This window comes from Bacteroides sp. NSJ-48, from assembly GCF_014287405.1.
Lineage (GTDB): Bacteria > Bacteroidota > Bacteroidia > Bacteroidales > Bacteroidaceae > Bacteroides > Bacteroides stercoris.
In genome coordinates, this window is record NZ_JACOOD010000036.1 from 1 (window position 1) to 44,154 (window position 44,154).

Genomic DNA, 44,154 nt, shown 5'->3' on the forward strand with positions numbered 1-44,154 from the left:
CCGTCAAACCTTGTTTTCGGGGGAATACCTAAAGATACAAAAAAGCCAACTAATTCGCAATAATTTGTGTATGAATTAGTTGGCTAATTTTGTAATATTTAATGAATGTCCCTACTTATTCTAGTCTTCGTGCACCATCGCTGATTACGACATCGTAAATTTTTGGACTTCTGTTGAACTTCTTCTTAAATTCCTCTTTGGCTTTTTCTATGAATGTGTTATATAATTCCTCTTTTATGAGGTTGATTGTACAACCACCGAATCCGCCACCCATTACGCGAGAGCCAGTTACACCGCAGTCAAAAGCAAGGTCGTTCAGGAAATCGAGTTCTTCACAGCTTACTTCATACAGTTTGCTCATGCCCTGGTGTGTTTCGTACATCTTTTGGCCTACCGTTTCGTAATCGCCTTTCTCCAAAGCATCGCAAACATCGAGTACGCGTTGGATTTCTTCAATCACATATTCTGCACGCATAAAGTCTTCTGCACTGATTTCGGCTTTGGCTTCTTCAAGCATTTCCATGTTGCAGTCGCGCAGGAATTCTACATGCGGATGTTTCTTCTGGATAGCGGCAACAGCAGCCTCGCAACTTTGGCGACGTTTATTGTATGCCGATGAAGCAAGTTCGTGTTTTACCACAGAATCTACCAGTACCAGACGGTAACCTTTCGGTTCGAACGGGAAGTACTGGTATTCCAATGAACGGCAATCCAAACGGATGAGACTACCTTTCTTGCCAAATACGGAAGCGAATTGGTCCATGATACCGCAGTTGACGCCACAATAGTTGTGTTCCGTAGCCTGGCCAACCTTGGCCAATTCGAATTTGTCGATTTTATTGTCACCAAACAGATCGTTCAACGCATAAGCATAAGTACTTTCCAAGGCTGCGGAAGAGGACATTCCTGCACCCAGAGGAACATCGCCAGCAAAAGCCGTATTGAATCCTTTTACTTCTACACCGCGTTTAATCATTTCGCGGCATACGCCGAAAATATATCTTGCCCAGCTGGCGCGGGGAGCGTCTTCTTCATTAAGACCGAATTCTACATAATCTTTCAAATCAATGGAATAAGCTTTGACTGTGTTTGTTCCATTCGGTTTTACTTCTGCAATCATGCCTTTGTCGATTGCTCCGGGGAATACAAAACCACCGTTGTAGTCAGTATGTTCGCCGATAAGGTTGATTCGTCCCGGGGAAGCATAAACAGCTCCTGTTGTTCCGTCAAAATGCTTGATGAAACGGCTTCTTACGTATTCTATATCCATGATATTATTTTTTTAAGGTGAATAAATCTATTACCTATATTGTTAGTTCTGTCTGTCAATCGACTTTAATGTCTTTATTTACGTTTTTGCAACCAATCAGTCCATAGAACAATAGATATGCAAGAGCTGCAATGATCACCCAGTAGCTTGCCATGAAACCTGCCATGTCTGCAACAACTCCTTGAATAACGGGAAGAATACCACCGCCACATACTAAAACCATGAACAAACCAGAAGCGGCTGCCAAATATTTACCCAAACCTTCTACTGCCAGATTGAAGATACCACCCCACATAATAGAGGTACACAGACCAACTAATACGAGATACATAGCATTGATGGGTACCTCTGCAAGTCCGAAAGATAAGCCGCCAGTGGCACTCTGCTGAAGCACCGGTAGATTTACGAAAGAATTGGTAGAGGAGAAAATAGCGAGGAATACCAGCAACAGACCCAAAGCTGAAGTGAATGTAAGCATTGCCTTGCTGGATACTTTAGCACCTAATGATGCACCTGCCAGACGACCTATCAGCATGAGGAACCAGTAAGTACCTACTACAAATCCGGAAATGGTGGATGCAATACCGGCACCGCCTTTTTCCACAGGGTCAGTCAGGAATAGGTTTAGTGTACCCGGTACGCCAACCTCAATACCTACATATACAAAGATTGCAATAGCTCCCAAGATGAAATGGCGGAATTTTAAAGCGCCGGACATCAGTTTGCCGATCGGTTCCGTTGCTGTAGCAGCATTAGGCTCCGGTATAGGAACGAACAACAGTACGAGGAATGCAAGTGCAAATACGGCCATCGCTGTGTACATTACAGGGAATATCTGAGAGATGGTAGCCTTTTCAATAGAGCCTGCAATGAGGATACCTACGAACATCGGAGTGATAGTTGCCATTACGGAGTTGAAAGAACCGCCGATCTGGATTAACTGGTTACCTTTGTTCCCTTCACCGCCCAACTTGTTCAGCATCGGGTTTACGACCGTATTCAGCAAGCACATAGAGAACCCTGCGATGAATGCACCGAACAGATATACGGCAAATGCTATTTCAGGGTTGGAATGTCCGGATAAGAACTGGATACCCACCCCTATAAAGCCGATAGCTACTGCGATAAGCGCTGTTTTTTTATATCCTACTTTCTGCAATAGAATACCACTTGGTATTCCCATTACTGCATAAGCAATGAAGTTGCCGAAATTGCCTAACATTCCTAAGGCATTGGATACGGAAAACTGATTTTTGAGTACAATTCCCATAGGAGCAGCCAGGTTGGTAACAAATGAGATCATACCAAAAAGGAAAATCATCGTTATGATTGCGATGAGTTTACCATTCTGTTTTTGTTGTGTCATGGTTAATAATTGTTTATTAAGTTTATAATCAGGTTAGTTATTTCTTTTATTCTTGTACACCGAACTTATAGATGGTTATCTGCTGATATTCATCTCCGGGGAGCAATACTGCCGATGGGAAATGTGCCTTATTGGGAGTGTCGGGGAAGCATTGTGCTTCAAAGCATACAGCGCTTCTTGCGGGGAATGTTGCCCCGTGAGCACCGGTGAATCCTCCCAGCCAGTTTCCCGTATAAAGTTGCAGGCCGTTTTCTGTAGTATATACTTCCATTGTGCGCCCGCTTACGGGTTCTGTACAAGTGGCGGCAAGGCTCAGTTCACCGCTTTCCGCTTTATTCAACACATAGCAATGGTCATATCCGGCTCCGTTTACCAGTTGCTGGAATTTATCGTCAATACGCTCGCCTATGGTATGGGGAGTACGGAAATCCATGGGTGTATTTTCTACTTTCAGGATTTCTCCCGTAGGAATAGATACCTCATCAATAGGTACATAGAAATCTGCGTTGATGGTAAGGATATTATTCAGAACGGTAGGTGAGGGGGTGGAAATACCAGCGAGATTAAAGAAACCGTGATTGGTTAAATTTACAACTGTAGCTTTATCGGTTGTGGCCCGGTATTCTATAACCAAGGCATTTGTTTCATCTTCCAGACGATATGTCATTTCTACTTCTAAAGTACCGGGGAAGCCCTCTTCACCGTCGGCAGACGTATAATTGAAAATAACGGTCGATTCATTGGGCTGAACCGCATCCCATACGCGGGCATGGAAACCGGTTGGTCCGCCGTGCAGTGAATTGGGACCGTTGTTGACAGTCAATTGGTGTTCCTCGCCATATAAAGTGAATTTCCCATTGGCAATTCGGTTTCCATAACGGCCTATCGTGGTGCTCAAGAAAGGTTCGGGACTGTTTATTACGTGTTCTATGCTGTCATGTCCTAAAATGACATTGGCAAATTTTCCGTTTTTGTCGGGCACCATGATTGAAAGAAGCGCACAACCATAGTTGGTTACCGCCACTTCCATGCCTTGGGCATTTTTGAGGATATATAAATCTGTTTTCTTGTTGTTTATATTCTTTTGAAAGTCTTTTCTGTCCAAACCGGACAAGTTGCTTTCTGTCGGAGTAGTGTCTGTCATATTCATGGTATTATTTAAATTTTCTTGCAAATAAAGAGAAATTCTTTTGTTCCCCCAAGTAATTGAGAGGAAATATGGGGAACATTTTATGAAAGTTTAGCGTTTGACAATTAGAATACAAATTGATATTTTTTGTATGTTTGTCGCGTTAATCTAAAAAGTATTGTAACAGTATTGAATTGTACTAATTAAAAACAACAAATGTATCCTCTAAAATTTGAGCCCATCCTGAAACAGACACTTTGGGGTGGCGACAAGATTATCCCATTCAAACACTTGAATGAAACTCTGCCGAATGTAGGTGAGAGTTGGGAAGTTTCAGCAGTAGAAGGTAGTGAATCTGTAGTTGCCAATGGTGCGGACAAAGGGTATACTTTACCCGAAATGGTTCGTAAATATAAAGAAGAGTTGGTGGGCGAAGCGAACTATGCACGGTTTGGAAATAAATTCCCGCTACTGATAAAGTTTATTGATGCAAAGCTGGATTTGTCCATTCAGGTGCATCCGGGTGACGAACTTGCAAAGAAACGCCATAACAGTTTCGGTAAAAATGAGATGTGGTATGTCATTGCTGCCGATAAAGGTGCAAAATTGATTTCCGGCTTTGCCGAGGAGATAACTCCGAAGGAATATAAAGACCGGGTGCACAACGGAACATTTGCCGAAGTGCTTCAAACTTGCGCCATAGAGCCGGGAGATGTGTTTTATGTCCCTGCCGGCCGTGTACATGGCATTGGCGCCGGAGCATTCGTTGCGGAAATTCAACAGACTTCCGACATAACTTATCGTATTTTCGACTACAATCGTAAGGATAAGGACGGTAAATCCCGCGAATTGCATACCAGTCAGGCAATGGATGCCATTAACTTTTCCGATGTGCAAGACGATTTCCGTACCGAATATGAACGTATACAGAATGAACCCGTTGAGATGGTAGCGAGTCCTTACTTCACTACTTCTGTATATGACATGACGGAAGAGATTACTTGTGATTATTCGGAACTGGATTCATTTGTTATTTTTATCTGTGTGGAAGGTTCTTGCCGTCTGACGGATGACAATCAGAATGAGATTACCTTGCGTGCCGGCGAAACGGTTCTTTTGCCTGCTGCTGTTCAGGAAGTAACAATCGTACCGGAAGGCCAGCGGGTGAAACTGCTTGAAACTTACGTGTAAGAGTTGATATTATTACTGTAATGAAGTTAACATCATATAGCCAATGGTGTTAACTTCTTTTTTTTGATATGTTCTTTTAATTTCCAGATATTAAATTTCTGTCTTTTTCTTCTCTTTGGCAAATGCCGTAATAGGATGTTTCCTTTTGGCTACGATTTCACTACAGCATGTGGTGTATATTCTTTAACTATGTGCAACCATTTAATTTTTTATAGCCGGATAACCGCGAAATAGCATTGATTTCTTTGGAATTTATAATTCTCATTTGCAGTAAGGTGGATATAGGTTTGCCATAATTGTGCGTTTGTTTATTGTTGGCATGTCCCGGGCGGGTAGCGGAAACATCTTTTCGAAACTTCTTTCTTCCGTTATGACTTTTTTCATCATTTTCTTAATTTTATGCTTTATAATGATTAATGATGAAAAAACAATTAATTCTGAAAATCATTTTTATCGGTGATATACACCAATAAATCAAGCTATGTATTTCCTTTGGTAGAGGTGTATGAAGAGGTAATGTGATAGTCGTTAATATACTATACCAAAAAAGGGAAAATGTTTTTTAAATGTTCGTTTATTGTGCGCAAAGATACAACCTATTTTTTTAACGGGCAAAATGTTTAATAAGAATATTTCCAAGCAGAAACTATTTTTTTAGGCAAATTACTTTAAATCAATTTATTATCCACGCTTCAAAAGACCTCATTATTACTTTATTATTTATATAAATACGTCTATTGAACTTCTCATGAAAAAGAGTGTCTTTTAAACGAACGTCTAAAAGATACTTTCTCTTTTTAGATTATTAGTTCTCAGCTTTTTATAAGCTAAAAACTAACATAACTGTTTTTCTACTTCTTTTTCCGTGATGGTAGGAAGTTCTAAAACAATATGAATGCTAACTAAACTATTGGAAATAACTGCATTACATGACTTGATTGGTAAGTATTACGCTACTCCGGTGTCCCTAAAGAACACCCTTTTCACAAGGCTTCATGTTATTCCAAATCTTGCATTATCACAGATTAATGTCCCGTTTATCAGTAAATAAATCATCCGAGTTACAATGTAACCCCGATATGCAATTACCGGCTGAAAATGAAGGAGGTAATTGTTGGTTTGCGATTCGTGTTTCTTATAGCCGTGAATTAGCGTTAAAAGCAATTCTGGATGCTGAGAATATTGAGAATTTCATCCCGATGCGTTATGAGTATATCATGAAATCGGGGAAGCGCGTCCGTAAACTGCTTCCGGCTATTCACAATCTTGTTTTTGTTTACTCTACCCGTAAACGTATAGATACTTTGAAAGACAGACTTGAATCGTCCATGCCTATACGTTTTATTATGAATCGTGAGCATTGTCGTCCGGTTGTAATTCCCGAATCGCAAATGCGTAGCTTTATTTTGGTGGCAGGCAATTGTGACGAAGCGGTTCTTTATGTAGAGCCGGCCGAATTGCATTTGGTTAAGGGACAGAAAGTACGTATTACCGGTGGTGTTTTTGAGGGAGTAATCGGTGAGTTTGTCCGAATCCGCCACGACCGTCGTGTGGTGGTTAATATAGAGGGTGTCATGGCTGTAGCTACTACCTTTATTCCGCCTTCTTTGGTAGAACCCATAAAAGAGTAACCTTTTTTTAAAGCATTATAATTCACAAATCATAATTCACAAATTAATGGATTCATTATTTTCCTTAGCCCATCGTCTTCTCACTTACGGGCTTGACGGGAGTCCTATCTATGTAGACGAATTTACGCGTTTGAATCGTGAAGTTTACGAGCAGGCATTGGAACTTTATGGTACTCGCGGCAAGACCGTAGAGTCTGAAGCAGAGCTTTGTCTTGGTCTTTTAGCTGCTTTTGCTGCCACCATTTACGATAATGGTCATAAACAGAAATATATTCAACAGGTATTAGACCGTAGTTGGGAAGTCCTTCCTAAGTTGTCGGAATCTTTACTCAAAGTTCAACTTCTTGTCTATTGCTATAGCGAAGTGTATGATGAAGAACTGGCAAGGCAGGCTCACGACATTATTGACACTTGGAATAAGGCAGAATTGACTTTGGAACAAGTGGATATAATAGAAGAATTAAAGAGCTTTGAAGAAAACCAATATCCTTATGAAGTGATAGAATAACTTCATTAATCAACCTAAACTATTCAACTATCTAAACTAAGACTTTTTATTTTATGGAACCGATTGAAAAAGATGATCATTTCATTCCTGATGGAATGAATGCTTTCGAGCGCAACGTGAAGCGTATCGGTGATTGTTTGCTTGCCCTTGGTGCGCTTATTGTTTTTTCTCCTTTATTTTTGATTTGTTATATTGCCGTAAAACGTGAAGACGGTGGCCCTGCCATTTTTAAACAGGAGCGTATTGGTAGGTTTGGCCGCCCTTTCTATATCTATAAGTTCCGTAGCATGAAGCTGGACGCAGAGAAATATGGTCCTGCTCTCTATGCCGGTGCAAAAGACCCCCGTATGACGAAAGTCGGCAGGTTTCTTCGTGACCACCATTTGGACGAGCTGCCCCAGCTTTGGAATGTATTCTGCGGTGATATGGCCTTTATAGGCCCCCGCCCCGAGCGTAAGTTCTTTATCGACCAAATCATGGAGGTAGACCCCCGTTATCGTTATTTATTCCAGATTCGCCCGGGAGTCACTTCGTATGCTACGCTCTACAATGGCTATACTGATACTTTGGAGAAGATGCTCCGTCGTTTACGTTATGATTTGTTTTATTTGGAGCATCGCTCTTGGGGTTTTGATACCAAGATACTTTTTATGACGTTTATGAATATTGCGTTCGGAAAAAAGTTCTGATAAGTGAAATTGGATGTTTTATGGATGGAATCTCTCGTAGTACTACGGTCAAGAAGAATATCATTGTCTCGTTTCTTTTAAAAGGTATTAGTATATTAATATCGTTACAGGTTGTCCCTTTGACGATTAATTATATAAATCCTACCCAATATGGTATTTGGCTGACGCTAAGTTCTATTATCGCTTGGCTAGCTTATTTCGATTTTGGGTTTGCCAATGGTTTTCGCAATCGGTTTTCCGAGGCGCGAAGCCGTGGAGAAACTTTATTGGCAAGAGAATATGTCAGTACTACTTATGCTGTACTTCTTATTCTTTTTTTCGGTATATTTCTAATTACGGTAGTCACTAGCTTCTTTCTTGATTGGAGTAGTATTTTGAATGTGGACACCGTTTATAACTCTGAATTACGTACCGTCTTCGTAATATTGTCCCTTTTTTTTTGTCTGAATATTGTGGGTAGTGTATTTACTACTATGTTGGCTGCCGACCAAAAACCAGCTTTGGCTTCTTTGATACAGACAGGTGGACAGGTATTGGCTTTCATTGTTATTTATGTTTTCACTAAAACAGTTCCGGGTAGTCTCACAGTTTTAGCTTTCGCCTTTATGGGTATACCTTGTATATTGTTGATTATAGTATCTGTTTTCATGTTCAGATGTGGGGAGTATAAAATTGTATCTCCTACCATTTGTTTGGTACGCTTACCATTAATAAAAAATATTTTGGGACTTGGAGGACAATTTTTCATTATTATGCTTTCCCTATTGTTTATCTTTCAGTTTACCAATATTATTATTTCCCGTATTGAAGGTCCACAAGCAGTGACGCAATATAATATAGCATATCGGTATTTTAATGTTCTCAATATGCTTGTAGTCATTATATTAACTCCTTTCTGGTCTGCATTTACAGATGCATATATAAAGAAAGATTTCAGTTGGATGAAAAAAATGGTTAAGAAGTTGGAGCATATGTGGCTGTTGTGTATCCCTATTCTGGTTGTAATGATTTTGTGTTCAGATTTTTTTTATAAATATTGGATTGGAGATTCTGTATCTATTCCATTATCTTTATCAATATCAATGGCTTTATATGTTCTGTTTCAAACGATGGGAAATGTCTATATGTATCTTATCAATGGAACAAGCAGGGTGCGTTTACAGTTGATTGTATATCTGTTGATTGCTATTATTGCAGTACCGCTTATGACATTATTCTGCCGTTTATATGGTGTGGAAGGGATTCTGATTGTTCCTGCAATAACACTCGCTCTACAAGCTTTGGTAGGCAAAATACAGATAACGAAAATTTTAAAAAATACAGCTAAAGGTATTTGGCTAAAATAAATATTCAATGAAACAAATAGCACTTATTACCGGCATCACCGGTCAAGACGGCTCTTTCCTTGCCGAGTTTCTTCTTGAAAAAGGATATGAAGTACATGGTACTATCCGTCGTTCGTCAGTAGATTATCGCGATCGTATCGCTCACTTGGAGGGTACGCCCCATTTTCACTTACATTATGCCGACTTGGGTGATTCTATGAGCATTATGCAGATTGTACAGAAAATCCGTCCGACAGAAATTTATAATTTGGCAGCACAAAGCCATGTACAAGTAAGTTTTGATGCACCGGAATTTACGGCAGATGTGGATGCTACGGGGGTGCTGCGTGTACTGGAGGCAGTACGGCAATGTGGACTTACAGGAAGTTGTAAGATATATCAGGCTTCTACCTCCGAACTTTACGGAAAAGTAGAGGAAGTACCGCAAAGTGAAACAACCCCCTTTCATCCTTATAGCCCTTATGCCGTGGCAAAACTCTATGCTCATTGGATTGTGAAAGAGTATCGAGAAGCTTATGGTATGTTCTGTTGTTCGGGTATCCTCTTTAATCATGAGAGCGAGCGTCGAGGGGAAACATTTGTTACTCGGAAGATAACTTTGGCTGCCGCCCGTATTGCGCAAGGTAAACAAGAGAAACTTTATTTGGGAAATCTATCATCTTTACGCGACTGGGGATATGCTCGTGACTATGTAGAGTGTATGTGGCTTATCTTACAAAATAAGCAGCCGGAGGATTTTGTGATAGCCACTGGTGAACAACATTCTGTTCGCGATTTTTGTTATTTAGCTTTCAAGTATGCAGGTATCGAACTGGATTTTCAAGGCGTGGGAATGGATGAAAAAGGGGTTGATAAGGCTACTGGACGTGTTCTAATTGAAGTTTCTGAGGATTTCTACCGCCCTACAGATGTCGTAAATCTATGGGGAAATCCTGCCAAAGCCCATAAAGAGTTGGGATGGAATCCACAGAAGACTTCTTTTGAAGAATTGGTACGTATCATGGTGACACACGATATGGAAAAAGTTGCTTTAGAATGTGTTGCTGGTCATATCAAGACTAATCTTGTCGAGTATTTGGAGAAAGGTATTGTGAAATAACTTTTATAGGTCGTGTATATATCTGAAATAATATAGGGGGTGCCCCTCTTGTATTCTCTTATTGCATCAAAACAAAGGGACGATTTCATCGGATTCAAGTTATGATATCTTACAATCAACATTTTGGAAAAATTGTTTCAACGTCTTTAATAGTGTTACTTGTGACACTTTTTGCAGTAACGTGTGTGTCTGAGGTAGTAAGCCCGCCTGCGTAGCAGATGTCTATGGAGTGCCGATTTACACTTTGATTTTCTTTGTCAGTCGTCTAAGTAAATTTCTCCGTAACTCGTCACATAGAAGCGATAGTCTATGTTATTCTAGCCACGGTGGTTAATGATGATAAAATCTGTGATGCCAATGGAGTAATTATACTTTAGGTGAACTTATACAGAAGTTTCCAAGGAAATTTGTGGATAAGGCTCTCTTATTACCTTATTTTATTAATAAAAAAGTTAAATCCCAACATTCGTTATTTTTAGCATTTCTGTAATATTTCAAAAAATGAGATAGTTATAGTGATATGTAAAAAAAATAGATGGTTACTTTTAAACAATATAAAAATGGAAGAGGTTAAAATATCAGTTATCACCGTCTGCTATAATGCAGTAGACACGCTTGAGAAGACCATACAATCAGTGCTTGAACAAACTTATCATAACATAGAGTATATCATTATTGATGGAGGGAGCACTGATGGTACGGTGGAAATCATCCATCGCTATGTTGACTACCTTGCTTACTGGGTGAGCGAACCAGATAGAGGGATTTATGATGCGATGAATAAGGGGATTGAAAGGGCTACGGGGGAGTGGGTGAACTTTATGAATGCGGGAGACTACTTCTATAATTATGATGTAATTTCTAATGTTTTTAAAGTACTACAGAAAGCAGATGTAATGACCGGCATTTCCTTTATGGATTATCCTAAAAAGAAACGTTTATGGTTTCCACCTCAAGAATTGTCTTTCCTGAACTTATACAACGGGACTTTAAGCCATCAAGCTTCTTTTATACGGAGTTCTCTTTTAAAGAAGATTGGTTATGATGAAAAATATAAGATTGTTTCTGATTGGAAATTCTATTTACAAGTATTGATATTATCAGATGCGAGTTATATTCCGCTGAATTTGATAGTGAGCAGGCATGATAATGCGGGTGTCAGTAGTAATATAGAAGAGAGAGAGAAAGAAAGAGAGAATATCCTGAATAACTTGTTTCCAGCACGGATTTTAAACGATTATAAATCTTTTAGCAAACAGGGTTTAATAAAAAAGACGATAATTTATCTGTTCAATCACTGCAACTGGCTAAAAAGGTGTGCGATGGTTGTATTGTTTGCTCAAGATAAGCGAAAGCTTTCAAGATTAGCCAAATAGAGTATGAATATTCTTTTTTATGTAACATGTACTCCTTCTCCGGAAAATGGAGGGGTAGAAAGAGTGACCTATACGCTTTCTAAAGAATTGAAAAAGAGAGGGTATGGTTGTTCTTGTGCATATTTGTATGAGGTTAGTAACAGGAGTGGAGTTGAACTTTATGACAGTGTTTTTCAATTCGACTATACTCAGGAACGTGCAGAGGAAAAAATGATAGACTATTTATTAGACAATCATATTGATATTATAGTCAATCAATTTGCTACCATAGATACTTTATCTGATTTCTTTTATGGAATAAGACAGAAAATGAATATTCGTCTGATAACGTGCTATCATTTCGATCCTATGGCGGGATATTGCAAGGACACTTTTTTCGTAAGAACACCTTTCTTTTCGAAGCAACATTTAGTATTTTTATTTAAGAGATATCTTTATTTCATATACAAATATCTTTTTTGTTACATACGTAAAAAACGTTTTCTTCGTGCTATTAAAGGTAATGACAAATTAGTTTTTCTATCACAAAGCCACATTGATTCAATAGTCAAGTATTATCATGTAAAAGAGGTGGATACAATAGACTATATTCCCAATCCTCTTTCGTTTAACCTGAACCTTGATATTGATTTAAAAGAGAAAAAAAAGAGCGTTTTGATTGTTTCAAGACTAAAGGAGGAGCAGAAAAAAGTAGGGACATCATTGGAAATCTGGAAGAAGTTAGAAGAATATGGATATGAAGGATGGAGCTTGGATATAGTGGGCTACGGTGATGACTTGGATTTCTATTTGGACATGGTACGTAGAGAAGATATCAAAAATGTGCATTTTTACGGCCATCAAAATCCTGTTGATTTTTATAGGAATTCTTCTATTTTGATAATGACTTCCCCTTCCGAAGGTCTTAGTATGACCTTGATAGAGGCAAAGCAAATGGGATGTGTACCTATGGCTATGTCATCCATAGCATTTACTTCCGTACAAGATATAATTAATGATGGAAAGGATGGTTATATTATTGCATCCAATGATATAAATCAATATGTGAAGAAGCTACGGCAACTGATAGGTGATAACTCGCTTAGGTTGGCGATGGCTCAAAGAGGAATAGAGGATAGTCAACGCTTTTTGCCCGAAGCTATTATTAAAAAGTGGACAAAAGTTTTTGAGAAATGAAGTCGTTTTCTTTTGATATATTTGATACTTGCCTGGTAAGGTCTTGTGGGCAACCGGCTATCGTATTTGACTTGTTGGCATATCGTGTTTTGGGAAATAATGATACCGTTAGTCATTACATAGAGTTTGCCAGAATAAGGAGAGAAGCAGAGACAAAGGCAAGGATGAGTTCAGCGAGAGAAGAAGTCACATTGGACGAGATTTATTCTTTTTGTGACTTCAACGGATTGACTTTAACGGAAAATGAGGCTATTGCCGTTGAAGAAATGAAATTGGAAAAGGAACTGCTTTATCCTGTGAAGAAAATGCTGGATAAGATTACCGGCTTACACAATCAGGGTATCTCCGTAGCCTTTATTTCTGATATGTATCTTCCGGAGAGCTTTATCTTGGAACTGTTATGTTTGCATGGTTTCTGGAAGGAGGGAGATACTTTGTACTTATCATCCTCATGGGGAAAGACCAAACATAGTGGGACTTTGTATAATTGTGTAGTCCATCCTGCAAAAAGAACAAGGCAATGGCATCATTATGGAGATAATATTTATAGTGATTTTGGAGTTGCGTTGAGAAAGGGGATAATTCCTCATAGGGTGAGATATTCGTTTATAAAGTCAGAAGTTTCCTTGATAAAAACAGAGTTTAGCCCTTTCTTCTGTGTGAACCAGATTATGGCCGGCATGTCAAGGGCTATACGTTTAGGAGAAGGGTACAATAATGCTCAAACTGAGTTTGCAATTGAGTATATAGCTCCTCTTTATACGTCATTTGTCTGGAAAATATTGGAAGATGCACAGAAGAGGAATATCACCCAACTGTTCTTTCTTGCAAGAGACGGCTATCTATTATATAAAATAGCAGAAAAATATATAGACCATTTCCCAGATATAAAAATTGAATATATCTATGTCTCAAGAAAAGTTTTGTACTTCCCCGGATTAGGAAAGCTTGATTGTGATTCGTTCCTTGCCTTCTTACAGTTGCGGGGGGAGGAATCCTTAAGGGAGATTTTTGAAAAGGCCGGTATTGAGATAGAACAAATTCCTGATATAGATATTCTTAAGGAAATTAACCCTGAGCGTTCGTTATCACTGGTAGAATCTGAGCGCATATTGCGAAAGGCTTTTGAATGTATAGACTTTGTAAAGTATATGCAGAATATAAAAGAAGAACAACGCAGGAGGTTGATTGCATATTGGCAACAAGTCGGGTTAGCTACGTGTACATCTACATCGGGCATTGTAGATTTGAGAGGAACAAGAAAATCGCATGTAATCATAAACCGTATATTGAGTGATTCACATCACAACTCTGTTTTTGGCTATTATCTGGAAGTCATGAAGAACAGAGTTGACTGGAAGCCTGCGGATGATTATTTTGCCTTATTATTTGAAGAACGTTATTCTATCAATATCCATTTAGGCTCTATTGCTGAAATTAGTGGAATATTAGAGCAGTATTTTTCTATCACTACACAAGGGAGGACGGAGGCTTATCAATGGGATGCAAATAAAAAAGTCATACCGATTTTTGGAATGAAAGAGAATGAACGATTGGCTAAAGGAATTTCATATTTGCATGAACATCTTGTAGGTTTATATACCGATATGTATATAAAGAACAGACTTTATTTATATAATGACAAGGTAATAGATGTTGCAATAAAGAAGCTGGCTGCTTTCGCCCATTCTCCCCGATATTCCTATTTGAAATTTCTTAGGACGATATATTTTAGTAATGGAAATTACACCTATCGACCGATTGTTACTCGTTTGACATTCAAAGATATGTTCTACCTTATCTTTAATCGGAAGAAACTTATACAAAGATTTGAATGGATTAGAGGGACACTGATATTGTCTTTCCCTTTCCTGCGTAGACCTATTATCGCTATGCTTGATATGAACTTGGTCAAGAAACTGATAAATCGTCTGAAGGCATAACGACTCTGTACATGCTCATTATTCTACTTTTTCTCGTCAGCGTTTTTTATTCAATAAAGCATAAGTCCATTGGATATTTATCGGCTTTTCATTTTGTCTGCTTCCTTGCGATAGCCCTGTTTATATGTAACGGCATTGATGTGCAGTATAAAGCAAATATATCGCTTCCTTCGGATACGGATTTATACTATTCGGCTTTTAAGGCTACCGATGATATTAGGAATTATACTTTCTATCAATATCCTCTTGCTCTGCGCATTATATCTTTTCCTGTTTATAATTCTTTATTTGCGGTATGGGGGCAATGTGTGATTATTTTTTTTCTGCTAGATATCATTGTGAAGAAAAAAGAGAATCTTATTTTCTTCGTACTGTTTCACGCTTTAATATATACTACTACCAACTTATTCAAGGATAACTTAATACTAATATTCAGTTTGGTGGGCTATATACTACTGGATAAGAGCAGGAGGGCATGGATACAGTGTATCATTATATTTGTAGCAATAAGCACCATCGCTTGGGTGCGTCCATTTATCGGTATGGCACTTCCCATAACATTTATTCCATTCTGGTTTAAACTTAAATCTGCCACCTTGAAACAAGTCTTATTGTATGGAAGTATCGTTGCGGCTGCCTTGGTATTATATGAGAAAAGGGAGTTTATACAAGGGGTAATGGATGCTTTTGCCGATGATTCATCCGTGCAAGAGGGACGGGCAAGTGCACCGGTAGCTATTGTTAAGGTCTTAGCGGGTCCTACCCCTATGCATTATTTCTTTGCCGATAGATTCTTTGCCCAGCCATTCTTGAAAGAGCAAGGAGTGTTTTATGCTATTTTACATTGCTGCTATTATGCGGCTTTTGCTTACTGGATGTCTTATTTACTTTTGAACTTTAAGGAATGTATCCGGTCTCTTAAAAAGTCTGTGGCAAAGTGTTTTCTGTTATTGTTGGCTTGCAGCCAATTATTATGCTATGTAATAATATATGGCTCTGCCGACATCCGGCAACGAGCGATTATCATCACCTCTCTATTCTTAAGCACACTCATAGGGAAAGAACTATTCATCAGAAAGATGAATAGGAAGCAATTCCGGATATGGCTGTTTACAATATCGCTGCTGTTTATCTTAACTATTATAAGCTCATGAAACAAGCTATTCATCTTCTTGAAACTTTAAAACATGGAGGGGCCGAGAACGTGGCCTACAATTATGCGAAAGTCCTCAGCAATTTGGGGGTCAGCTCTACTTTTGTTGCTATGGATTCCTCGGCGGAATATAAGCGGATGTTACAGGAACAAGGTATTTGTATTGAGAAACAAATAACAGGAAGTCTATTGGACTCTACTGACTATGTATTTATCCATAGTAGTAAAAATTTGTTTCGCTTATTACCGTACATTAGGAAGTTGAAACGCCGGAAAACAAGGGTAGTCTATATACAACATTTGTTTTATTCTGAAGTAAAGTTCCGTATTCTTTCAATCCTGATAAACTGGTTATGTACGGATTTTATACGAATTACACCGATAACAGAAAAAATAGTTGGTAAATACATTAAGATACCGGTTTCTTTTATTGTCAATTTCTACATGGCTAAATATAGTCGCGATGCATATGCCGATATACGTAAGCAGGTACGCGATGAACTTAATCTGCCGCAGCAACAGACTGTGGTTATGTTTTCTGCCGTATTTAGAAAAGGAAAGGGTTTGGAAGATTGTCTGGAACTTGCAGGTATGTTGAGTGATAATAATAATATAATTTTCCTTGTTGTAGGTGATGGACCTGAATCCTACCTTTTGGATGAATACAAAGGTTCAAATATTATTAGGATCGGGTTTATAAATGATGTTGAACGGTACTTAATTGCGTCTGATATCTATTTCTTTCCTTCAAAGTATAAGAAAGAAATGTTGCCGATGGCATTGGTGGAAGCAGTGGATACGGATACGGCTATACTTGCCGTAAAGAATACGATAACCGATTTCGTATTGGACGGACTTACGTATTCCGAATTGGAAGATGCATACAAAAGTTTGGTAGAGAAATGCTGTCCGTCAGGTTTCACTCATTACGATGAAGCGTATGCAAAGAGCATGTTGGAGAAACTGCTATAATTTATTTTGAAGAGATACTTGTCTATATTTAATACTGTAAACTTGTGAAGAAAAAGATATTGCATATACTAGTCTTGCCAAAACTGGCAGGATCACAGATGGTAGCGTTGGAAATATTAAAATCTTTGCCCGATGAATGTTATGAAAAATGGGTACTATTCAGTAATGTAAAAGATTGTGGGGATAAGACCGAATGTGTACGCAGGTTTGAACAGGTCGGAGTAAAGGTCGTTTTCTCTGATAAATTGAAACGTAATATTGGCCTGAAAGATTTCTCGGCTACCGTTGAATTATACCGATTATGCAAGAAAGAAAAGTTCGATATCGTTCACACTCATTCTACCAAACCTGGGATTATAGGGCGGATTGCAGCGACTTTGGCTAGTGTTCCATTGGTTGTTCATACCGTGCACGGTTTGGCCTTCCATAATTATGTAAAGTTTCCACGATGGCAATTCTACTGGGTTTGCGAAATGTTCGCTTCTTTGTTTTGTGACAAGATTGTACTTGTGAATCAGTATTATAAGAAATATTTTAGCTGGTTTGGAAGGAAAGTGATTACTATCTATAATGGGATAGACTTCTCTGCTTTACCTGCTTTGAAAGACAAAAGAGAGAAAGAAAATATCAGTATTCTTTTTGTTGGTAGATTGGACATACCAAAAGATCCTTTGACTTTACTGCGAGCTGCTAAAATAGTTATAGGGAAATATCCCAAGACCCATTTTACATTAGTAGGTGATGGGGAAAAATATGATGAGTGTGAGGAGTTTATCAAACAAGTGAATCTTAGGAATAATGTAACATTGGCAGGGTGGCAAAATAATGTATCTGATTTTTATCAAACTCATGACATTTTTGCCCTTTCTTCTATTTATGAGTCTTTTGGACTCATTTTTCTGGAAGCTGGGTATTATAATCTACCTTCAGTTACTACAAATGTAGAAGGAATCCCCGAGGTTATTGTTGATAACATGACTGGATTATTATGTAATCCGAGAGATCCAGAGACTTTTGCTGCAAATTTGATTTATCTAATAGAACATCCAGAATGGAGAACAGAATTAGGGAAAAATGCACATAAGCGGGTCGTGTCACTATATTCATCAGAAAAAATGGTACAAGCTTATCGCAAATTATATCAGAAAGAATATGAATTGAATTATAAAATTATTGATAATTAAAAATAGTAGATTATCTCATCTCTTTAATGGATACTATTTCAGTGGATGATATCATTCAGAACTCCAACGCTGACAAATTACATATATACCTTGCCTTGTTCGAACTGAAGCAGAGTGGTTTTCTTAAGGTGGTAGAGTGTGAAGAACTGGGAGCTCCATTGATAGTTCGTAAAAAGAAAGTTGAATAAATGATAGGTAACAGTGGTTACTTAGTTTTAGACACAGCTGGAATTACTTTTTCTAAGTGATTTCGGCTGTTTTTACTGATTATATCAGAACTTGTAAATGAAAACTGTATATTTACGTAGGGATATTTATCGAATATTCCTTTATAGCTTGGTTGATTTTCAGCGTCTGAATATTTTTCTGACTTTTTTCATCAGTTTTATTCCAAGCATGGCTCCGTCGAATACAGCCATACCGGTATTAAATGCACGCATGATAGCCGTTCCTTTATTTGCAGCAGGGGCTATCGGGGCAAATAAGTTCCGGGCGGTATCATTCATGACCTGCTTTTGGGCACGTAATTCTTCTAATGCTTCGGCCTTTTGTCGTTGGAGGTCTTCCAGTGTAAGAATCTCTGTCTGGACGGTATCATTCATATCCATGATATTTTAGTTTTTATTGTTATCTATGAATAATCCGGCAATGAATTTGGTCATTGGATTAATAATGATTTTTTTGCGGAACGCAACAATTAACGCAATCAATAAAATATGGAAGCAGCTTATCATGGCAAAACTTACCATTAATCCGCCTACTATGGGGTCTAGTATGTAGGCCAGGGTAAAGGAGAGATAAAACAAAGCCACCATGCCGAGGATGACGACCAACAATACAAGTATAAGCGTTGAGAGCAATATGGTTAATTTCTCCGCTACTTCCAGTTGGGTATATTTCTTTTGTAGTTCCAGATATTTCTTGAAATCGAAAAATAGCTGCTGGATATTCTCAATACTGTTGTCATCTGCAAACATAGTGGCTTTGTTTTGAAATGTGGTTTGATTTATTCGTTTGCTTCGCCTTTCAGTTCTGCTGCAATTTCATCAACGAGGTTTTCCATTTCATTACGGTTCAACCGGATACCTTTCTTGCGAAGGATTTCCGCAATCTTGTGACGCGTATCTTCTCCTTTTTCCGGGGCAAACAAAATACCGATGGCAGCACCTACCGCTGCACCACCCAAAAAAGCTGCTAAAACATTTAATCCTTTCATAATAATACTCCTTTCTTTTTATTAGGTCTAATATGACAAAGCTAACAATTTATTTTGAATGATTGTTCATTAATTCGTGTTTTTTGAAAATATATGCCTCAAAAAGAGATAAAACATGTATTTTAATTATATTTAACGGCATAGGAGAGGCTAAGATAAGCGGTTCGGAGTACTTTTGCTTTCTAAACAAAAAAGAGATATATGAAAAGATTGCTGAACGGGACAATACTATTGCTTTTGATGTGTGTAGCGCTGGGACTGGCGTCTTGTATGAATGACGGCGGTTCCGACTGGGTAGGAAAATGGCAGTTGCGCGAATATCAGTATCCCGATGGTAAAGTGCAGAAAGTAGACAGTATCTTCTATGGTTTTCAAAAAGGCAGTTTTCTGGCACATTGTATGAATGAAAGTGGAAGCTATGAATCTTTTTATGGTTATTATAAGTTGAAAGATGATGAAATTTCTATAACTTTGTGGCCGGATAATAGTTCAGGAAATGAGTCTGTTCATGAAGAACTTGTAAATTCGGATAGCTATAAGAAGTTCTTTGGTTGGGGAGATAGCGGCGAGAGAACGTTCAAGGTTGAAGAATTGACAAACAAGAAGATGCGGTTGGACTATGAAGGAACGAAATATGTTTTCCGTAAATATTGAGTGTTATTTGAGAATAGATATAGTTATTAACAAAAAATAAAAAGAAAAGATGAAAAAATTGGCAGTGTTAGGAATGGGAGTATGTATTGTACTGGCATTCTCTTCTTGTAAATCGAGTGAAAGCGCTTACAAGAAAGCATACGAAAAGGCTAAACAGCAGGAACTGGCAGAACCGCAGACTACTGCACCGGTAGAGGAAGTTGCTCCTGTGGTTAGCGCTCCGGTAGAAGCTAAGGTTGTAGAAAGTGCACCGGTAGGTACGATCCGTGAAGAGAAAGTGACGGTGGTATCAGGTGCTGACGGACTGAAAGATTATAGTGTTGTATGCGGTAGCTTCGGTGTGAAAGCCAATGCGGAGAACCTGAAAAACTTCTTGGATAAGGAAGGTTATAATGCTGTCATTGCATTTAATGCAGACGCCGCTATGTATCGTGTAATCGTAAGTACATATGCAGACAGAAACTCTGCTGCCAGCGCTCGCGATGCTTTCAAGGCTAAATACTCTAACCGTCAGGATTTCCAGGGTGCTTGGCTGCTGTATCGCATTAATTAATTTGAATTCTTTTTGGTAATTCATAAGAAAGGGGTATTTCCCTCCTTTCAAGATAGGGCGGTAACTGGGAAGTTACTGCCTTTTTCATAATCTGTTGAAAATGATTATGAAAACTCTGTTTTGGGTGATTGTGAAAAGTACTTATAAATATCTCTTTTTCGTTTAAAAGAAGTTATAAAACAAAATTAAAAACTTTTGGCGGTAAAAAAGTTTTTAATTTTGCACCTTATATATTTTGAGAATACAATATGGAACGACAATATATACTTGATGCGATTGATGCAGCACTTTGTGCCGGCAAAGATATCCTCTCTATTTACAACGATCCGACCTCAGATTTTCAAATAGAAAAGAAAGCGGATAATTCTCCTTTGACGATTGCTGATAAGAAAGCGCATGCGGCTATTGCCGGCTATCTGCAAAAAAAGCCTTATCCATTATTGAGCGAGGAGGGAAAGCATTTGCCCTATACAGAGCGATGTGCATGGACTACTTTATGGATTGTAGACCCTCTGGATGGTACCAAAGAGTTTATCAAACGGAATGGCGAGTTTACCGTTAATATCGCTTTGGTTCGTAATTCCGTTCCGGTAATGGGGGTTATATACCTTCCGGTAAAGCGGGAGCTTTATTTTGCAGAAGAAACATTAGGTGCTTACAAACTTTCGGATTTTACAGCTCGCAGCGGAGCGTCGTTGGAAGAGTTGATAGCGAAAGCCGTTCATTTGCCGATTAAGGATGATCACGATAAATTTGTAATTGTAGCATCCCGCTCACATCTGTCTCCCGAAACTGAAGATTACATTGAAAAGATGAAGCATTGCCACTCGGATGTAGAATTGATTTCCAGTGGAAGTTCCATTAAAATATGTCTGGTGGCGGAAGGTAAGGCGGATGTATATCCCCGTTTTGCTCCCACCATGGAATGGGATACGGCAGCAGGGCATGCCATTGCACGTGCTGCTGGTATGGAAGTATATCAGGCCGGAAAAGAAGAACCGCTACAGTACAATAAGGAAGATTTGTTGAATCCTTGGTTTATAGTAGAGCCCAGGCGTAATTAAATAACGACTCGTATATATGACGTTTGAAATCATATTTGTGCTTTTAGCGTTGCTGGGCATGGTGATAGCCCTGGTTCTGGATAAAATGCGTCCGGGGATGGTGCTCTTTTCGGTGGTGGTACTGTTTCTCTGTGCTGGAATCCTGACACCTAAAGAAATGCTGGAAGGATTTAGCAATAAGGGTATGATTACGGTTGCCATGCTGTTTCTGGTCAGTGAGGGGATTCGCCAGTCCGGTGCGTTGGGGCAGCTTATCAAGAAACTCCTGCCACAAGGTAAAACCACCGTTTTCAAAGCGCAACTCCGAATGCTGCCTACGATTTCCTTTATTTCGGCTTTCTTGAATAATACTCCTGTCGTTGTAATTTTTGCTCCGATTATAAAACGTTGGGCTGAGTCGGTAAAGCTTCCGGCTACTAAATTTCTGATTCCTTTGTCCTATGTGACGATTCTGGGAGGTATCTGTACTTTAATCGGCACTTCCACCAATCTGGTGGTACACGGTATGATACTGGATGCTGGTTATGAGGGATTTACTATGTTTGAACTTGGGAAAGTCGGTATTTTTATTGCAATAACCGGTATTATCTATCTGTTTCTGTTTTCTTCCAGACTATTGCCCGATGTCCGTAAAGATGCGGTGAAACCGGATGATGAACCGGAAGAACATAGTGATCTGCATAGGGTAGAGGCTGTCTTGGGTCCTCGTTTTCCGGGTATCAACAAGAAACTGAAGGATTTTAACTTTAAACGTCATTATGGCGCTGAAGTGAAAGAGATAAAGCGTAACGGCCAGAGTTATGTGCAGGATTTGGAGAATGAGTATTTCCGGGAAGGTGATACTTTAGTGGTAATGGCTGATGATTCTTTTGTGCAGACGTGGGGTGAATCTTCTGTCTTCGTGATGCTTGCCAACGGTAAGGATACGGAGCCTGTTGCAAGTAAAGGCAAACGTTGGTTTGCCCTTGCCCTGCTGATTCTGATGATAACCGGAGCTACGGTTGGCGAACTGCCTGCAGTGAAAGAGGCTTTTCCGGATATCAAACTGGATATGTTCTTTTTCGTGTCCGTTACGACCATTCTAATGGCATGGACAAAAATCTTTCCGGCCCGTAAATATACCAAATATATATCGTGGGATATCCTGATAACGATTGCCTGTGCTTTTGCCATCAGCAAGGCAATGGTAAACTCCGGAGTGGCGGATGCCGTGGCCGAATACATCATCGGACTGACGGAACATTACGGGCCTGCGGTATTGCTGGCTGTTATGTTTGTCATTACAAACCTGTTTACCGAACTGATAACGAATAATGCCGCCGCTGCACTTGCTTTTCCGTTGGCGCTTTCCATTTCATCGCAACTGGGCGTAAGTCCGACGCCTTTCTTTGTGGTTATCTGTATGGCTGCATCGGCAAGTTTCTCGACGCCTATCGGTTATCAGACCAACCTGATAGTACAAGGTATCGGCAATTATAAATTTACGGATTTCGTCCGCATCGGACTTCCGTTGAATATTATCACTTTTCTTATATCCATATTCCTTATTCCCTTAATATGGCCATTTTGATTGAATTATGACAGAAAATAATATATATCCTATTTTTGACAGAATGTTGTCGAGGCAAGACAAAGAAGAGCTTCTGAAACAACATAGCGTGATGATTTGGTTTACCGGGCTGAGCGGGTCGGGTAAGAGTACGATAGCTATCGCTTTGGAACGTGAGTTGCATAAACGCGGATTGCTTTGCCGTATTTTGGACGGAGACAATATCCGCAGCGGCATTAATAACAATTTGGGCTTTACGGAAGCCGACCGCATAGAGAACATCCGCCGTATAGCCGAGGTTTCCAAATTGTTTGTAGATACGGGCATTATAACGATTGCAGCCTTTATCAGTCCCAGCAACGACATCCGCGAAATGGCGGCGAATATTATCGGGAAGGATGATTTTCTGGAAGTGTACGTCAGTACGCCCATTGAGGAATGCGAACGCAGGGATGTAAAAGGCTTGTATGCAAAGGCACGCCGCGGAGAAATTAAAAACTTCACGGGTATTTCCGCACCATTCGAGGCTCCTGCACATCCGGCATTGACACTGGATACATCTGCGTTGAGCCTGGAAGAATCCGTCAATAAATTATTGGAATTAATTTTACCGAGAATTCAGAAGAAATAATATAGCATGAAAGAAGAATATAAACTGAGCCATTTGAAAGAACTCGAAGCAGAGTCTATTCATATTATCCGCGAAGTGGCTGCGGAATTCGAGAATCCGGTGATGCTGTATAGTATCGGCAAGGACTCATCGGTTATGGTACGTCTGGCCGAAAAGGCTTTTGCTCCGGGTAAGGTTCCTTTCCCGTTGATGCATATCGACTCTAAGTGGAAGTTCAAGGAGATGATTCAATTCCGTGACGAGTATGCCCGGAAGTACGGCTGGAACCTGATTGTAGAGAGCAATATGGAAGCTTTTGAAGCAGGTGTAGGACCTTTTACGCATGGCAGTAAAGTGCATACGGACTTGATGAAGACACAGGCGCTGCTGCACGCATTGGATAAATACAAATTCGATGCGGCTTTCGGTGGCGCCCGTCGGGATGAAGAGAAGTCGCGCGCAAAGGAACGTATCTTCTCTTTCCGTGATAAGTTCCACCAGTGGGATCCGAAGAATCAGCGTCCGGAATTGTGGGACATATACAATGCGCGTGTCCATAAGGGAGAAAGTATCCGTGTGTTCCCGTTGAGCAATTGGACGGAACTGGACATCTGGCAATATATCCGTCTGGAGAATATTCCTATCGTACCTTTGTATTTTGCCAAGGAACGTCCTTGCGTGGAGATTGACGGCAATCTGATTATGGCTGATGACGACCGTTTGCCGGAACAGTATCGCGAGAAGATTGAAATGCGTATGGTACGTTTCCGTACGTTGGGTTGCTGGCCGCTGACCGGGGCTGTAGAAAGTAGTGCCGATACAATCGAGAAGATTGTGGAAGAGATGATGACTACCACCAAGAGCGAACGTACCACCCGCGTTATCGATTTCGACCAGGAAGCAAGTATGGAGCAGAAGAAACGTGAGGGATACTTCTAATGAAATTAAGAATTAAAAATTGAGAATTAAGAAATGGATGATTCAAGACTTGATATAAAGGCTTTCCTTGATAAAGACGAACAGAAAGATTTGCTTCGTTTCCTTACCGCCGGTTCGGTGGATGATGGGAAGTCCACGCTTATCGGACGTCTGTTGTTCGATAGTAAGAAATTGTATGAAGACCAGTTGGATGCGTTGGAGCGCGACAGCAAACGTATGGGTAATGCCGGTGACCACATCGACTATGCCTTGCTGCTGGACGGTTTGAAGGCGGAGCGTGAGCAGGGCATTACTATCGACGTGGCCTATCGCTACTTCTCCACGAATAACCGTAAGTTCATCATTGCCGACACTCCGGGACACGAACAGTATACGCGTAACATGATTACCGGCGGCTCTACCGCTAATCTGGCGATTATTCTGGTAGATGCCCGCACGGGGGTCATCACGCAGACGCGCCGCCATACTTTCCTTGTATCTTTGCTGGGTATCAAGCATGTGGTGCTTGCCGTCAATAAGATGGACTTGGTGGACTTTTCCGAAGAGCGTTTCAATGAAATTGTAGGCGAGTACAAGAAGTTTATCGCTCCGTTGGGCATCCCCGATGTGACTTGCATCCCGCTTTCTGCGCTTGACGGCGACAATGTGGTGGAGAAGTCGGAGCGCACTCCGTGGTACAACGGTACTTCTTTGCTCGACTTCCTCGAAACCGTACCTATTGATAACGACCACAACCTGAAGGATTTCCGCTTCCCGGTACAGTATGTGTTGCGTCCCAACCTCGACTTCCGTGGTTTCTGCGGCAAGGTGGCTTCAGGTATTATCCGCAAGGGAGATGAAGTGATGGCATTGCCGTCCGGAAAGAAGTCCCGCGTCAAGAGCATCGTGACCTATGACGGGGAATTGGATTATGCTTTCCCGCCGCAGTCCGTTACCTTGACGCTCGAAGACGAGATTGACGTATCACGCGGAGAGATGCTGGTACATCCCGACAATCTTCCGATGATGGAGCGTAACTTCGAAGCCATGGTAGTGTGGATGGACGAGGAACCGATGGATGTAAACAAATCGTTCTTCATCAAGCAAACTACCAATTTGAGCCGTACGCGTATTGACAATATCAAGTATAAGGTAGATGTCAATACAATGGAGAAACTCTCCCTTGACAACGGCCGGTTGACGAAAGAGACCCTGCCGATGCAGTTGAACCAGATTGCCCGCGTAGTGTTGACTACTGCCAAGGAACTCTTCTTTGACCCTTATCAGACCAACAAAGCCACCGGTTCTTTCATCCTGATAGACCCGATAACCAACAATACCAGCGCCGTTGGTATGATTATCGACCGCGTGGAAGATAAGGATATGCATGTATCCGAAGAACTCCCTGTTCTTGACTTGCCGAAGCTGGGCATCGCTCCCGAGCATTACGAAGCTGTAGAGAAAGCCGTCAAAGAACTGGAACGTCAGGGAGTGGCAGTGATTATTAAGAAATGAAAATTAAACATTAAAAAATAAGAGTCGGATGAGAATTGCGGACTGGCCCGAAAGGCTGTTCCGCAATCCTCAACTTACAATTCTCAATTAAACAAGAATGGGTTTATTAGAATTCAACAAACTGCCGATTAACACACTGGTCGGTGCAGACTGGAAAACGTTCAACGCCATTACAAAGGGACGTGAAATAGATGCCGCGTACAAAGGTAAATTCCGGTTGACAAAAGCCGTTTGCCGCATGCTTTCCATATTGGCTCCCTTGCAGGATAAACGCTATGAGAAGCTGTTGGCGGACAAACCGCTGGAGCACGACCCTGTATTTATCCTCGGTCACTGGCGTAGCGGAACAACTTTCGTGCATAATGTGTTCTCTTGCGACAAGCATTTCGGCTATAACACAACGTATCAGACCGTATTTCCGCATCTGATGATGTGGGGACAGCCTTTCTTCAAGAAAAACATGAGCTGGCTGATGCCCGACAAGCGTCCCACGGACAATATGGAGCTGGCGGTAGACCTGCCGCAGGAGGAAGAGTTTGCGTTGGCGAACATGATGCCTTATACCTATTATAACTTCTGGTTCTTGCCCAAGCATCAGCAGGAGTATGCCGACAAGTATCTGTTGTTCGACGATATAAGCGAGGCGGAGTTGAAGGTGTTTGAGAAAACATTTACCAAACTCATCAAGATTTCCTTGTGGAATACGCACGGTACGCAGTTTCTCAGCAAGAACCCGCCGCATACCGGACGTGTGAAGGAACTGGTAAAGATGTTCCCCAATGCCAAGTTCATCTACCTGATGCGTAATCCTTATACGGTGTTCGAGAGCACGCGCAGTTTCTTCACGAATACTATCCAGCCGTTGAAGCTTCAGGATATTACTCCTGCGGAACTGGAGCAGAACATCCTGTCTGTCTATGCCAAACTTTATCATAAGTACGAGGCGGACAAGGCAAGCATTCCGGCGGGTAATCTGATTGAAGTGAAGTTCGAGGACTTCGAAGCCGATGCTATGGGAATGACGGAGCACATCTACGATGCGCTGTCCATACCCGGTTTTGCGGATGCCCGCACTGCCATCGAGCAGTATGTAGGCGGTAAGAAAGGTTATAAGAAGAATAAATATAAATATGACGACCGCACGGTGCAACTGGTTCAGGACAACTGGGGCTTTGCGCTGAAGCAGTGGAATTATGAACTTTAACTGATTGTAGGAGAATAGAGAAATGATTCGTAAAAGACTTCGAATGTTGAGTTTGCTGTCCGCAATGCTTTGCTGCGTAGCAGTATCGGCACAGCATAAGGTTGAGATGATTCCTTTCGGAAATATGGATCAATGGATTGACCGCCAGATTAAAGAATCGGGAATTATCGGCGGTGCTACCAAAAATGTGTATGCTATCGGTCCTACGGCAACTATCCGTGAAAACAAGCCGTATAAGAATATGGGCGGTTCCCCGTGGGCTACTTCCAACGTGATGGCGCGTGTGGCAGGCATCACCAAAACCAATACTTCGGTATTTCCGGAGAAGCGGGGCGACGGCTTCTGTGCCCGTATGGACACCCGTATGGAAAGCGTAAAGGTGTTCGGCATTGTGGACATTACGGTGCTGGCTGCCGGTTCCATATTTTTGGGCGATGTACACGAACCCATCAAGGGGACGAAGAATCCGCAGAAGATACTGAACTCGGGCATCCCGTTCACCAAGAAACCTATTGCCATTCAGTTTGACTATAAGGTGAAGATGTCCGACCGTGAAAAACGTGTTCATGCCACCGGTTTCAGCAAGATAACCGATGTGGAAGGAAAGGATTTCCCCGAAATGAACCTCTTTTTGCAGAAACGCTGGGAGGACAAAGACGGAAATATCTATGCCAAACGCGTGGGTACGGTAGTGGTGCGTTATTACACTACAACGGACGACTGGCGCAACAATGCCACTTATTCCATTATGTATGGCGATATAACGGGCAACCCCGAATACAAGGCGCACATGATGCGCCTGCAAGTGCAGGAACGCTATGCGGTGAACAGTAAGGGCGAAAGCGTGCCTATCAAGGAAGTGGCATGGGGAACGGAAGATGATATCCCCACACATATCCAGTTGCAGTTTACATCCAGCCATGGCGGGGCATATATCGGTTCTCCGGGCAATTCGTTCTATGTAGATAATGTGAAGTTGGTATATTGATTTCGTTCCTATACCGGCATGTGTAATTTTGCCTATGGCGAAAAACTTGTTTGATATATCAGACGGGATTTTCACCATAGGCAAAATCTTTTTTGATGCGTATGAAAAAGAGTTCAAATATAAATCGTAATTTTGTAGCCCATTATGAGTAGAATAATAGCTATTGATTACGGTAAAAAACGTACGGGCATAGCCGTCAGCGACACGTTGCAGATGATTGCCAACGGGCTTACCACTGTGCCTACCCACGAACTGCTCGCCTTTATCACGGACTATGTGGCGAAAGAACCGGTAGAGCGGATACTTGTCGGACTGCCGAAGCAGATGAATAACGAAGCTTCCGAGAACATGAAACGGATAGAGCCGTTTGTGCGTTCCTTGCAAAAGCGGTTGCCCGATATGCCGGTAGAGTATGTGGACGAGCGGTTTACTTCGGTCTTGGCGCACCGCACCATGCTGGAAGCCGGACTGAAAAAGAAAGACAGGCAGAACAAGGCGTTGGTGGACGAAATCAGCGCGACTATTATCCTGCAGACTTATCTGGAGAACAGGCGCTTCTCCTCTTTATAAATGTTTGGGAAATAATTCATAATTCATAAATTAAAGAAATGATTTTACCTGTTTATGTATACGGACAACCCGTATTGAGAAAAGTAGCGGAGGACATTACTCCTGATTATTCGAACCTGAAAGAACTGATTCAGAATATGTTCGAAACCATGGACCATGCCGATGGCGTGGGACTTGCAGCGCCGCAAATCGGTTTGCCTATCCGTGTGGTGGTTGTAGACCTGGATGTATTGTCGGAAGATTATCCCGAATATAAAGGTTTCCGTAAGGCATATATCAATGCGCATATCCTCGAAGTATCGGGCGAAGAGGTATCTATGGAAGAAGGCTGCCTGAGCCTGCCGGGCATTCACGAATCTGTGAAAAGAGGCAATAAGATACGCGTGAAGTACCTGGACGAGGACCTGGTGGAGCATGACGAGATTGTGGAAGGCTATCTGGCTCGTGTGATGCAGCATGAGTTCGACCATTTGGACGGTAAGATGTTCATCGACCATCTGTCGCCCTTGCGCAGACAGATGATAAAGGGAAAACTGAACGCCATACTGAAAGGTAAGGCACACTGTACCTATAAGGTGAAAACCGTAAAGTAAGCAAACCATATAATAAGGTATAAAAGGCTCAAAAAATATAAAAAGTCTTCGGTATATCCTGATATGTAAATGAATAAACGCTACTTTTGTTTTGTTTACAAGCATTTATAAGACAAGATGATAAAAAAGATATTGCTGGCAATTCTGTTATTGCCCACGTTGTTATATGCGCAAATCAATACGGAACGGGTGATGACCATTGCCCGCAACGCATTGTATTTCGAGGACTACGTGCTGTCTATCCAATATTTCAATCAGGTAATCAACGCGAAGCCTTATTTATACGAGCCTTATTTCTTCCGTGCGCTGGCAAAAATCAACCTGGACGATTTTCAGGGAGCGGAAGCGGATTGCGATCTGGCTATTCAGCGCAATCCTTTTGTTGTAGGCGCTTATCAGATAAGAGGTTTGGCACGTATCCGTCAGGATAAGTTCGACGGTGCGGTAGAGGACTACAAAACGGCTTTGAAGTACGACCCGGAGAATGTTGTACTTTGGCATAACCTCTCTCTTTGTCATATGCAGAAAGAGGATTTCAATGCTGCCAAAGAGGATTTGGGCAAGTTGCTCGCCATAGCTCCCCGCTATACGCGTGCGTACCTGATGCGCGGTGAGGTCAATCTCAAGCAGAACGATACGATACAGGCCTTGAAGGATTTTGATAAGGCCATTGATATGGACCGTTACGACCCCGACGGCTGGGCTGCCCGTGCCATTGTCCGTCTTCAGCAGTTTGACTACAAGGAAGCTGAAAAGGATTTGGACCAGGCGATACACCTGAGCGCACGTAATTCGGGCAACTACATAAACCGGGCTTTGGCGCGTTTCCATCAGAATAACCTGAGAGGTGCGATGAGCGACTATGACCTGGCGCTGGATATTGACCCCAATAACTTCCTCGGCCACTATAACCGGGGACTGCTGCGTGCACAGGTAGGTGACGATAACCGTGCGATAGAAGATTTCGACTTTGTGTTGAAGATGGAGCCGGACAATATGATGGCAACTTTCAACCGTGGTTTGCTGCGTGCACAAACGGGCGATTACCGCGGCGCTATCAGCGACTACTCCAAAGTGATAGAAGAGTATCCCAACTTCACGGCGGGTTACTACCATCGTGCCGAGGCCCGCAAGAAGATTGGCGACCGCAAGGGAGCCGAGCAGGATGAGTTCAAGCTTATGAAGATGCAGCTCGACAAGCGCAACGGCGTGACAACCGGCGGCAATGACAAGGATGTGGCGGATAATACGGACGGCAACTCCGGAAAGGATGACGGCAAGACCCGTAAGAAGTCCGACAAGAATATGGAGAACTACCGCAAGATTGTGATTGCGGATGATTCGGAAGTGGAACAGCGTTATAAGAGCGACTACCGCGGCCGTGTGCAAGACCGTAACGTGACTATCAAGCTCGAACCTATGTATGCGCTGACCTATTATGAGAAGCTGAGCGACGTAAAACGTATTGTGCATTATCACAAGTATATAGACGAGTTGAATCACTCCAAACTGTTCCCCAAACCGTTGCGCATCACCAATATGGAGTCGCCTCTGACAGAAGAGCAGGTACGTTTCCACTTCGCATTGATAGACGCCCATACATCGGATATTGTAGCAGACGAAAAAAATGCCGGAAAGCGGTTTATGCGCGGTTTGGATTTCTATCTGGTGCAGGACTTTGCAAGTTCCATAGACGATTTTACGCAGAGTATCCTGCTGGATGATACTTTCTTCCCGGCATACTTCATGCGTGCTTTGGTGCGCTACAAGCAGTTGGAGTACAAGAAAGCGGAAGCCGGCATGAACGAGGGTGCCGTTTCCGGTGCGCAAGAAGTAAAGAAGGCGGAAGTAACGGCAATGGATTACGATATTGTGAAAAATGATTTGGATCATGTCATCCAATTGGCGCCCGATTTTGTTTACGGTTATTATAACCGCGGCAATGTATTGTCGCTGCTGAAAGATTACCGTGCGGCATTGGCGGATTACGACAAGGCAATCGGACTGAATCCCGACTTTGCCGAAGCCTATTTCAACCGTGGCCTGACGCATATCTTCCTGGGCAATAACAGACAGGGGATTTCTGATTTGAGCAAGGCAGGCGAATTGGGTATCGTTTCCGCTTACAATATTATCAAGCGTTTTACGAATACGCAGCAGTAACATTTTTTTGCTAAAAAATAGAATATCAATAAAGAATTAGCTATTTTTGCGTTCTGAAAATTGAATTATACATAGCATTATGATAAAGATAACATTTCCAGACGGCTCCGTTCGCGAATACAACGAAGGAGTAACAGGACTGCAAATAGCAGAAAGCATTAGTTCACGTTTGGCACAAGATGTACTGGCTTGTGGCGTGAACGGAGAAGTTTATGATTTGGGGCGTCCTATCAGTGAGGACGCTGAAGTGGTTCTCTATAAATGGGAAGACGAACAAGGCAAGCATGCCTTCTGGCATACCAGCGCCCACTTGCTGGCGGAAGCTTTGCAGGAGTTGTATCCGGGCATACAGTTCGGTATCGGTCCGGCCATTGAGAACGGTTTCTATTACGATGTGGATCCGGGAGAGACTGCTATCAAGGAAGCCGACCTGCCCGCTATCGAAAAGAAAATGGCGGAACTGGCAGCCAAGAAAGAAGCGGTTGTCAGAGAGAGCATTTCAAAGACGGATGCCTTGAAGATGTTCGGCGATCGCGGCGAAACTTATAAATGTGAGCTGATTTCCGAACTGGAAGACGGTCACATCACTACGTATACGCAGGGTGCGTTTACCGACTTGTGCCGTGGTCCTCACCTGATGACTACCGCGCCTATCAAGGCTATCAAGCTGACTTCCGTTGCCGGTGCTTACTGGCGGGGACAGGAAGACCGCAAGATGATGACACGTATCTACGGTATCACTTTCCCGAAGAAGAAAATGCTGGATGAGTATCTCGTATTGCTGGAAGAGGCCAAGAAGCGCGACCACCGTAAAATCGGCAAGGAGATGGACTTGTTCATGTTCTCCGATACGGTAGGCAAGGGACTTCCGATGTGGTTGCCGAAAGGTGCTGCATTGCGTATCCGCCTGCAGGAGTTCTTGCGCCGCATTCAGGCCCGTTACGACTATCAGGAAGTAATGTGTCCGCCTATCGGCAACAAGCTGCTGTACATCACTTCCGGACACTATGCCAAGTATGGTAAGGACTCGTTCCAGCCTATTCATACGCCGGAAGAAGGTGAAGAGTACTTCCTCAAACCGATGAACTGTCCTCATCACTGTATGATTTACAAGAACTCACCCCGTTCTTATAAAGACCTGCCTTTGCGTCTGGCGGAGTTCGGTACGGTTTGCCGTTACGAGCAGAGCGGTGAGCTTCACGGCTTGACCCGTGTACGCAGCTTTACGCAAGACGACGCGCACATCTTCTGCCGTCCCGATCAGGTGAAGGATGAGTTCCTGCGCGTAATGGACATTATCTCAATCGTATTCCAGTCTATGCACTTCGAGAACTTTGAAGCACAGATTTCTCTGCGCGACAAGGTGAACCGTGAGAAGTATATCGGTAGCGATGAGAACTGGGAGAAGGCAGAACAGGCTATTATCGAGGCTTGTGAAGAAAAGGGACTGAAAGCCAGAGTGGAATATGGTGAAGCTGCTTTCTACGGTCCTAAACTGGACTTTATGGTTAAGGATGCTATCGGCCGCCGTTGGCAGTTGGGTACCATTCAGGTAGATTACAACCTGCCCGAACGTTTCCAACTGGAATATACGGGAGCCGACAATCAAAAGCACCGTCCGGTAATGATTCACCGTGCTCCGTTCGGTTCTATGGAGCGTTTCGTAGCCGTGCTTATTGAGCATACTGCCGGCAAGTTCCCGTTGTGGCTGACTCCGGATCAGGTGGCTATCCTGCCTATCAGCGAGAAGTTCAATGATTATGCTCAGGAAGTGAAAGACTACCTGAAGAGATACGATGTCCGTGCCATTGTGGATGAGCGTAACGAAAAAATCGGACGTAAGATTCGTGACAACGAAATGAAGCGTATTCCGTACATGCTGATTGTTGGCGAGAAAGAAGCTGAAAACAGAGAAGTTTCCGTCCGCAAGCAAGGCGAAGGCGACCAGGGAACCATGAAATTTGAAGATTTTGCTAAAAAAGTGAACGAAGAAGTTCAAAATATGATAAATAAATGGTAACTTTGCGCCCAATTGTAAAAGCATAGCATACATACGATGTTCTAAAGACCGCTTTTACTTAACAAAAAAATAATTTGGTAGTAATAAACAAGAAACAAACTGGAAGTAAACGTTATTTAATGAAGAATGACAGCTTAAAAGGGCAACATCGGATTAATGAGCAAATCCGTGCCAAAGAAGTCCGCATTGTGGGCGATGAGGTGGAACCTAAAGTATATCCGATAGCTCAGGCCTTGAAAATGGCCGAGGAAATGGAAGCAGATCTCGTGGAGATTTCTCCGAATGCACAACCCCCTGTTTGTCGTATTATTGATTACTCTAAATTTCTTTATCAGTTAAAGAAGCGTCAGAAGGAGCAGAAGGCGAAGCAGGTTAAGGTAAATGTGAAGGAAATACGTTTCGGTCCTCAGACAGACGACCATGACTATAACTTTAAACTGAAACATGCCAAAGGCTTTTTGGAAGATGGCGATAAGGTGAAGGCATATGTGTTCTTCAAGGGTCGTTCAATTCTGTTCAAGGAGCAAGGTGAAGTATTGCTGCTGCGTTTTGCCAATGATTTGGAAGACTATGCAAAAGTAGACCAGATGCCGGTTCTGGAAGGAAAAAGAATGATTATTCAGCTTTCTCCGAAGAAAGGCGCAGCTCCGAAAAAGCCTGCCGCACCGAAGCCGGCAGCAGCTACGGCCGAAGACAAAAGCGAAGACTAAAGAAATGAGTAACGCCGCAGGTATAGTGCGTTGCCATATAATTAAATAATTTAAAAATAAGTAAGATGCCAAAGATGAAGACTAACTCCGGTTCTAAAAAGAGATTTACTCTTACCGGAACAGGTAAAATCAAAAGAAAGCACGCTTTTCACAGTCACATTCTGACTAAGAAAACCAAGAAGCAAAAGAGAAATCTGTGTTACTCTACAACCGTTGATATAACGAATATGAGCCAGGTTAAGGAACTCTTAGCTATGAAGTAATCAAAAGCGTACGAAGTATTATTAAAGTTATTAACCGAATGCATTAGCTTTAAGTCCGTTGCGTGAAGTATCGGCGCTAACATTCAAAAACAAGTAAAACTATGCCAAGATCAGTAAATCATGTTGCTTCTAAAGCAAGAAGAAAGAAAATTTTGAAATTGACCAGAGGTTACTTTGGTGCAAGAAAGAACGTTTGGACCGTTGCCAAGAATACTTGGGAAAAAGGTTTGACTTATGCGTTCCGTGACCGTAAGAATAAGAAAAGAAACTTCCGCGCTTTGTGGATTCAACGTATCAACGCTGCTGCACGTCTGGAAGGTATGTCTTATTCCAAACTGATGGGTGCTCTGCACAAAGCTGGTATCGAAATCAACCGTAAGGTTTTGGCTGATTTAGCAATGAATCATCCGGAAGCTTTCAAGGCCATTGTAGCTAAAGCAAAAGCTGCATAAGCCGGGGTAAAAGAATAAACCTGCAAGGCGCTGATTACGAATACGTAATCGGCGCTTTTTGTTTTTGACAGTATTGTGGAAATGTGAAAACATCAGATACAGGCAAACAATTTTCTTGTTTTTCTTGTTTCTTTCGTAGAAACTCACTACCTTTGAAGTAGAAAAAATAGCCGCATTGATTGGATCGGGAAACTCATCAATTCTAATGAAATACCGAGACAAGCTTCAGTTCTCAATGGCGGGCCACGCCCTTCGGGGTAACTCTTGAGTCGGTGGATTACAAAGAGGACGAGCACTCAAATCATGTCATACGGAGTTTCATCACATCATCGGTGCGGCTTTCTATAAAAGAGGAACGGTAATCTTGGTTGACTACCGTTCCTTTTTCTTTTGCCGTTATTTTACGGTTTTGCTTCTTGAAGATCAGATAGTTCAGTAAAAAACGGATTGGTTGCAGTGAGGGGGAAAGTCCAGGCTTTTGCTTGTTTAACTCCAGGTGTTTACTCCCGAAATACCTGAAGTTTTAGGTTGGAATGCCCGGTGTTTGGGAAGTAAATTCCGGGAGTTTCGGAAGTATAATGCAGGGATATTTACCGATATGGTACGGCTTCGTTAACGGTTGAGGCTGACACATATCGGTAGAATATTATTTGTTATCCCGCAAGTCTTTTACCCTGACGGCTTTGCCTTCGCTTTGAGGCAGGGAGCCTTTCTTGACCAGTTTCACTTTAGGAGTGACAAGGATTTCATCTTTCAGTCGGCGGGAAATAGCTTTGCGTACTTTCTCCAGTTCTATATAGTTGTCGGTGGATAAGTCGCTGAGTTCTACTTCCACAATCATTTCATCTTGATTGCTGATGGTTTCCAGAGTAATGAGGTAGTTGCTGCCCAGTTCGGGGAATTGCACTAATACCTTTTCCACCTGCATGGGGAAGATGTTGACACCTTTGATGATAAACATGTCGTCGCTGCGGCCCTTGATACGGTCGATGCGCAGATGCGTACGTCCGCAGGGGCATGTATCCGGAAGTATGCGGGTAAGGTCGCGTGTGCGGTAGCGTATCAACGGCATCATTTCACGGTCGAGGGTAGTCAGGACCAGCTCTCCAATCTCACCGTCGGGAACCGGTTCGCCGATTTCCGGATTGATGATTTCAACCAGATAGCAATCTTCCCAAAGGTGCATGCCGTTTTGTTCGGTACACTCAAAGGCAACGCCGGGACCGTTCATTTCGGTCATGCCGAAACTGTTGTAGGCTTTGACACCTAGTATCCGCTCAATCTTCCTGCGCTGTTCGTCCGTATGAGGTTCTGCTCCGATGACGAGGGTTTTCAGAGTAGTCGATGCCGGGTCGATACCTTCTTCCTGAAATACTTCCGCCAGGCGTATGGCATAGCTGGGAATGGCATGTAAGGCGGTGGTTTTGAAGTCTGTGATGAACTTGATTTGCCGCTTGCTGTTACCGGCAGCGGCGGGTACGGTCAGTGCTCCCAGGCGCTCGGCTCCGTATTGGAAACCTAATCCTCCGGTGAACATGCCATAGCCGGAACTGTTTTGAAAAACATCGGTCTTTCGTATGCCTACTGCGTATAGGCAACGTGCTACAAGGTTGGCCCAGGACTCCAGATCGTGCCGGGAGTGGACGATGACGGTGGGCGTTCCCGTGGTTCCGCTGGAAGAGTGGATGCGTACACCGTCCTCGCGCATATTGCCGGCCACAAGTCCGAAGGGGTAGTTGGCGCGCATGTCCGCTTTGGTGGTAAACGGGATTTTCCGGATGTCTTCTATCGACCGGATGCTGTCTGCCGTAATGCCGTGCTTTTGAAAAACTTGTTTGTAATAGGGGGAATTTGCTGCAATGCCGATTGTCTTCCTAAGCCGTCGGAGTTGCAGCTCGTGCAACTCCTCACGCGGCATGGTTTCTATCTCTTCTTCCCAGTATTTGTCATTCATGGTTATTGGTATTTTGATTTACATCAGGTTTTCTGCAATTTCCTTACCGGCAACCAAGGCCTTGAGGTTCAGCTCTACGATGGCTTCGCCTTTACGTTGGAAGATGTCGCGGATGCTGTCCTGTACCTTCTGATAATCAATGCCGAGGAACGGAATGGTAGCTCCCAGCAACACGATGTTGGCAACGCGGGGAGAGCCCACTTCTTTGGCTACTTCGTTCACGTTCAGTACAATCTTGTGAGGAAGCTTGTCAAGTTCGGCTTTGAGAGCTTCTTCGGCAGGATAGTGGGGGATATTGATGAAAGGGGCTTCGTTCGTTACCAGCCAGCCTTCGGGATTGAGGTAGGGAAGATAGCGCAGCGCTTCCATGGGTTCCAGCGATATGATAAGGTCGCATTTGCCTGTAGGGATGAGGTCGGAAGCGATAGGCCGGTCGCTGACGCGGAGGTTGGACTGTACGTCTCCGCCTCGCTGGCTCATACCGTGTACTTCGGCCTGTTTCATGTATAATCCGTCTTTAAGGGCTGCCTGCCCGATTACGGTAGCGATAGAGAGGATGCCTTGTCCGCCTACGCCGGAAAGTATAATGTCTTTTTTCATGGCTTTACTTGTTTCGTTTCTTACGTGCTAAAGTTTGAATGCATTCTCTGCGGGGAATAATGACGGATACTCCGCGGTATTCGATTTCTTCGCGGATTATCTGCCTCATTTCCTCGTAGTTCTTCTTCAATGGAACTACTACGCGGATATGTTCGGGCGCTACGCCGATACCTGCACAGATAGCTTCGAGACGGCCGGTTCCGGCTGAATCCTGTCCGCCGGTCATGGCTGTGGTTTCGTTGTCGGAGATGACGATGGTGACGTTGGCGTTTTCGTTTACGCAGTCCAGCAGGCCTGTCATGCCGGAGTGGGTGAAGGTGGAGTCGCCGATAACGGCAACCGCAGGATGGACTCCGGCATCTGAGGCGCCTTTTGCCATTGTAATGGAGGCTCCCATGTCTACGCAGGAATCAATGGCGTTGAAAGGAGCGTTGGCTCCTAAGGTGTAGCAGCCGATGTCGCTGAATACCTTGTGGCTGGGGTATTCTGTCCGAAGCACTTCGGTCAGCACGGTGTACATATCGCGGTGTCCGCAACCTTCGCACAAGGCTGGCGGGCGCATTTCGACGAGTGAGGGAACAGCGAATTCTGCTTTGTTCTCTTTGCCTACGGCGCGTGCTACGCTGTCCGGATTCAATTCTCCGTCCTGCGACAGTGTGCCGTCCAGGCGTCCTTTGACTTTTACGCCGATGCCGAGGCAACCTTTCAGTTGTTTTTCTACAAACGGTTGTCCGTCTTCTAGTACGAGTATTTCGTCGCAGGCTTCTACAAGCTGCATCAGTTGTTTCTTGGGAAGCGGGTACTGGCCGATTTTCAATACCGGAAATTCGCAGCCTTCGGGATAGTTCTCCATAAGGTAGTTATAACCGATGCCGCAGGCTATGATGCCCAGTTTTTTGTTGGGACCGTCTATGTACTTGTTATAAGGTGAGTTTTCCGAGGCTTTGACAAAATCGTCCTGATGCTGCAACAGAAGTTTGTAGCGTTTGCGGGCGTTGCCGGGGAGCAGGATGAACTGGCGCGGGTCGTCACTGAAAGAAACCCCGTTTTGGGGCTGTTGCGCCTTGCGTTCTACGCCGGAACGGGAATGCGCCAGCCGGGTGACCATACGCATCAGCAGCGGTTCGCCGGTTTGTTCGGAAAAGGCAAATCCGTTGTAAACCATGTCGTAGGCTTCTTGCTGGTTGCTCGGTTCGTACATCGGAATCAATGCAAAGTCACCGTAGAAGCGGCTGTCTTGTTCGTTTTGTGACGAATGCATGCTGGGGTCGTCGGCTGCAACGACAATGATGCCGCCTTTAACGCCGGTCACGGCGGAGTTGATAAAGCAGTCGGCAGCCACATTCATGCCTACATGTTTCATGCAGACCAGTGAACGTTTTCCTGCGAACGACATTCCCAAAGCTGCTTCCATGGCAGTTTTCTCGTTGGAACACCAGCGGTTGTGGATACCTTTTTCGGTAGTAATCGCTGCTGTCTGGATATATTCGGTAATCTCCGTCGAAGGAGTACCCGGGTAGGCGTACACACCGGATAGGCCGGCGTCTAATGCAGCCTGTGCAATGGCTTCATCGCCAAGTAAGAGTTGTTTGCTCATTTTTTAGTGTTTAAGTGTTAATCATGGTTTTAGTAACAATCGCAAATATAGCTTTTTGCTTTTGTTTTATTATGATATTAGTTGAAAATCTTTCTTTCGTTTAACGCCTTCCAATATTTCCTGGCATTTTTCATGTGTTCGGCGTAGTTGGCTGCAAAATTATGGGTTCCTGAAAAATCTTCTTTGGCGCACATATAAATGTAATTGTGTCTGGTGTAATTCAGGACTGCGTCTATACCTATAGGGGTGGGAATGCGGATAGGACCGGGGGGCAGGCCGAGGTTGCGGTAGGTGTTGTAGGGCGAATCGATGGTGAGGTGTGCATTGGCAATACGGCGCAGGCTGAAGTCTTGCAGGGCAAACTTGATGGTAGGGTCGGCTTGCAGCGGCATGCCGGCGTGGATACGGTTGATGTACAGGCCGGCAATCATGGGCTTTTCCTGGTTATTGTTTGTTTCCTCTTCAACGATGGAAGCGAGGGTGCATACCTCCTCCTGTGTCATGCCGATGGCTTTCGCTTTATTGAGCCGTTCCCGATTCCAGAACTTCTGATGTTCTTTCTGCATCCGTTCGAGGAAATCCTCTACGCTCATGTTCCAATATACTTGGTAGGTTTCGGGTATGAAAAGGCAGGCTATTGTCGCTTTGCTGTATCCCAGCCGTTGCTGGAACAGAGAGTCATTTATCACTCCGGCTATTTCGGCGGAATCAATCATCAGTTGTTTCCCTACGTTACGCGCCAGCCTGTCCAAAGTGCGTACGCTTCCGATGGTCAGGTTCATGGGGGATTGGTATCCTCTGTAGAAACGGTTGAATACATGGTAAACGTTCTCGCCGGGACGTATCGCATAGCGCCCGGTGTGGATGTTGTCGGAGTAATCGCGCCATTGGGACATCCATTTGAAACCGTTGAAACTATTGGGCTTTCCTTGTGCTTTTATCTTATTGTATATGGAGTCTGTCGTATCGTCACGGTCGATGTAGATATAAACTGTCTTTTGCGGATGAAATTGCGGAGTGAACAGGTAGTAATACATTGTACCCGCACTTGCAATGCCTATGAAAAGAATAATCGCCAGTGCTCCGAAAAGGATTCTTTTTTTCTTTTTTTCCATCATAATCTTGATTGTTTTTGAGTCGGGCAAAGTTAGCAAGATTTAGGAATAAAGAGAATGCTTCCCTTGTTTTATTCATGACAGGAAGAGGGGGATGTGTCAATATATACTTGACGATTTCTTTTAGATACGGAAAACACGGATTTTCTTTATTCTTTTTCCGTGAAATCCGTGTTTTCCGCGTAATCCGTGCCTAAACAAAGAAACAAATAGTAAGCGGATTTTAGTTTTGACACACACACATTCTCTTCGGATGTTTCAGCACTTGGATTTCAAATCCCGATTAATCGTCATCGTCGTCATCATCATCGTCATCGTAGTGTCGACAATGTCTCTTGTGGTGTTTTTTCGGCTTTTTGTATTTGTGTTTCTTATGGTGGAATTTGTCATGGCGTTCACAGTATGAATTATAGTATTCATGCCAGCAGTCACTGTGGTGATGGACTCTGTTATAGAAAGGGTTATAATATATACTTCCCGGCTTTATGCCAATCTCCACAAGGATACGGTTCCATCCGTAACGATGATACCGCTTGTAATAGTCGCATACATCACGCATATTTTTTCCTGAAGTCTTGGCTATCTCAAGTGCAATTCCCACATTTCCCCAGTCATTGCCACAGCGTCTGTAGTAATCGTCTAAGGAATGGTTTGAAATATTATATTCCAGACATAGGTGCTTTCTGTAATCAGAGAGTTCCACAGATGCGTAGCGGTTAGCTCTGCCGATAAAGACGGAAATGCCATCCTGGGCAGGCAAAGCGCATGCAAGCAGGAGAAAAAGCAGTAGCAAATTAATCTTTTTCATAATGTTTCTAAGTTAAATGGAGTTCTGTTCCTTACTGTGCGAATATTTGGACAGTTTCCCGGCAACTTCTATTCCAGTTTTTCTTTGGCTTTTTCAATTTCATCGCCGGCTTCATCCAAAGCCTTCTTTACCTCATCCGCTCCCTCTTCAATTTGGTCCTGCGCCTCTTCGAGGGCTTCCTCAACAGATTCCTTTACATTTTCTACACGGTCTTTAACCTTGTCTTTAGCCTTTTTTTCTCTGCATGATGCAAAGGCAAGTGTAATTGTACATGCCAACATGGCGAATAATAATTTTCTCATATACTTACATTTTGGTGATATTGTGTAATTAGTTAAAATTCAAATGTAGAAATAAATATTGTGTTTGGCAAATTACGAAAATGTTTTTGAGTATCATACATGAGTAAAATGCCCTGCTTATTGATACGTTTTGCACAGTGGAGTTCTTTTTGAACTGTCGGATAATTAAGGAGATAAGTCTGCTTTGAAATATGTTTGTGAGCATATAAAAAGCTATCTGCTTCAGTTAGCCACTCCTTTTGCAGGTAAATGCCATCTGTTCTATTATGATGTGTGGGAATAAAGGGATTTATAATTTTGTAACAAGAGAAATAGAATAATTAGTGGTGACTCTTTGGAGTTGCCGCTATTTTTTTGCTTTTTAAATTGTAAATATTAGAATATAATTTTGAATTATAGAATTATATATATATTTTTGTCACACGATAATTGAGTAACCAATGAGAATATTTACCGAACAAGCATTAAAAGAATATGCAGAGAACCATCCCGATTCAAAGGTCGCTTTGCAAGAATGGACTACCATTGTGAAAAGAAGCAAGTGGACCTGTTTTGCCGATATTAAGAAAACGTTTAATAGCGTTGATAATGTAGGTAATCAACACTATGTTTTCAATATCAAAGGCAATAACTATCGTTTGGTAGTAGTGATTAAATTTGCTATTCAGTTTGTGTATATTCGCTTTATTGGTACTCATAAAGAATATGATAGAATAGATTGCGCTAATATTTAGGATTATGACAAAGATAGAAAATCAAGCTCAATATGAATGGGCGGTGAAAAGAGTAGAGGAACTTCTTCCATTAGTGAAAGATGATACTCCTTTGAATGACCCAAATAGTATAGAATTGGAACTTCTTTCTAATTTGGTTGCTGATTATTCCGAAGAACATTTTGCATTGGGAGAACCAACACTTGTGGATGTTCTTAAACTTCGTATGTACGAAATGGGGCTTAATCAAAAATCACTTGCAAAGTTGGTTGGTGTCAGCCCTTCACGGCTAAGTGATTATATATCCGGTAAATGTGAACCAACTTTGAAAGTTGCTCGTGAGATAAGCCGAAAGCTAAATATTGATGCTAATATAGTGTTAGGTGTATGATAGATGTTAAGGAATTAAGAATTGGAAACTATGTTTTCCCTAAAAATGATAGTGGAAAAGAAACTGTAATTGGAGAGATTTTTGCTATTAACAATTATTTGGTAAGTATAAAGGGGAATCATAACCAATATGATTATCATCTTCTTGAGCCTATACTTCTTACAGAGGAATTACTTTTGAAGTGCGGTTTTACAGAATTGTATTCAGACTCAAAGGGCTATATATATAGTGTCAATAATATCGAGTTTATTCGTTCCTATTTTGATACTCCAAGTTTATAAAAACGAATGAAGAGAACGTATTATTTGAAAAGCCCATAACCTATCTTTATCAGCTTCAAAATATATACTTTGCCTTAATAGGAAAAGAACTTGAAGTGAATTTATAATATATCATCTAATCATATTAGGCGTGATTCCATTCGGTTTCACGCCTTTTTTTATACCATTTTACGACAATAAAACGATTGTCGTGTATCATCTATCTGATAATTTCTTACACAGCTTATTAATAGCGAAATTTGCCGTAGAAGTTTATAAAGCAAATTCATACGGTATGACAATCTTAGAACAAATCTTAGCAGGGCTACAACAGAAATTCGTTGGGGTGGACACTGCTATTCTTACCCGCATTGCCACCAAAAAGGCAGAGGGTGTAACGGACGAGACAAAAGTAAACTCTATTGTTGAGGGTATCGGTTTTTCGGACGTGCTTAATTCCTATGGTGATTTCTGTGCTGGGGATGCTTCCAAGACCGCAGTTTCCAACTACGAGAAGAAACATAACCTTAAAGACGGTAAGCCAATCGAGACTACCACAACCACCAAAACGGAAGAGAATAAAGACGATGTGTCTGCATGGGCGCAAGCTTTAATTGACTCCAACAAGAACCTTTCTGATAAGCTAACACAGTTTGAAGCGGAAAAGGCTCAAGCAACACGTAGCCAGCAGATTTTGGCAAAGGCAAAGGAGTATGGTATTCTCGAAAACTAGGCCAAACGATGCGCCATTAAGGACGATGAGGACTTGGACGCATACTTCAAGGACTTGAAGCAGGAGTTTGCGAATGATGGCTTTAAGGGTGTAGTTCCTCCAGATACAGCAAAAAAAGAACTGGAGAATGAGACGAAGGTGTGTCGTAATGCACGATGCACCTTCTTTCTTGTTTATCACTATATAAATCGGTTTATTTTCTTCAAGCTGCGATAATTCGAAGATTTCTTTGATTTATGTGTCTCCAGCATCTAAATAAAGCGACAGTAAGCTCATAAAACCATCCAATCAGCCAGTTCATACCTTCTTTTGTCAGTTTTGCACACATCTTTTTTATATTGAAGGCAATGGCTAGGAAGGCAAAGTCCATGAAGACCTTGTCCTTTCCAAAATGTCGGAACGTTTGTAGTTCATATTGTTTTTAATTTGTCCGAACACGGCTTCCGGTTCTATGCATCTCTGCCCTCTGTGTTTCAGTCCTTTCTCTGAGCAGAGCAGTTCTTTGGCTCTCCGCTTGTATTGTCTAAGCCTATGATTCAGTTCTATCGTCCTGTTTCCTTTTGCTTTAAAACAGCGGCATCGCAGGGGACAGCCTTCACACCTGAC

General features: G+C 42.3%; 42 protein-coding genes and 4 pseudogenes. 33 read left to right on the forward strand and 13 right to left on the reverse strand.

Features of this window, described 5'->3' with window-relative positions:
• Positions 1 to 115: 115 nt before the first annotated feature.
• Genes galK through H8S52_RS14745 form a run of 3 tightly spaced genes read right to left on the reverse strand, consistent with a single transcriptional unit; the run spans position 116 to position 3,780 of the window.
• Positions 116 to 1,270 (reverse strand): galactokinase, encoded by a 1,155-nt coding sequence (gene galK, locus H8S52_RS14735; protein WP_186910114.1) that lies wholly within the window; start codon positions 1,268 to 1,270, stop codon positions 116 to 118.
• A 55-nt stretch (positions 1,271 to 1,325) separates the two neighbouring features.
• Positions 1,326 to 2,636, reverse strand: coding sequence for an MFS transporter (locus H8S52_RS14740; RefSeq protein WP_186910115.1), 1,311 nt, complete (start codon positions 2,634 to 2,636; stop codon positions 1,326 to 1,328).
• Between the two features lie 46 nt (positions 2,637 to 2,682).
• Positions 2,683 to 3,780 (reverse strand): aldose epimerase family protein, encoded by a 1,098-nt coding sequence (locus H8S52_RS14745; RefSeq protein ID WP_186910127.1) that lies wholly within the window; start codon positions 3,778 to 3,780, stop codon positions 2,683 to 2,685.
• 201 nt (positions 3,781 to 3,981) lie between these two features.
• Between H8S52_RS14745 and H8S52_RS14750 the strand changes: the two genes are divergently transcribed.
• The 13 genes and pseudogenes from H8S52_RS14750 (at position 3,982) to H8S52_RS14810 (ending at position 18,221) form a co-directional block, all read left to right on the forward strand.
• Complete coding sequence (locus H8S52_RS14750) at positions 3,982 to 4,956, forward strand: type I phosphomannose isomerase catalytic subunit (RefSeq protein ID WP_117954816.1); 975 nt, start codon at positions 3,982 to 3,984, stop codon at positions 4,954 to 4,956.
• A gap of 1,079 nt (positions 4,957 to 6,035) precedes the next feature.
• Positions 6,036 to 6,587 carry a UpxY family transcription antiterminator gene (locus tag H8S52_RS14755; RefSeq protein ID WP_005654952.1) on the forward strand — a complete coding sequence of 184 codons (552 nt, stop codon included), beginning with the start codon at positions 6,036 to 6,038 and terminating at the stop codon, positions 6,585 to 6,587.
• 46 nt (positions 6,588 to 6,633) lie between these two features.
• Entirely contained in the window at positions 6,634 to 7,095 is a 462-nt protein-coding gene (locus H8S52_RS14760; protein ID WP_117985390.1) for a UpxZ family transcription anti-terminator antagonist, read from the forward strand.
• 53 nt (positions 7,096 to 7,148) lie between these two features.
• Entirely contained in the window at positions 7,149 to 7,784 is a 636-nt protein-coding gene (locus H8S52_RS14765; RefSeq protein WP_118940225.1) for a sugar transferase, read from the forward strand.
• Between the two features lie 20 nt (positions 7,785 to 7,804).
• Complete coding sequence (locus H8S52_RS14770) at positions 7,805 to 9,130, forward strand: lipopolysaccharide biosynthesis protein (RefSeq protein WP_117985388.1); 1,326 nt, start codon at positions 7,805 to 7,807, stop codon at positions 9,128 to 9,130.
• Positions 9,131 to 9,137: 7 nt separating this feature from the next.
• Positions 9,138 to 10,229, forward strand: coding sequence for a GDP-mannose 4,6-dehydratase (gmd, locus tag H8S52_RS14775; RefSeq protein ID WP_117985387.1), 1,092 nt, complete (start codon positions 9,138 to 9,140; stop codon positions 10,227 to 10,229).
• A 560-nt stretch (positions 10,230 to 10,789) separates the two neighbouring features.
• A complete protein-coding gene (locus tag H8S52_RS14780; protein WP_117986208.1) occupies positions 10,790 to 11,605 on the forward strand; it encodes a glycosyltransferase family 2 protein in 816 nt (271 codons plus the stop codon).
• Between the two features lie 3 nt (positions 11,606 to 11,608).
• The gene (locus tag H8S52_RS14785; RefSeq protein ID WP_117986209.1) at positions 11,609 to 12,781 is read left to right on the forward strand and encodes a glycosyltransferase; all 1,173 of its coding nucleotides are present in this window, start codon (positions 11,609 to 11,611) and stop codon (positions 12,779 to 12,781) included.
• Positions 12,778 to 14,724, forward strand: coding sequence for a hypothetical protein (locus tag H8S52_RS14790; protein WP_117986210.1), 1,947 nt, complete (start codon positions 12,778 to 12,780; stop codon positions 14,722 to 14,724). The genes H8S52_RS14785 and H8S52_RS14790 overlap by 4 nt, the downstream gene beginning before the upstream one ends.
• A gap of 11 nt (positions 14,725 to 14,735) precedes the next feature.
• The gene (locus tag H8S52_RS14795; protein WP_117986211.1) at positions 14,736 to 15,878 is read left to right on the forward strand and encodes a hypothetical protein; all 1,143 of its coding nucleotides are present in this window, start codon (positions 14,736 to 14,738) and stop codon (positions 15,876 to 15,878) included.
• Positions 15,875 to 16,849: a glycosyltransferase gene (locus H8S52_RS14800; RefSeq protein ID WP_182411372.1), complete on the forward strand. Its 975-nt coding sequence runs from the start codon at positions 15,875 to 15,877 to the stop codon at positions 16,847 to 16,849. The genes H8S52_RS14795 and H8S52_RS14800 overlap by 4 nt, the downstream gene beginning before the upstream one ends.
• A gap of 98 nt (positions 16,850 to 16,947) precedes the next feature.
• Positions 16,948 to 17,964, forward strand: a pseudogene (locus H8S52_RS20010) (glycosyltransferase family 4 protein); the annotation flags it as partial.
• Positions 17,965 to 18,221 (forward strand): annotated as a pseudogene (locus H8S52_RS14810) (hypothetical protein). It abuts the pseudogene before it with no gap.
• Between the two features lie 159 nt (positions 18,222 to 18,380).
• Here the strand turns inward: H8S52_RS14810 and H8S52_RS14815 are convergent.
• From H8S52_RS14815 to H8S52_RS14825, 3 genes are read right to left on the reverse strand one after another with little or no spacing between them, the layout of a single operon-like run.
• Positions 18,381 to 18,641, reverse strand: a complete 261-nt coding sequence (locus H8S52_RS14815) for a hypothetical protein (RefSeq protein ID WP_005654973.1) — start codon at positions 18,639 to 18,641, stop codon at positions 18,381 to 18,383.
• A 6-nt stretch (positions 18,642 to 18,647) separates the two neighbouring features.
• Positions 18,648 to 19,010, reverse strand: coding sequence for a phage holin family protein (locus tag H8S52_RS14820; RefSeq protein ID WP_005654975.1), 363 nt, complete (start codon positions 19,008 to 19,010; stop codon positions 18,648 to 18,650).
• 29 nt (positions 19,011 to 19,039) lie between these two features.
• On the reverse strand, positions 19,040 to 19,249 hold the full coding sequence (locus H8S52_RS14825; RefSeq protein ID WP_005654976.1) for a YtxH domain-containing protein: 210 nt from the start codon (positions 19,247 to 19,249) through the stop codon (positions 19,040 to 19,042).
• Between the two features lie 201 nt (positions 19,250 to 19,450).
• On the opposite strand from H8S52_RS14825, the gene H8S52_RS14830 reads away from it, so the two are divergent.
• From H8S52_RS14830 to rplT, 16 genes are all read left to right on the forward strand, one after another.
• The gene (locus H8S52_RS14830; RefSeq protein WP_165438848.1) at positions 19,451 to 19,903 is read left to right on the forward strand and encodes a lipocalin-like domain-containing protein; all 453 of its coding nucleotides are present in this window, start codon (positions 19,451 to 19,453) and stop codon (positions 19,901 to 19,903) included.
• A gap of 49 nt (positions 19,904 to 19,952) precedes the next feature.
• A complete protein-coding gene (locus H8S52_RS14835) occupies positions 19,953 to 20,456 on the forward strand; it encodes an SPOR domain-containing protein (RefSeq protein ID WP_186910116.1) in 504 nt (167 codons plus the stop codon).
• Between the two features lie 248 nt (positions 20,457 to 20,704).
• Positions 20,705 to 21,520 (forward strand): 3'(2'),5'-bisphosphate nucleotidase CysQ, encoded by an 816-nt coding sequence (gene cysQ, locus H8S52_RS14840; RefSeq protein WP_117986159.1) that lies wholly within the window; start codon positions 20,705 to 20,707, stop codon positions 21,518 to 21,520.
• A 16-nt stretch (positions 21,521 to 21,536) separates the two neighbouring features.
• Positions 21,537 to 23,090, forward strand: coding sequence for an SLC13 family permease (locus H8S52_RS14845; protein ID WP_186910117.1), 1,554 nt, complete (start codon positions 21,537 to 21,539; stop codon positions 23,088 to 23,090).
• A 7-nt stretch (positions 23,091 to 23,097) separates the two neighbouring features.
• The gene (cysC, locus tag H8S52_RS14850; protein WP_005654989.1) at positions 23,098 to 23,700 is read left to right on the forward strand and encodes an adenylyl-sulfate kinase; all 603 of its coding nucleotides are present in this window, start codon (positions 23,098 to 23,100) and stop codon (positions 23,698 to 23,700) included.
• 6 nt (positions 23,701 to 23,706) lie between these two features.
• The gene (gene cysD, locus H8S52_RS14855; protein ID WP_005654990.1) at positions 23,707 to 24,618 is read left to right on the forward strand and encodes a sulfate adenylyltransferase subunit CysD; all 912 of its coding nucleotides are present in this window, start codon (positions 23,707 to 23,709) and stop codon (positions 24,616 to 24,618) included.
• A gap of 33 nt (positions 24,619 to 24,651) precedes the next feature.
• A complete protein-coding gene (gene cysN, locus H8S52_RS14860) occupies positions 24,652 to 26,112 on the forward strand; it encodes a sulfate adenylyltransferase subunit CysN (protein WP_005654991.1) in 1,461 nt (486 codons plus the stop codon).
• Positions 26,113 to 26,209: 97 nt separating this feature from the next.
• Complete coding sequence (locus H8S52_RS14865; RefSeq protein ID WP_186910118.1) at positions 26,210 to 27,316, forward strand: sulfotransferase; 1,107 nt, start codon at positions 26,210 to 26,212, stop codon at positions 27,314 to 27,316.
• 22 nt (positions 27,317 to 27,338) lie between these two features.
• Positions 27,339 to 28,304 carry a PCMD domain-containing protein gene (locus tag H8S52_RS14870; protein WP_005654994.1) on the forward strand — a complete coding sequence of 322 codons (966 nt, stop codon included), beginning with the start codon at positions 27,339 to 27,341 and terminating at the stop codon, positions 28,302 to 28,304.
• A gap of 144 nt (positions 28,305 to 28,448) precedes the next feature.
• Positions 28,449 to 28,874, forward strand: coding sequence for a Holliday junction resolvase RuvX (gene ruvX, locus H8S52_RS14875; protein ID WP_022104186.1), 426 nt, complete (start codon positions 28,449 to 28,451; stop codon positions 28,872 to 28,874).
• A gap of 38 nt (positions 28,875 to 28,912) precedes the next feature.
• Positions 28,913 to 29,467 carry a peptide deformylase gene (gene def / locus H8S52_RS14880; protein ID WP_186910119.1) on the forward strand — a complete coding sequence of 185 codons (555 nt, stop codon included), beginning with the start codon at positions 28,913 to 28,915 and terminating at the stop codon, positions 29,465 to 29,467.
• Positions 29,468 to 29,584: 117 nt separating this feature from the next.
• Entirely contained in the window at positions 29,585 to 31,630 is a 2,046-nt protein-coding gene (locus H8S52_RS14885) for a tetratricopeptide repeat protein (protein WP_186910120.1), read from the forward strand.
• Between the two features lie 79 nt (positions 31,631 to 31,709).
• Positions 31,710 to 33,650 (forward strand): threonine--tRNA ligase, encoded by a 1,941-nt coding sequence (gene thrS / locus H8S52_RS14890; RefSeq protein ID WP_005655000.1) that lies wholly within the window; start codon positions 31,710 to 31,712, stop codon positions 33,648 to 33,650.
• 119 nt (positions 33,651 to 33,769) lie between these two features.
• Positions 33,770 to 34,360, forward strand: a complete 591-nt coding sequence (gene infC, locus H8S52_RS14895; RefSeq protein WP_186910121.1) for a translation initiation factor IF-3 — start codon at positions 33,770 to 33,772, stop codon at positions 34,358 to 34,360.
• Positions 34,361 to 34,425: 65 nt separating this feature from the next.
• Entirely contained in the window at positions 34,426 to 34,623 is a 198-nt protein-coding gene (gene rpmI, locus H8S52_RS14900; protein ID WP_005655002.1) for a 50S ribosomal protein L35, read from the forward strand.
• A gap of 101 nt (positions 34,624 to 34,724) precedes the next feature.
• Positions 34,725 to 35,075: a 50S ribosomal protein L20 gene (gene rplT / locus H8S52_RS14905; protein WP_004289896.1), complete on the forward strand. Its 351-nt coding sequence runs from the start codon at positions 34,725 to 34,727 to the stop codon at positions 35,073 to 35,075.
• Between the two features lie 646 nt (positions 35,076 to 35,721).
• Here the strand turns inward: rplT and H8S52_RS14910 are convergent.
• The 6 genes from H8S52_RS14910 to H8S52_RS14935 form a co-directional block, all read right to left on the reverse strand.
• Positions 35,722 to 37,029, reverse strand: a complete 1,308-nt coding sequence (locus tag H8S52_RS14910; RefSeq protein ID WP_186910122.1) for a phenylacetate--CoA ligase family protein — start codon at positions 37,027 to 37,029, stop codon at positions 35,722 to 35,724.
• Between the two features lie 18 nt (positions 37,030 to 37,047).
• A complete protein-coding gene (locus H8S52_RS14915; RefSeq protein ID WP_186910123.1) occupies positions 37,048 to 37,629 on the reverse strand; it encodes an indolepyruvate oxidoreductase subunit beta in 582 nt (193 codons plus the stop codon).
• A gap of 4 nt (positions 37,630 to 37,633) precedes the next feature.
• A complete protein-coding gene (locus H8S52_RS14920) occupies positions 37,634 to 39,226 on the reverse strand; it encodes a thiamine pyrophosphate-dependent enzyme (protein WP_186910124.1) in 1,593 nt (530 codons plus the stop codon).
• 77 nt (positions 39,227 to 39,303) lie between these two features.
• Positions 39,304 to 40,341 (reverse strand): endolytic transglycosylase MltG, encoded by a 1,038-nt coding sequence (gene mltG, locus H8S52_RS14925; RefSeq protein ID WP_186910128.1) that lies wholly within the window; start codon positions 40,339 to 40,341, stop codon positions 39,304 to 39,306.
• Positions 40,342 to 40,624: 283 nt separating this feature from the next.
• Positions 40,625 to 41,149, reverse strand: coding sequence for a hypothetical protein (locus H8S52_RS14930; RefSeq protein WP_186910125.1), 525 nt, complete (start codon positions 41,147 to 41,149; stop codon positions 40,625 to 40,627).
• A 68-nt stretch (positions 41,150 to 41,217) separates the two neighbouring features.
• Positions 41,218 to 41,451, reverse strand: coding sequence for a hypothetical protein (locus tag H8S52_RS14935; protein ID WP_022104194.1), 234 nt, complete (start codon positions 41,449 to 41,451; stop codon positions 41,218 to 41,220).
• A gap of 440 nt (positions 41,452 to 41,891) precedes the next feature.
• Here H8S52_RS14935 and H8S52_RS14940 point away from each other — a divergent pair, with 440 nt between their 5' ends.
• The 4 genes and pseudogenes from H8S52_RS14940 (at position 41,892) to H8S52_RS14955 (ending at position 43,764) form a co-directional block, all read left to right on the forward strand.
• Positions 41,892 to 42,185: a type II toxin-antitoxin system HigB family toxin gene (locus H8S52_RS14940; RefSeq protein WP_186910126.1), complete on the forward strand. Its 294-nt coding sequence runs from the start codon at positions 41,892 to 41,894 to the stop codon at positions 42,183 to 42,185.
• Between the two features lie 4 nt (positions 42,186 to 42,189).
• Complete coding sequence (locus tag H8S52_RS14945) at positions 42,190 to 42,555, forward strand: type II toxin-antitoxin system HigA family antitoxin (protein ID WP_005847002.1); 366 nt, start codon at positions 42,190 to 42,192, stop codon at positions 42,553 to 42,555.
• On the forward strand, positions 42,552 to 42,836 hold the full coding sequence (locus tag H8S52_RS14950; protein ID WP_016661280.1) for a hypothetical protein: 285 nt from the start codon (positions 42,552 to 42,554) through the stop codon (positions 42,834 to 42,836). Before H8S52_RS14945 ends, H8S52_RS14950 begins: the two co-directional genes overlap by 4 nt.
• 274 nt (positions 42,837 to 43,110) lie before the next feature.
• Positions 43,111 to 43,764: pseudogene (locus tag H8S52_RS14955) on the forward strand (hypothetical protein).
• On the opposite strand, the pseudogene H8S52_RS14960 reads toward H8S52_RS14955, so the two are convergent.
• Positions 43,751 to 44,154: pseudogene (locus tag H8S52_RS14960) on the reverse strand (transposase); the annotation flags it as partial. The pseudogenes H8S52_RS14955 and H8S52_RS14960 overlap by 14 nt on opposite strands.

Coding starts and splice junctions, on each gene's coding strand:
- H8S52_RS14940 (WP_186910126.1), top strand. CDS start 41,892: ATGAGAATATTTACCGAACAAGCATTAAAAGAATATGCAGAGAACCAT.
- cysN (WP_005654991.1), top strand. CDS start 24,652: ATGGATGATTCAAGACTTGATATAAAGGCTTTCCTTGATAAAGACGAA.
- H8S52_RS14750 (WP_117954816.1), top strand. CDS start 3,982: ATGTATCCTCTAAAATTTGAGCCCATCCTGAAACAGACACTTTGGGGT.
- galK (WP_186910114.1), bottom strand. CDS start 1,270: ATGGATATAGAATACGTAAGAAGCCGTTTCATCAAGCATTTTGACGGA.
- H8S52_RS14885 (WP_186910120.1), top strand. CDS start 29,585: ATGATAAAAAAGATATTGCTGGCAATTCTGTTATTGCCCACGTTGTTA.
- H8S52_RS14790 (WP_117986210.1), top strand. CDS start 12,778: ATGAAGTCGTTTTCTTTTGATATATTTGATACTTGCCTGGTAAGGTCT.
- H8S52_RS14845 (WP_186910117.1), top strand. CDS start 21,537: ATGACGTTTGAAATCATATTTGTGCTTTTAGCGTTGCTGGGCATGGTG.
- H8S52_RS14785 (WP_117986209.1), top strand. CDS start 11,609: ATGAATATTCTTTTTTATGTAACATGTACTCCTTCTCCGGAAAATGGA.
- H8S52_RS14760 (WP_117985390.1), top strand. CDS start 6,634: ATGGATTCATTATTTTCCTTAGCCCATCGTCTTCTCACTTACGGGCTT.
- H8S52_RS14950 (WP_016661280.1), top strand. CDS start 42,552: ATGATAGATGTTAAGGAATTAAGAATTGGAAACTATGTTTTCCCTAAA.
- cysD (WP_005654990.1), top strand. CDS start 23,707: ATGAAAGAAGAATATAAACTGAGCCATTTGAAAGAACTCGAAGCAGAG.
- H8S52_RS14835 (WP_186910116.1), top strand. CDS start 19,953: ATGAAAAAATTGGCAGTGTTAGGAATGGGAGTATGTATTGTACTGGCA.
- H8S52_RS14915 (WP_186910123.1), bottom strand. CDS start 37,629: ATGAAAAAAGACATTATACTTTCCGGCGTAGGCGGACAAGGCATCCTC.
- H8S52_RS14920 (WP_186910124.1), bottom strand. CDS start 39,226: ATGAGCAAACAACTCTTACTTGGCGATGAAGCCATTGCACAGGCTGCA.
- H8S52_RS14825 (WP_005654976.1), bottom strand. CDS start 19,249: ATGAAAGGATTAAATGTTTTAGCAGCTTTTTTGGGTGGTGCAGCGGTA.
- H8S52_RS14795 (WP_117986211.1), top strand. CDS start 14,736: ATGCTCATTATTCTACTTTTTCTCGTCAGCGTTTTTTATTCAATAAAG.
- H8S52_RS14935 (WP_022104194.1), bottom strand. CDS start 41,451: ATGAGAAAATTATTATTCGCCATGTTGGCATGTACAATTACACTTGCC.
- H8S52_RS14800 (WP_182411372.1), top strand. CDS start 15,875: ATGAAACAAGCTATTCATCTTCTTGAAACTTTAAAACATGGAGGGGCC.
- H8S52_RS14745 (WP_186910127.1), bottom strand. CDS start 3,780: ATGACAGACACTACTCCGACAGAAAGCAACTTGTCCGGTTTGGACAGA.
- gmd (WP_117985387.1), top strand. CDS start 9,138: ATGAAACAAATAGCACTTATTACCGGCATCACCGGTCAAGACGGCTCT.
- H8S52_RS14780 (WP_117986208.1), top strand. CDS start 10,790: ATGGAAGAGGTTAAAATATCAGTTATCACCGTCTGCTATAATGCAGTA.
- H8S52_RS14740 (WP_186910115.1), bottom strand. CDS start 2,636: ATGACACAACAAAAACAGAATGGTAAACTCATCGCAATCATAACGATG.
- cysC (WP_005654989.1), top strand. CDS start 23,098: ATGACAGAAAATAATATATATCCTATTTTTGACAGAATGTTGTCGAGG.
- def (WP_186910119.1), top strand. CDS start 28,913: ATGATTTTACCTGTTTATGTATACGGACAACCCGTATTGAGAAAAGTA.
- H8S52_RS14945 (WP_005847002.1), top strand. CDS start 42,190: ATGACAAAGATAGAAAATCAAGCTCAATATGAATGGGCGGTGAAAAGA.
- H8S52_RS14765 (WP_118940225.1), top strand. CDS start 7,149: ATGGAACCGATTGAAAAAGATGATCATTTCATTCCTGATGGAATGAAT.
- H8S52_RS14870 (WP_005654994.1), top strand. CDS start 27,339: ATGATTCGTAAAAGACTTCGAATGTTGAGTTTGCTGTCCGCAATGCTT.
- H8S52_RS14755 (WP_005654952.1), top strand. CDS start 6,036: ATGCAATTACCGGCTGAAAATGAAGGAGGTAATTGTTGGTTTGCGATT.
- ruvX (WP_022104186.1), top strand. CDS start 28,449: ATGAGTAGAATAATAGCTATTGATTACGGTAAAAAACGTACGGGCATA.
- H8S52_RS14815 (WP_005654973.1), bottom strand. CDS start 18,641: ATGGATATGAATGATACCGTCCAGACAGAGATTCTTACACTGGAAGAC.
- H8S52_RS14930 (WP_186910125.1), bottom strand. CDS start 41,149: ATGAAAAAGATTAATTTGCTACTGCTTTTTCTCCTGCTTGCATGCGCT.
- infC (WP_186910121.1), top strand. CDS start 33,770: ATGAAGAATGACAGCTTAAAAGGGCAACATCGGATTAATGAGCAAATC.
- rpmI (WP_005655002.1), top strand. CDS start 34,426: ATGCCAAAGATGAAGACTAACTCCGGTTCTAAAAAGAGATTTACTCTT.
- mltG (WP_186910128.1), bottom strand. CDS start 40,341: ATGGAAAAAAAGAAAAAAAGAATCCTTTTCGGAGCACTGGCGATTATT.
- H8S52_RS14770 (WP_117985388.1), top strand. CDS start 7,805: ATGGATGGAATCTCTCGTAGTACTACGGTCAAGAAGAATATCATTGTC.
- cysQ (WP_117986159.1), top strand. CDS start 20,705: ATGGAACGACAATATATACTTGATGCGATTGATGCAGCACTTTGTGCC.
- rplT (WP_004289896.1), top strand. CDS start 34,725: ATGCCAAGATCAGTAAATCATGTTGCTTCTAAAGCAAGAAGAAAGAAA.
- H8S52_RS14830 (WP_165438848.1), top strand. CDS start 19,451: ATGAAAAGATTGCTGAACGGGACAATACTATTGCTTTTGATGTGTGTA.
- H8S52_RS14865 (WP_186910118.1), top strand. CDS start 26,210: ATGGGTTTATTAGAATTCAACAAACTGCCGATTAACACACTGGTCGGT.
- H8S52_RS14820 (WP_005654975.1), bottom strand. CDS start 19,010: ATGTTTGCAGATGACAACAGTATTGAGAATATCCAGCAGCTATTTTTC.
- thrS (WP_005655000.1), top strand. CDS start 31,710: ATGATAAAGATAACATTTCCAGACGGCTCCGTTCGCGAATACAACGAA.
- H8S52_RS14910 (WP_186910122.1), bottom strand. CDS start 37,029: ATGAATGACAAATACTGGGAAGAAGAGATAGAAACCATGCCGCGTGAG.